At 40.4% G+C, this 41,604-nt stretch carries 38 protein-coding genes; 22 read left to right on the forward strand and 16 right to left on the reverse strand.

The window, feature by feature from the left end; translation table 11 throughout:
* Positions 1–139: 139 nt before the first annotated feature.
* Positions 140–1,045: a LysR family transcriptional regulator gene (locus F957_RS02090; RefSeq protein ID WP_016542256.1), complete on the reverse strand. Its 906-nt coding sequence runs from the start codon at positions 1,043–1,045 to the stop codon at positions 140–142.
* A gap of 96 nt (positions 1,046–1,141) precedes the next feature.
* Here F957_RS02090 and F957_RS22065 point away from each other — a divergent pair, with 96 nt between their 5' ends.
* Positions 1,142–1,267: a hypothetical protein gene (locus tag F957_RS22065; RefSeq protein ID WP_016542257.1), complete on the forward strand. Its 126-nt coding sequence runs from the start codon at positions 1,142–1,144 to the stop codon at positions 1,265–1,267.
* Between the two features lie 402 nt (positions 1,268–1,669).
* Here F957_RS22065 and F957_RS02085 read toward each other — a convergent pair whose 3' ends face one another.
* Complete coding sequence (locus F957_RS02085) at positions 1,670–2,011, reverse strand: DHCW motif cupin fold protein (protein WP_016542258.1); 342 nt, start codon at positions 2,009–2,011, stop codon at positions 1,670–1,672.
* 431 nt (positions 2,012–2,442) lie between these two features.
* Positions 2,443–3,336 carry a LysR family transcriptional regulator gene (locus F957_RS02080; protein WP_016542259.1) on the reverse strand — a complete coding sequence of 298 codons (894 nt, stop codon included), beginning with the start codon at positions 3,334–3,336 and terminating at the stop codon, positions 2,443–2,445.
* A 94-nt stretch (positions 3,337–3,430) separates the two neighbouring features.
* Here F957_RS02080 and F957_RS02075 point away from each other — a divergent pair, with 94 nt between their 5' ends.
* Positions 3,431–3,883 (forward strand): PACE efflux transporter, encoded by a 453-nt coding sequence (locus F957_RS02075; RefSeq protein ID WP_016542260.1) that lies wholly within the window; start codon positions 3,431–3,433, stop codon positions 3,881–3,883.
* A 95-nt stretch (positions 3,884–3,978) separates the two neighbouring features.
* On the opposite strand, the gene F957_RS02070 is transcribed toward F957_RS02075, so the two are convergent.
* The 4 genes from F957_RS02070 to F957_RS02055 all read right to left on the reverse strand — a co-directional run bounded on the left by F957_RS02070 (position 3,979) and on the right by F957_RS02055 (position 7,564).
* Complete coding sequence (locus F957_RS02070) at positions 3,979–4,446, reverse strand: DUF2147 domain-containing protein (RefSeq protein WP_016542261.1); 468 nt, start codon at positions 4,444–4,446, stop codon at positions 3,979–3,981.
* A 110-nt stretch (positions 4,447–4,556) separates the two neighbouring features.
* Positions 4,557–5,915, reverse strand: a complete 1,359-nt coding sequence (gene phoR, locus F957_RS02065) for a phosphate regulon sensor histidine kinase PhoR (RefSeq protein ID WP_016542262.1) — start codon at positions 5,913–5,915, stop codon at positions 4,557–4,559.
* 9 nt (positions 5,916–5,924) lie between these two features.
* The gene (gene phoB, locus F957_RS02060) at positions 5,925–6,635 is read right to left on the reverse strand and encodes a phosphate regulon transcriptional regulator PhoB (RefSeq protein ID WP_004657056.1); all 711 of its coding nucleotides are present in this window, start codon (positions 6,633–6,635) and stop codon (positions 5,925–5,927) included.
* A 251-nt stretch (positions 6,636–6,886) separates the two neighbouring features.
* A complete protein-coding gene (locus F957_RS02055) occupies positions 6,887–7,564 on the reverse strand; it encodes a TetR/AcrR family transcriptional regulator (protein ID WP_016542263.1) in 678 nt (225 codons plus the stop codon).
* A 299-nt stretch (positions 7,565–7,863) separates the two neighbouring features.
* Between F957_RS02055 and F957_RS02050 the strand changes: the two genes are divergently transcribed.
* Positions 7,864–8,691: an SDR family NAD(P)-dependent oxidoreductase gene (locus tag F957_RS02050; RefSeq protein ID WP_016542264.1), complete on the forward strand. Its 828-nt coding sequence runs from the start codon at positions 7,864–7,866 to the stop codon at positions 8,689–8,691.
* Positions 8,692–9,128: 437 nt separating this feature from the next.
* On the opposite strand, the gene F957_RS02045 is transcribed toward F957_RS02050, so the two are convergent.
* The 5 genes from F957_RS02045 to F957_RS02025 all read right to left on the reverse strand — a co-directional run bounded on the left by F957_RS02045 (position 9,129) and on the right by F957_RS02025 (position 14,481).
* A complete protein-coding gene (locus tag F957_RS02045) occupies positions 9,129–10,496 on the reverse strand; it encodes an MATE family efflux transporter (protein WP_016542265.1) in 1,368 nt (455 codons plus the stop codon).
* Between the two features lie 97 nt (positions 10,497–10,593).
* Positions 10,594–11,748: a pyridoxal phosphate-dependent aminotransferase gene (locus F957_RS02040; protein WP_016542266.1), complete on the reverse strand. Its 1,155-nt coding sequence runs from the start codon at positions 11,746–11,748 to the stop codon at positions 10,594–10,596.
* A 273-nt stretch (positions 11,749–12,021) separates the two neighbouring features.
* On the reverse strand, positions 12,022–13,329 hold the full coding sequence (locus F957_RS02035) for a DUF445 domain-containing protein (protein WP_016542267.1): 1,308 nt from the start codon (positions 13,327–13,329) through the stop codon (positions 12,022–12,024).
* Between the two features lie 18 nt (positions 13,330–13,347).
* Entirely contained in the window at positions 13,348–13,905 is a 558-nt protein-coding gene (locus F957_RS02030) for a CC0125/CC1285 family lipoprotein (RefSeq protein ID WP_016542268.1), read from the reverse strand.
* 36 nt (positions 13,906–13,941) lie between these two features.
* Positions 13,942–14,481, reverse strand: coding sequence for a DUF924 family protein (locus F957_RS02025; RefSeq protein WP_016542269.1), 540 nt, complete (start codon positions 14,479–14,481; stop codon positions 13,942–13,944).
* 227 nt (positions 14,482–14,708) lie between these two features.
* Between F957_RS02025 and gshA the strand changes: the two genes are divergently transcribed.
* The 11 genes from gshA to F957_RS01970 all read left to right on the forward strand — a co-directional run bounded on the left by gshA (position 14,709) and on the right by F957_RS01970 (position 28,221).
* Positions 14,709–16,283 (forward strand): glutamate--cysteine ligase, encoded by a 1,575-nt coding sequence (gene gshA / locus F957_RS02020; protein WP_016660626.1) that lies wholly within the window; start codon positions 14,709–14,711, stop codon positions 16,281–16,283.
* An 18-nt stretch (positions 16,284–16,301) separates the two neighbouring features.
* Positions 16,302–16,808 carry a disulfide bond formation protein B gene (locus F957_RS02015; protein ID WP_016542271.1) on the forward strand — a complete coding sequence of 169 codons (507 nt, stop codon included), beginning with the start codon at positions 16,302–16,304 and terminating at the stop codon, positions 16,806–16,808.
* A gap of 177 nt (positions 16,809–16,985) precedes the next feature.
* Positions 16,986–20,288 (forward strand): type VI secretion system Vgr family protein, encoded by a 3,303-nt coding sequence (locus F957_RS02010; protein ID WP_016542272.1) that lies wholly within the window; start codon positions 16,986–16,988, stop codon positions 20,286–20,288.
* 12 nt (positions 20,289–20,300) lie between these two features.
* A complete protein-coding gene (locus tag F957_RS02005; protein ID WP_016542273.1) occupies positions 20,301–22,679 on the forward strand; it encodes a peptidoglycan DD-metalloendopeptidase family protein in 2,379 nt (792 codons plus the stop codon).
* A gap of 3 nt (positions 22,680–22,682) precedes the next feature.
* Complete coding sequence (locus F957_RS02000) at positions 22,683–23,501, forward strand: hypothetical protein (RefSeq protein WP_016660627.1); 819 nt, start codon at positions 22,683–22,685, stop codon at positions 23,499–23,501.
* Between the two features lie 34 nt (positions 23,502–23,535).
* Positions 23,536–24,027 (forward strand): hypothetical protein, encoded by a 492-nt coding sequence (locus F957_RS01995; protein ID WP_016542275.1) that lies wholly within the window; start codon positions 23,536–23,538, stop codon positions 24,025–24,027.
* Positions 24,028–24,065: 38 nt separating this feature from the next.
* Entirely contained in the window at positions 24,066–24,767 is a 702-nt protein-coding gene (locus F957_RS01990) for a hypothetical protein (RefSeq protein ID WP_032861012.1), read from the forward strand.
* Positions 24,768–24,889: 122 nt separating this feature from the next.
* Positions 24,890–25,387, forward strand: a complete 498-nt coding sequence (locus F957_RS01985) for a hypothetical protein (RefSeq protein ID WP_228129650.1) — start codon at positions 24,890–24,892, stop codon at positions 25,385–25,387.
* A 662-nt stretch (positions 25,388–26,049) separates the two neighbouring features.
* Positions 26,050–26,559 carry a hypothetical protein gene (locus F957_RS01980; protein ID WP_016660628.1) on the forward strand — a complete coding sequence of 170 codons (510 nt, stop codon included), beginning with the start codon at positions 26,050–26,052 and terminating at the stop codon, positions 26,557–26,559.
* 96 nt (positions 26,560–26,655) lie between these two features.
* Positions 26,656–27,330 carry a hypothetical protein gene (locus tag F957_RS01975; protein ID WP_016542278.1) on the forward strand — a complete coding sequence of 225 codons (675 nt, stop codon included), beginning with the start codon at positions 26,656–26,658 and terminating at the stop codon, positions 27,328–27,330.
* A gap of 342 nt (positions 27,331–27,672) precedes the next feature.
* Positions 27,673–28,221, forward strand: coding sequence for a hypothetical protein (locus F957_RS01970; RefSeq protein WP_016542279.1), 549 nt, complete (start codon positions 27,673–27,675; stop codon positions 28,219–28,221).
* An 80-nt stretch (positions 28,222–28,301) separates the two neighbouring features.
* Here F957_RS01970 and F957_RS01965 read toward each other — a convergent pair whose 3' ends face one another.
* Positions 28,302–29,648 (reverse strand): PGAP1-like alpha/beta domain-containing protein, encoded by a 1,347-nt coding sequence (locus F957_RS01965; RefSeq protein WP_016542280.1) that lies wholly within the window; start codon positions 29,646–29,648, stop codon positions 28,302–28,304.
* A 262-nt stretch (positions 29,649–29,910) separates the two neighbouring features.
* On the opposite strand from F957_RS01965, the gene F957_RS01960 reads away from it, so the two are divergent.
* The 7 genes from F957_RS01960 to urtE all read left to right on the forward strand — a co-directional run bounded on the left by F957_RS01960 (position 29,911) and on the right by urtE (position 38,262).
* Complete coding sequence (locus tag F957_RS01960; protein WP_016542281.1) at positions 29,911–30,501, forward strand: YqiA/YcfP family alpha/beta fold hydrolase; 591 nt, start codon at positions 29,911–29,913, stop codon at positions 30,499–30,501.
* A 14-nt stretch (positions 30,502–30,515) separates the two neighbouring features.
* A complete protein-coding gene (gene parE, locus F957_RS01955; RefSeq protein WP_004803540.1) occupies positions 30,516–32,399 on the forward strand; it encodes a DNA topoisomerase IV subunit B in 1,884 nt (627 codons plus the stop codon).
* Positions 32,400–32,657: 258 nt separating this feature from the next.
* Positions 32,658–33,938, forward strand: coding sequence for an urea ABC transporter substrate-binding protein (gene urtA, locus F957_RS01950; RefSeq protein ID WP_016542283.1), 1,281 nt, complete (start codon positions 32,658–32,660; stop codon positions 33,936–33,938).
* Positions 33,939–34,028: 90 nt separating this feature from the next.
* Complete coding sequence (gene urtB / locus F957_RS01945; RefSeq protein ID WP_016542284.1) at positions 34,029–35,651, forward strand: urea ABC transporter permease subunit UrtB; 1,623 nt, start codon at positions 34,029–34,031, stop codon at positions 35,649–35,651.
* Between the two features lie 4 nt (positions 35,652–35,655).
* Complete coding sequence (gene urtC / locus F957_RS01940; protein WP_016542285.1) at positions 35,656–36,726, forward strand: urea ABC transporter permease subunit UrtC; 1,071 nt, start codon at positions 35,656–35,658, stop codon at positions 36,724–36,726.
* Entirely contained in the window at positions 36,727–37,554 is an 828-nt protein-coding gene (gene urtD, locus F957_RS01935; protein WP_004657105.1) for an urea ABC transporter ATP-binding protein UrtD, read from the forward strand.
* Between the two features lie 9 nt (positions 37,555–37,563).
* Positions 37,564–38,262 (forward strand): urea ABC transporter ATP-binding subunit UrtE, encoded by a 699-nt coding sequence (urtE, locus tag F957_RS01930; RefSeq protein WP_004776300.1) that lies wholly within the window; start codon positions 37,564–37,566, stop codon positions 38,260–38,262.
* 267 nt (positions 38,263–38,529) lie between these two features.
* On the opposite strand, the gene F957_RS01925 is transcribed toward urtE, so the two are convergent.
* From F957_RS01925 to F957_RS01915, 3 genes are all read right to left on the reverse strand, one after another.
* A complete protein-coding gene (locus tag F957_RS01925) occupies positions 38,530–39,267 on the reverse strand; it encodes a hypothetical protein (protein WP_016542286.1) in 738 nt (245 codons plus the stop codon).
* 82 nt (positions 39,268–39,349) lie between these two features.
* Positions 39,350–39,901: a GNAT family N-acetyltransferase gene (locus F957_RS01920; protein ID WP_016542287.1), complete on the reverse strand. Its 552-nt coding sequence runs from the start codon at positions 39,899–39,901 to the stop codon at positions 39,350–39,352.
* A gap of 135 nt (positions 39,902–40,036) precedes the next feature.
* The gene (locus F957_RS01915) at positions 40,037–40,762 is read right to left on the reverse strand and encodes an outer membrane protein OmpK (protein WP_016542288.1); all 726 of its coding nucleotides are present in this window, start codon (positions 40,760–40,762) and stop codon (positions 40,037–40,039) included.
* A 370-nt stretch (positions 40,763–41,132) separates the two neighbouring features.
* Between F957_RS01915 and F957_RS01910 the strand changes: the two genes are divergently transcribed.
* Positions 41,133–41,507 carry an HPF/RaiA family ribosome-associated protein gene (locus tag F957_RS01910; RefSeq protein ID WP_016542289.1) on the forward strand — a complete coding sequence of 125 codons (375 nt, stop codon included), beginning with the start codon at positions 41,133–41,135 and terminating at the stop codon, positions 41,505–41,507.
* The last annotated feature ends 97 nt before the right edge of the window (positions 41,508–41,604 follow it).

Below are 41,604 nucleotides of genomic sequence, written 5' to 3' on the forward strand. Positions count from 1 at the left end.
TTCCAAAACATAAAACAAGAATGATAAGTTTGTGCATCAGGACGTGAGATATGACAGGAGTTGTATCTAGTGAAAGGAATACGAAAAAGCCCGACAGGATGTCGGGCTTTTTTCATTTGAACTAAAACTCAGTCAATTTTTAGCTCACCTGCTTGGCACTATAATAAGCATGAATCGAGGCTGCACAACGGTCAATGATCGAGTCTTCATCCTTTTTCCAGATGAGCTTCACTTCACTGAGGGTGTTCTCGTCTTGGATTGGAATCAGTCTGACATTGCTAGGCAAAATTACTTTAAATTCTTCGGGCACAATACACACGCCAAAACCATTGGCGACCAGTTCCAATTGCGATCTTTTCCTTGAATAAATTCGAGTTCTTTTCGGATTAAAGCCATTGACCAAGCATAAATTGGCGGCCAAATAGCTCAAGCCACCACGGGCTTTATGTGGCACAGAAACAAAATCCAAGGGTGCCAATTCACGGATCGAGATACTTTCTTTTTCACTTAAAAATGGATCTGAAATATGCGCAGCAACGTATAAAGGAGCGGTATATAAACTGATCGAATTGACATCATTCAAATTATGATAAATCGGGGGGCGGATAAAACCCAGATCAATCGTCCCATTCAATAAATATTCGAGTTGTAACTCAGAGGATAAAGTATGCATCTCGATATCAATATGATGGGTATCACAGAGCTGTTCAAAAATTTCCAGCTTGTTTTGATCTAATACGATACTACTGGAATGGGCAATTTTAATGATTCGACCTTCACCCCGACTGATACTTTGGGCGCTGACAATGGAACTTTTTAAATGATCAATATTGGTTTTTAGACTTTTATACAGTGCTTCACCTGCAGGTGTGAGTCTAATTTTTTTCTCGGATCGATCAAAAATTTCAAAACCGATTTCTTCTTCTAAATTTTTGATTTGTCTGCTTAGGGCCGATTGAGCAATAAACAGCTTCTCCGAGGCAGCAATAAAGCCCCCAGTTTCAACAATCGTGATTAGATAATTAAATTGTTTGAAGGTCCACATATCTCAAAATTAGATCAGTGCTTGTTTTTTCTATATTAGATTAGATGGAAGAAATCTTATACCTTTTTTATAGATCCTTGATTCAGGTCGCTGACGATGACAATGAGAAATAAGATTTTGACTTTAATTGCTGCTGTAGTGATTTGTCTACTGGCACAAAGCTATGATCAGTATATGGGTGTGATGACGAAAGGGCAGTCGATTGATTTATTAGGAGATTGATACGTTCTCCGTGTTCCGTTCCATATATTTACTGACTTTTTAAAGGGTGAGAAAGCTCGGCAGTGTACGCTTTTTCTTACAGCGATTAGGGGCAATGTCCCATTTTCAGCCTTAGTGGAATTGCCTAATATCAACTCATCAGGAACAGGAAGTTCCAAAACATAAAACAAGAATGATAAGTTTGTGCATCAGGACGTGAGATATGACAGGAGTTGTATCTAGTGAAAGGAATACGAAAAAGCCCGACTTGGATGTCGGGCTTTTTTATTGCAAATCTAACAAGTGGCTGAGTGCGTTGGCTTGCTGTTTTATAACCAACAGATTGCAGTGAATAGGTGTATTACTAAACCTGAGGTTTAAGATTGAATCTTATGTATTTTAGATTCGCCAGATAATGTTAATTTAATCAACAATGAGTAATTTCGCTCCATTTAAACTGAAGGATTGGTGCGGTTCGGCATGATCACCAACCTGATAGCTCATTCCCTGCGTTAAAATAAACGTCCTTCCATCTTTTAATCTGCTTTCAAGTTCACCTTCTAAACAAAATAGAATATGTCCTTTTTCGCACCAATGGTCAGCTAAGTAATTAGCTGAGTATTCTACAATTCTTACTCTAATTCTATTTTCTTCTTCACCAAAGTATTGTGTTTTCCAATAGGCATTTCCAGTTTCTCCGCGGTATTCTACTGTTTCTATTTTATCCCAGTTAGTCACTTGAAATGGAAAAGGGAAAATATTCATATACTGTTCCAAAACTTTAGATTTATTCTAAAAATATAGATAAATTTAGTTTTTGCAATACGCTTATTTAAGCGAAGCGCTGTGATGCGAAGGAACATTGATTAAAAAATTTAAATTCAATGCTTATTTAGACCGTATTAAAGAAAACTACAAAAGCCATTGATTTAAAATAAGATAGATTCTTTATGAATGGTTTAGATATTTCTTGTTAGATTTTTAAACATAAGTCATGTACGCTTTTTCTTACACCGATTAAGGGCAATGTCCCATTTTCAGCCTCAACTGAATTACCTAATATGAACTCATCAGGAACAGGAAGTTCCAAACATAAAACAAGAATGATAAGTTTGTGCATCAGGATGTGAGATATGACAGGAGTTGTATCTAGTGAAAGGAATACGAAAAAGCCCGACTCGGATGTCGGGCTTTTTTTATGCGCGATGGATTTGTTTTTCCCACAGTTCAATCAAGAGTTGCATGGATTTGCTCAGTGGCTTATAAGCTGGCCAAATCGCATGAATCGGCATATCCAGTCCATTGGTGGTATCGAGAAAAGCTAAGCGTACCAGACGTTGTTTGGCAAAATGTGTTTGCACTACGGAAAGGGGAAAATTACCCCAACCGAGCCCTTGTTCCACCATATCAATGGCTATAGATAAATTATCGCTATACCAGCATGAATCTGAGACCAGTACTCGACTATCAGGCAGTGGATAATGTTTGCTGGCTACAATAATTTGTCTGAGTTCAGATAGCATGGTGAGTTCATTTTTATTCTGCGCTTTGAGCTGTTGCGCATCTTTGGGGGAAACTGCCGCAACAAATTGTTCCATGCCCAATAAACGAAAGCGTTCATTATTATCGAGTTGTGATGAACTATAGGCAATATACAGATCAATTTCGTTATTATGCAGTCGTATTTTGAGCTCCTGTTGTGGTGCGCTGACCATATCAATATTTAACAAGGGATAACGTTGAATCAGTTGTTCAATCCCCGCCAATAAAAACTTTTGATTCACATCCGCAGCAATGCCAATGCAGAGACTGGTCTCTAGTCCAGTTGAAAGTTCAGTCAGATGCAGGTCGAGCTGACGTAATTTAGTCAGAATTAATCGGGCATGCGGTTCGATTGAAAGTGCGACTTCGGTAGCAGTGAGGTGATTTTTACTGCGTTCAAATAATTTTAAATTCAATTCTGCTTCAAGATTGGCAATCGCCATACTGACCGCTGAAGGCACACGATTTAGGGCGCGCGCTGCAGCGGAAAAATTACCACGATCCATAATTTCAAGGATCAGTTCAAGCTGTTCACGATTTAGTTTCATGGCAATTCACTTGTCAGTCAATCTGATAACGATTGACTTTTTTTATCAAATTTAAAGCGTAAAATCCACCCATTATTGATTTTAAGGTGTGGTCATGCAAGGAACCAAGAGAAGAGTCACCTATGTGTTTTTCTATGAAGTTTTTAGCTTTTTTATCTGTGCAATGGTGTTGGCCGTACTTTCGGGTACCACCATCAGTCATACAGGGCCATTGTCGATCTTGATTGCTGTGATCGCAGTGACGGTGAATTTCTTTTATAACTATGTATTTGAGCTGTGGGAAAAAAAACAGATTTCCAAAAAGCGCACAGTGTGGAGACGTGTGGCGCATGCGATTGGCTTTCAAATTGTTTTGGTGATGATTTTGATTCCGCTCATTGCATGGTGGATGCAGATCAGTTTGGTGAAAGCCTTCTTGCTGGATTTCAGTTTGATGGTTCTGATTCCATGTTATACCTTTGTTTATAATTACTTTTTTGATCATATTTTTGGTTTACCCAGCCATTTGCTTGAGCCAGCCGCGCTGAATGCCAAAACCAGCTCTTAATCTACAGTTTTATGGCTGAATTCATAAAAAGAGTGCATAAAATGCACTCTTTTTATGTGATTTATCAATTAATTTTTAACATAAAAATTGAGTGATTAAAGTCGAATCCAAGTCATGTTACGGAAACTGTTATTGGCTGGATTTTTGGCATTGATGCTCAGCATTTTGCCTGTTTTGCTTAAACGCGCATTCAGGTTGTATTTCTGTCCATCGTACGGATTGAGCCAAACGCCTTGTCCAAATTCCTCATTTTGACTCAACATCTTTAGACCGGTTAGCACTTCCATGCCGATCATCTGCTGGTTTTTTAACGTGCCCGTACAGGCTGTACATAAGGTTAGTGCTGCTTCCTTGGCAGAAGGATACATTTTGACAATCACGGCACTGTATTGTTCAATGGCTGAATGTCTACGAATCACGATATCAGAGAGATAGGAACCTGTACGCTCATCCACGACTTTCCACGTCCCAATCAATGGATCTGTCGGAGCAGCGTGAATCGCCAAAGGCGTATTGAGCCCAAGTAAGAGAATACAAGCACGAATAAAAGAGGTATTGAGCATGAGGAATACGTCGAAAAATATAAATAATGAAATGAAACAACGATTTATTATATTGTTTTAGTAGGATGATCACAGCATGTTTTAGGGAACTTGGCAGTTCCCTATCGTATTTAAATCATGCGGTATAAGCGTTCTTTCGGGAACACTGCAGTAAAGGTTGAACCTTCATTTTCTTTAGAGGTAATTTCCAAGTGTGCGCCGTGCTGCATCAACACGTGTTTCACGATGGCCAGTCCAAGTCCAGTTCCACCTGTCTGACGGCTACGTGCACTATCGACACGGTAGAAACGTTCAGTTAAACGAGGTAAATGCTTGGGATTAATTCCGATCCCATTATCTTGTACAGTAAAGTAAGCATGATCACCATCTTCATGCCAGCCAATGGTGATGATGCCGCCTGCAGGCGTGTATTTAATCGCATTGGTAATTAAGTTACTGAACGCACTGGCAATTTCAATATCAGAACCGATCAGATCGCAATGGCTATCAATATCCAGATTTAAGGTATGGCCATAATCGAGATTGTAGGCACGTGCATCATCAAAGATCTGGTTCATCAGATTGGCCATATCAATAATCTGATTTTTCGCGACTTTTTTATTATTTTCTAAATTAGATAACAACAATAGGTCATTCACCAGAGCATTCATGCGCTTGGTCTGAGATTGCATCTGGGTAAAAGCCCGCTTCCAGCGCGGAGTAATATCATCTTGATCGGTAAAGGTTTCGATATAGCCACTAAGCACCGTCAAGGGCGTGCGTAACTCATGTGAAATATTATCGACAAAGTCTTTACGCATCTGTTCCAGATTATGTACCCGTGTGGTGTCATAAGCGACGAGCAGACGGCTTTCGCCACCAAAACGGGTGAGTTTGACTTGTACATAACGTTCTTCATCCATCTGTGCCTGTAAACGGATACCATCAGGAGATTGATCGCTATGGTTGAAATATTCAATAAAATTGGGTTGGCGTAGAATCGACAATAAATTGCGGCCACGGTCTAGAGGACTGATACCCAATAGTTTTTCAGCGGCAGGATTCCACCATTCGATTTGATGTTGATCATCAATTAAAACCACTGCTTCGGCCAATGCCACCAAAGAGGATTGTGCCCGATCAATTAAACCGACCATCTCTGCTTGAACAATCCGTTCTTGACGTTGTGCACGGTAAACATTGAACAGCAAAGCGCCCCAAATCCCGTTGAGATTGGGTGGGACATCATAAGGACGATTAGAAATCCATTCATTGACCAGATAAAGCGAACGAAGCTGTAGGAAAAAAAACAGCACGAAGGCAATAAAAACACAGCTCCAGAAGTAACCCACCCCGAATCCAACTAAGCTTGCAATCAATAAGAAAAAAAGTAACAGTCTTAAATCTTGCTTCGCAAAGGTCCATAAACTGCTGTAGCGAAAACGTTGGTGTTCACGTGCCAGCTCAGGGACGGGGTAAGGCTCATACATAAAGGATTTTTAACCTACTGCTAAATCTGCTCGTGTCGAGAAACGGTAACCTGTGCCACGAACGGTTTGTACAAAACGATCGACACCAAAAGGTTCTAACACTTTGCGTAAACGACGGATATGCACATCAATGGTACGGTCTTCAATATAGACATTGCCACCCCAGACTTGATCTAGGAGTTGAGCACGGGTATAGGCGCGCTCAGGATGGGTCATGAAGAAGGCCAATAAACGATATTCGGTTGGCCCCATATCTAAAATACTATTGCCAAAGCTGACACGCTGGCTGACAGGATCCAGTAACAAACCATTGGCGTCAATGACTTTTTCACCGCTCAGTGCATTGGCACGACGCAGTACTGCTTTGATACGAGATACCAGTTCACGCGTCGAGAACGGTTTGGTCATGTAATCATCAGCACCCGCATCTAGACCTTGTACTTTATGGTCTTCTTCGCCACGGGCAGTCAGCATGATCACTGGAATCTCGGCCAAGTTTTCATCACGTTTGAGACGGCGACATAAATCTACACCACTCACACCACCCGGTAGCATCCAATCCAGCAAAATAAGCGCAGGACGCTGATCAACGATGATCTGATGCGCTTGTTTAGCATCCTCAGCTTGTAAACATTGGAAGCCTGCCATATCCAATGAGGTATGGATCATTTCGCGGATCGGTAGCTCATCATCGACAATTAAAATATAGTCATCTTTCACAGCGCAATACCCTTAAAATCTGTAACGGTTTAACCGTTTTGTTGTTATGACAGGCTTATTACAAAGATTAATTATGACAATATCATTGCAAAAGAATTAATAAAGTCGAATTTAGCAATAAATTGTGACAAGCATGGGGCAGAGTCGTGACGGATTGATGACAATTTGCCTAGCAAGAAAGCAAATGAATTCATTTGCTTAACTAGACTGTAGTTTAACAGCTTTGTGTGTCACAAAACTGTAAAACGATTTTAATTTTTTTGCGAGGTGGTTTCGATAAAAGACAAAAAGACAGCACAGCATGCTGACAGAACATCTTCCAAAGGCTGTTTAAAGCCTTCAGAGACCCAACGAATAATAATATGAGTCACATAGCCATTTAAGCCCGTCGCCATGAGCGAAACTTCTTCAGTGCTTTGCGGTGCATTCGGCATGGTAATCATCACAAAGCCTTGAATGATGCGATCGAACTGAGTTAGCGTTTCTTGAATGGTGGCTTGATTATGCAGGTCTTGCACTAGCATGGCATCAATATAAATAATCCGTGCCATACGTGGATCGTCTTTAATCGCACTCAATAACGCCGACAAACCTGCGGTCACCATATTCTTGGGTTCAGGTGCCGCCATCAGGACAGCCTGAGTTAAACAGGTTTGCATTTTCTCAATCATTTTTAAGAACACGGTTTGAAACAGTTCTTCGCTTTTTTTAAAAGATTCATAAAAATAGCGTTCAGTGAGCTTGGCTTCATTACAGACATCTTTGACTGTGACCGAAAAAAAGCCTTGTGTGCCGTAGGTTGCAATACCTGCTTCAATCAATTTTTCACGACGTGCTTCTTTGCGCTCAGTTAAAGAGAGACCTTTGAATTGTCGTTCTTTCACTTCGGTATTATTTTTCTTGCGTGTCGCTTGATCTTGAGTTGCCATTGAGAAAACCGTTCCCTAAAAAGTCTTTAAATCGTGTGTCTAATAGTTGCATTTCAACCCTGTTGTGCTGACTAGCATAACCAAATTTTGAAAATATGCCTTGTCTCTTTTAAACATCTTCGGTCATAAATGTAAATAGGCCTATTATGACATGTCGGGTGTTGGTTATTGCCATTTGTCTTAAAGCCAGAGTGTACTATATTGACAACACGTATTGTCAAAATTATATTGGTTATAGGTTAAACAGCACATGAGCTAAGCGAATATGTGCGTATCATTCGCAGTACAAAGGATAGGCAATGAAAAATTTTAAAAATAAAGTCGCAGCGATCACCGGTGCAGGTTCTGGGATTGGACAACAATTGGCCGTTTTGTTGGCGAAACAAGGCTGTCATTTGTCATTGAGTGATATCAATGAAAAGGGCTTGGCACAGACTGTAGAATTAGTGAAGCAGTATCCAGTAACAGTGACCACCAAAGTACTCGATGTTTCAAATCGCGATGCGGTGAAACAGTGGGCACAAGAAACCGTGCAAGATCATGGTTCGGTCAACATGATCTTCAACAACGCAGGCGTAGCACTCGGTTCAACCGTCGAAGGTGCGAGCTATGAAGATTTAGAATGGATTGTCGGCATTAATTTCTGGGGTGTGGTTTATGGCACCAAAGAATTCCTGCCATTCATCAAACAAAGTAAAGATGGTCATATCATCAACATCTCCAGTATCTTTGGTTTAACCTCGCAACCAACGCAATCAGCGTATAACGCTACCAAATTTGCGGTACGTGGCTTCACTGAATCATTACGTCAGGAGTTGGATATTGAGAAGGGCGGTGTCAGCTCTCTCTGCGTACATCCAGGCGGGATTCGTACCAATATCGCCAAAGCAGCGAAAATGAATGACAGTTTGAAGAGCTTGGGCATGGACCCGAACAAATCGATCAAGCAATTCGACAAGTTCTTGCGTACTCCACCAGAAGAAGCAGCACGTCAGATTTTAAATGCAGTATTGAAAGATAAACGCCGTTTATTGATTGGTACGGATGCGCGTATTGTGGATTCGTTCCAACGTTTATTCCCAACGGGTTATCAACGTATTGCAGCGTTTGCAACTAAGATGATGTAAGTTGTTAGCATGAAAAAAGCCATTCTTGTGAATGGCTTTTTTATATCCTTTAGAACAAGCAGATATTAAACAATCTGAGTTCGGTTGAAGTCCTCTCTAACCTATTAAAAATAATTAGCTTGGTGGAATCTTGCTATGTTCTCACCCAATTTTGGGATCAGTCACTACGTCTTGCACTTCAGTTGAAATATATTTCAACTTTGTTCAGGCTCGCCCTACTTTTGTTTTGGTATGAGGAGCGAATGCTCCGTAAGGGCAAAACCTGAGGGGCGAATAGCGAAGATTAATAATCTTTGCCGTACCACAAGGTGAAAGCTATGCTTGAATAACAAACTACGCACAGTGTTTATCTTGCGCTTCACCAAAGCTTTAGTCGCTTTGGCTTGCTCAGGTTGTAGATGACGTTTCCGAGTATCATATTCAGCCTCGAACTCAGGTTAAATAAGGACTTTAATCTTGGTCTTTTTCCAAAAGAATTGATAATAGAACGCTTGGAACAGGCATAGGCAGACAAAAGACAGTGCGTAAGCAATCCAAATCCCAGTTAAGCCCCAAAGTGAGCTAAACCAATAGGCACACGGGACTTCGATCAGAACAATGGTCAAAATATTAATCATCATCGGAATGTTGACTGCACCACTGGCCCGCATGATTGAGGCAAAAATGGCACTGGCACCAAAGAATAAAATTGACCACAGCACAATAAATAACAGTTGTTGACCCAGCTCAATCACACTGTGATCGGTAATAAACAGCGCCATCAAGTATTTTGAGAACAAATAAGCCAAGGCAATCAAACTACCCGTGAATAAGAAATTCATGCCTAAAGCGGTACGGGTGACCTTGGCCAATAAATCAGGCTTACCTGCACCAATCGCTTGTGCGGCAAAAATCGAAGCGGCAATTGAAATCGACAAGGCTGGAAATTGGATGTAGTTCAGTACCTGATTGACTGCGCCATAAGCTGCGGTGGCATGTGCACCATAATGGTTAATCAAGCCAATAATCACCAGACCCGCTAAGGAGGTGGTGACCATCTGAATCCCAGTCGGTATGCCGAGTTTTAAAATTAATTTACTCAGCTCCGCATCATGACGAATATGTTGCAGCAATAGACCATCAATTTTCAGCGGATGATTTTTATAGTTCAGATAAATTGCTAAGAAAATTAGCACAGCGGCATAACCGATAATGGTTGCAATCGCAGGGGCAACAATCCCCAAAGCAGGGAAACCAAAATAACCTTTCAGTAAAACGGGGGTCACCCCCAAACCAATCAAGCTGGTCAGGCTCAGGGCAATCAGTGGCGTCACACTATCACCGACACCCCGCAAGATCGAGGTATAAATAATATAGACGAACAGTAAGGGGCTGCCCACCAACATCCATTGCACATAAGGCAAGGACAGGTGCATCACTTTGGGATCGGTACCCAGTAACTCCAAAATATGTTTGGCGAAGATCAGACCTAAAACCGCAATAATGCTACCGCCAATCAAGGTCATATAGACCGTGGAGCCAATCACGGCACGAACTTTTTCTAGATTCTGCGCACCCCATGCCTGCCCAATCAGCACCGTGGAGCCTGCAGAAATTCCAATCACAAAGGCCAGTAAAAAGAACAGGATCGGGAAGAATACCGATACAGCAGCAATCGCATTCACGCCCATCATTTGACCGACAAAGATGGTATTAATGGTTCCTGACAGGTTTTGTAAAATATTGGTGGCAATCAGCGGCACCAGAAACACAAAAAAGGTTTTCCAGAGGTTCGGTTGCATCACCAAGGGTTGGCGTGGTGTCATTCAATTTCCTTCACGCTTCATCCTGAAACGATGGTATTTTTTTCAACATAACATGATCAATTGTGTTGAAGATGAGGGTTCAGTTTCTTTTTGTTGATCAACATTGTACGAGGATTTCACCTGCGCGTTGCAGTGTTTGATCGGTTTTGGCAAAGCAGAAGCGAATCAAGCGTAATGATTCAGGTGCCTGCTGATAAAATACCGAAATTGGAATGGCCACAATTTTATGTTGCTCCGCAAGAAATTGGCACATTTCGATATCATTCAAATCAGGGCGAATAGCACTGTAATCCAGATTTTGGAAATAGGTGCCTTGAGATGGAATGAAGTCGAAACGTGAATCTTGAATTTGGACATTGAATAAATCACGTTTTGCCTGATAAAAGTCAGGTAGCTCCTGAATATGTTCAGGATGCTGCTGCATGTAGTTGGCCAGTGCAATCTGGCATGGGGTGGTGCCACAGAAATTGGCAAATTGATAAATCTGGCGGAACAGGCGCATGAGTTGTGGCGCAGCAACACAATAGCCAGTTTTCCAGCCTGTGACATGATAGGTTTTACCGAAAGAACCAATCACAAAACTGCGTTCACGTAATTCTGGGAATTGCAGTGCGCTATGGTGTTTTTGCCCATCAAAAATCAGATGTTCATAGACTTCATCGGAGAGCACCACGATATTTTTATCTTGAATCAGCTCAATTAACTGTCGCCAATCCTGTTCTGACCAAATTGCCCCTGTTGGATTATGTGGTGTGTTGACAATGATCATGCGGGTGTTGGCATTGATACTGTCTTTGACCTTTTGCCAATTCACCTGAAAACTTGGTGCATCTAAATGGATATGTATTGATTTTCCACCTGCCAACTGAACCGCAGGGGCATAGCTGTCATAGCTTGGATCGAAAATAATTACTTCATCGCCTGCATGGATACAGGCTTGAATGGCACAGAAAATCGCAATGGTTGCACCAGGGGTGATGGTGATTTCAGTGACTGGGTCGAGTTGCAACTGATCGCGTGCCAAGAATTGTGTTGCCAGTTGTTGTCTTAAGGCCAATACACCGTCACCCGCAGGGTATTGGTTATAACCTGAGAGTGTCGCTTGGCTGAGGGCTTCGAGTAATGCAGGTGGCGCAGGGAAATCTGGGAAGCCTTGGGATAAGTTCAGGGCATTGAGTCGTTGTGCGAGTTCAGTCATGACACTAAAAATGGTGACGCCTTGGCTTGGGAGTTTTGACTGAAGTTGCAACATGATTGAAATGACCTAATAGAATTTTAATGGATTATGTATTTTGACGGTGTCTTACCGAGAGCTCATCTAATTTCAGGATAAGCCTTCAGCTGGAGTTACTTTGGTTTCGCCCAAAGTAACCAAAAGCATTGTCATTCGCAAAACCTGTTCACTTCTTGCATTGGTTTTATTACATCGCAGAAACAGTACTTAATTGAAATCACGCAGGTTGCGAATGACCTTTCTCGCGTATCTTATTGATGACAGGTTTTTGTAGTCAATATTGACGCTATATTACAAAACATTTTCAACAATGGCACGAATCACGCCGAGTGCTAAACCAATAAACGCACCAACAATCACGCCATTGACGCGAATCATATGCAAATCACCGCCAACTTCACTTTCGATTTTGGCAATCATTTCACGAGAATCCCATTCATGAATACGCTCACTGATGTAACGAATGATCTTGTCGCTATATTGCTCACTGAAATTGGTGGCTAAGCCGATCATCTTTTCATTCAGTACCTGACGCACTTTTTCATTTTGAATCAGGCTCTCTCCCAACTGTTGAATAGCGGCTTGTAAATTGGTGGCAATGCCTGAATCTTGCTGCATTAAATCAGTTTTAATCGCATCACATAAAATCGCCACAGCACCACTGATAAAGTTCAATACTTGTGGACTATCAAGCAGGGCATCTTTACCACGATTTAAACGTTGGCTGGCTTCACTGTCGGGTTCTGCCAGTTCCAGCATCAAGTTATGCGTGGTGGCTTCAATATCTTGACGCCAAGGATGATCAGGATTGGCCAGCATCGATTCAACTTTTTCAATGAGTGAGTCAATGGTGCGTTGCTGTACATCAATACCGATCCAGCTTGCACCTTTGGCTAACTTCCAAACGCCTAATTCTTGGAACAATTTACGGGATAAATCACGTGCTTCTTCAGGGTGAGACACCATCCATTCATGCGCCAGATCGAGACCGCGCTGCAACACATCTTGATGAAAATCATTTTCCAGTACGGCACGCAGCATTTCACTGGCCAATTTATTGACCTTAGTACTTCTGACCCATTGCACACTGTTATTTTGAACAAAGTGTGCAATTTGATCTTGGCTGACAAACTCAAAGATTCTCGGCACCGTGTGCTGAATCATTTGCACCACGTGCTGGTTGTTCTTTGGATTGGCCAGCCATTGACCCACAGCCAAACTGATATCGGCATTTTGTAGGCTACGTTCGACGATCTGTGGAGAAAGGAAATTTTCCTGTACAAAGCGCCCCATTGACTCGGCAATACGGGCCTTATTGCGCGGGATAATCTCGGTATGATCTCGCAACAGTTTGGGTAAGGGCATTCTGCCGAAAGGATTACGGAATAACACCGTCACTGCATACCAATCGGCTAAGCCACCGACCACACCGGCTTCTGCACCAAGCATGAAAATATGGATGAGCCATTTATATTCAGGCAGAAAATGCGCCGCGACCATTAAAGCGACCCATGACACCACTGCAATAATCAGGGCCATGGTGGCGAAGTATTTACTTCGTTGTAAGCTTGGGACGTGGATTTCTTCGACTGAACTCATTGAGTCACCCTTTTAATTTCATTTCTTGTTTTGAGGTGGTGCAGGGGGCTGCAACACCTCTCCTGTTGGACTCAAGCCATATTTAGGCCCTAAGGATTGCAAAATCAGCTGTGCATCAAAGGCATCTGGTGATTGCTGCTGTGTCTTAAAGCACTCGATAGTATACGACACTTGAATCGGATCAATATTGACCACTTGTGGGGTATCGTAGAAAGGATCCGGCCAAAAGGCTGGATGGCGACGATAATAACCATATGGATAATAAGATGGTGTCGGATAAATTACCGCCTGACGAGGTGTTTTATGACGGGCATTACTTGGATCATCCACCACACTAAAATAACGGAAACCATTTTTGACCGTGGTTTGCGCTGCTTTGAGCAAGGTAATTTCCTCAGCCGTACCATAACTCAAATTATTATCCGCTTGGAAACCAACGCGGTAAGTTTTGTTATTTAACGGATAAGCGGTGAATTGACCCAGTTGGTCAAAGGTTCTGGGTTTGGAGGGAACCGTTGCACATCCTGCAAATGTCAGTGCGACAAGGAGCGGGGTGCATATTAATAAAGCTTTCATATGCCATTCCTGTGTACAGTGTCGAGGGAGATCGACTTAAAAACTACTATTCGGTTGAGTTAAAAATTCCAGTTCTTCAGCGCTTGAGCTGCGACCCAAGATTGCATTGCGATGCGGATAACGTCCAAAACGATCAATGATTACTTTATGCTTTTTCTCAAAGTTTAAATTAATTTCATTGCCTAAGCGTTGAAACAATTTTAGGGCAAATTCATGTATGAGCTTGGATTCGCTATGCATAAACGGCATATAGAGAAAGGAGCGTTGCTCAGGACTGAGTTGTGCATCCAGCTGCAAGCTAATTGCTTCTTGTGACAGGGTCAGTGCCAAGCTGTCGTAGGCAAAGGCCTGTGCCTGATCTCGATATAAATTTCGTGAGAACTGATCGAGGACAATAATCTCAGCCAAACGGCCTTCAGGTGTTTGGCGCCATGACCACAGTTCCGCCTGAGCGGCCTGATGATGAATCTCTGCAAAGGACGCACGAATTTTTGCATCAAAATCATCACTTTTGGCAAACCAAAGTGAACGATGCTCAGGGTCAAACCAAAAATTAAGAATGTCTTGCGCTTGCATGGTCGGGTATCCACTGGAAGATTTATTTTTCAATAAAATCACAATTTTTGCGTGTCTTATGTAACAAGATTGTGATAAAAATTGCCAAACTAAATCAGATGACTAGATTGTAATTGTCGTTATAATTGGCTGAGTCGAAGGGATTGGCATGTTGAACATGTCTGTAGCATCGACGACGTCGTTACCATGTATGTGGTCGGCTGATCTTGAATAAGCGAGCATAGAATATGAATCAACCCAGCCTTACTTCCTCTGTGATACCAACTTGGGTAGATGCCTCGCTATTAAAGGGGATGTTACGTGGGATTGAGCGTGAAAGCCTACGCATGCAAAGCAATGGATTTTTATCACAACAAAATCACCCCATTGCGTTAGGTTCGGCACTGACACATCCACATATCACCACTGATTATTCAGAAGCGTTGATGGAGTTTATCACCACGCCACAAAGTACCATTGCGGCAGCCTTAACTGAGTTAAGTGATATCCATAGTGTGGTGCACCAGCAGCTCGAAGAGGGTGAAAAACTTTGGCCTTTGTCGATGCCTTGCATGCTGGATGATAACGAAGAAAATATTAAACTGGCGCAATATGGCAGTTCCAATATTGGCCGCTTTAAAACCCTGTATCGCCGCGGTTTAGGGGTGCGTTATGGTCGCCGTATGCAGACCATTTCAGGGGTACACTATAATTTATCCTTTCCAGAACAACTGTTTGCGGTTTTGCAGCAGCATGAAAGCAACCCACAATTAAAACAGCTCAGTCTGCAAGATTATCGTAGCCATCGTTATTTTGGTTTGATCCGTAATTTTATTCGTCTGATTCCTTTGGTGATGTATATGTTGGGCGCAAGTCCATCAGTGTGTCGTTGCTTCCTGACCGGTCGTCAGCACCATTTACAACCCTTAGTGAAGGGTACGCTCTATTTACCTGAAGCAACCGCTTTACGAATGGGGCGTTTGGGCTATCAAAACTCAGCACAAAAAGAGCTTGGCATTCATTATAACGACTTGCATGATTATCTGGATGGCTTACAAAAAGCCGTGCATACCCCCTATCCAGAGTTTACGGCACTGGGCCTCAACGATGAGCAGGGTGAGCCGATTCAGATCAATGATCATGTATTACAGATTGAAAATGAATACTACAGTCTGGTGCGCCCTAAACAGGTACCACAAGCGGGTGAAACGCCTTCACAAGCCTTAAAAAATCGTGGTGTCGGCTATGTCGAATTACGTGCAGTGGATGTGAATCCGTATAGCGCGATTGGGATTGATGAAATTTCGGCAGGCTTCCTTGAAAGTTTAGCTTTGTACTGCTTACTCAAAGACAGTCCAGATCTATTTGCTGAAGAACAAGAACAGATTGATCGTAACCAAACGGAAGTGGTGAATCGTGGTCGTGCGGCAGATGCCAAGATCGAAGAGGGAGATCGTTCGATCTCGTTAAAAGATTGGGCGCAAAGCCATTTAAATGCGATTCAAGCCTGTGCCAAGCTACTAGATCAAATGGATGGCACCCAGCTGTATCAAGATGCGATCCAAGTGATGCAGCAACGCCTAGACCATGTCGAAAATACCCCTTCGGCGCACGTGATTGCAGACACTTTGCAGCATGGCGGTACATGGAATTTTGGGAGTGTCATGGCACAGCAACATGTTGATCATTATGACCAGCATCCACTCAGTGAAGAACGCAAACACTATTTTGAACAATTGGCGCAAACATCGTTGCAAAAACAGGCGCAACTTGAACAAGATAACGACATGAGTTTTGAACAATATCTTGCACAATATCGCTAATATTTTAGAGGATTTCCCATGCGTTGGAATTACCGCCTAGTCAGCGCTGTTTTGGTACTGACCAGCATCATTGGTATCTCATTTGCGTTGTATTTAGAACATGTGCAAGGTTTGGATCCTTGTCCACTCTGTATTTTCCAACGCCTTGGCTTAATTGGAATGGGTATAATTGCGCTTGTGGCATTTATTCATAATCCAGTTTCAAGCGGATTTAAACGTTTTTATGCCTTCTTAGCGACCTTATCCATTGGTTGGTCCGTTGGTGTTGCGGCACGTCATGTTTGGCTGCAAAGTTTACCGCCTGATCAGGTGCCAAGCTGTGGACCTGGCTTAAACTATCTGGTGGATGCCTTGCCAATGAAAACAGTACTGCAAGAAGTGCTTTCGGGTTCAGGTGAATGCGCCGCAATAGATTGGACTTTCCTCGGTCAATCTCTACCTGTTTGGTCTCTGGCTTATTTCAGTTTGATTTTATTGATCTGCTTATGGCAATTATTTAGAAACTATAGCGTTACACAAAAATAAGCGAATCGTTGTTCTAAATGATTTTAAAACCCGAAATATGAATGCCTATTTCGGGTTTTATTTTCTCAATAACTAAACAATATGTGCCATTTTGTTGTTTAAAGACTATTTTTATGGACAGATAGTTCTGTTTTTTGTAAAGTTCAGCCGATTCCCCGTACGATCTGATTATAAAAAATGCTTTTTAATATATTTAATGTATTAGAAAAAATAGGGCTAAATGCACAGAAACGTGCCATCCACGTACAATTTTCTAATAATCTACTGAATAATCAAGTTTTTTTACAACGCATACAAGGCCAGCATCAACTCAATGTGGGTTTGGAAGCTGAACTCATCTGCCTGTCGACCAATGCCCAGATTCCCCTCAAACAGTTTATTGGGGTTCAGGTTGCGGTTGATCAGGTCACCGATTCAGGGCAACTGTTTCGCACCACGGGGATTGTGACTGAGGCCAGTTATGGGCAAAGTGATGGCGCATTAACCCTGTATAAGCTGACTGTAAACGATGCGACTCATTTATGGCATAAACGCCGTAATAGCCGTGTGTTTATGAATAAAACGGTTGTGGAAATTACCGAAGTTTTATTCAAGGAATGGCAGCAAAGAAGCCCACTTTTTGCAGCAAGTCTGAGTCTGGATCTGAATGGCTTAAGCCAGAATTATGATATACGACCCTTTGTGATGGGCTCGAATGAATCTGATTATGACTTTCTAACGCGCTTATGGCGTAGTGAAGGCATTAGCTGGTTGATTGATGAAGCTGAGCTTTTTGTGCCGCATTCGAGTACGCCTGTCAAAGCGCAGAAGCTAAGATTAATAGATGACAATAGCGAGTATCAAGCTCTGGCTCGACGGAGTATTCGTTATCACCGTAGCAGTGCCACAGAATTTCAGGATAGCATTACTGGCTTTGTGGCGGTGCGAAGCCTGCAACCCACAGCCGTGCATTTGCAACGCTGGCAGCCCGACGCCTTGGCACAAGAAGAAGGCGCAGGTTCAGTCGTCACCAACCATAACCATTCGGACAGTTTCGACTCTGCCAGTTTAAGTCTTGAGCAGGCATGGCATATCAGCCCAGCTTGGATGCAGGACTTAAAGGGTGAAGACCAAGCGACAGCTTCTGGGAACAGTCAGTTAGAAAAACTGAATCAGCAATTCAATGATATGTATGCCAGTCAAGCCAAATACTTTAAGGCTTATAGTACTGTGCGCGATAGCCAAGTCGGTTATTGGTTTAATTTCAGGGAACATCCTGAAATTGATCAGCATGAAGGGGCCGATCAAGAGTTCCTGATTATTGCCAAGAATTTCTATAATCAAAATAATTTACCGAAAGATTTACAGCAACAAGTGAGTCAGCTGCTCAGCCAAAGCCGTTGGAATCAACAGGTCGATGATGCTGAGCGTCAAGGTAATGAACTGACCTTGATTCGCCGTCAGATCAAGATCACCCCTGCATATGATCCAGAGTTGCATCGTCCGATTGCTTATCCGCAACGCGCCAAAGTGGTTGGGCCAGAAGGAGAAACCATTTATGTGGATGAATGGGGACGGATCAAGGTGCGCTTTCTGTTTACCCGTAGCGATGACCATGGACATGATGGTGGTGCGGGCAGCAATGACAATGACACCGACTCTGCATGGGTGGATGTCCTGACGCCTTGGGCGGGGGAAGGCTATGGGGCACGCTTCTTGCCACGGATTGGTGAGGTGGTGGTCATTGACTTCTTTGATGGCAATATCGACCGTCCTTTTGTGACAGGGCGAATTCATGAGGCGCAACGTTCTCCGACCAAATTTGATGTCAAAGGACAGCTTCCAGATACTAAAAAACTCAGTGGTATTCGCAGTCAGGAAGTCAGTGGCAATGGTTTTAACCAACTACGCTTTGATGATACGACAGGGCAAATCAGTACCCAGTTACAAAGTAGCCATGCTGCAACACAGCTGAATTTAGGCAATTTAAGTCACCCTAAAGTGCAGGAAAGCAGCAACGGTCGTGGTGAGGGCTTCGAGCTCAGAACTGATGCTTGGGGCGCTGTTCGGGCAGGCAAAGGCATGCTGATCAGTACCTATGCCCAAGAACAGGCGATTGCTGATCATCTGGAAGCCGCTCAAGCACAATCATTGCTGTCACAGGGTTATGACAGCATGAAAATGCTCAGTGAAGTGGCTGCAAAGCAACAGACAGATGCGCTAAATGTCATCAATCGCTTACCGAAGTTTATTCAGTCACTGGAACTTAAAACCACAGGTCAAGCACTGGATAGCACCTTAAATCTATTTAAAGAAGGGATGAGTAATGACCCAATTCATGCTTTAAAGGATTGTGGTGGTTTTATTGAGGATATTGGTGCCCTCGGCGGCAATGCCAAAGGCGCAGTAGAAGAATTCAATGCGTTCTTTAGCGATGCCAAAGATGCGGTTGAAAATCTGAAAGAGTTCATTGAAAACGTAGAAGAGCATGGCGCTGATATTGTCAAAGGCAAGCTTGCCAGCATTAAAGATCGGATTCAGCAAAACCCGTTTGAGAGTATTAAAGAAGTCGGAAAGGTTTTGGCCAATGTCGATATTAAAGATTTTGAGCTGATGAGTACCTGTGGAACCTTTAGTAAAGGCAGCAAGTTAGACATCACTCCGTCCAAAGCATTGAGCTCCTTACAGGGCTTTATGGAGGGTTATACCCAAGGTTTGGAAAGCAGTTCCAATGCCAAGCAACAAGAGCAAGGCAAGATTTTTAGACAGGCCTTGATGTTGTTGGCATCACCGAATGGAATTGCGTTAACCACCCCTGAAAATATTATCTTACAGGCTTCTCAGGATATTGCCGAGAGTGCCAGTGGTTCAATTAATTTGAGTGCACAGAAGAATATTATTGGTCATGCACAGGACAAAATCAGTTTGTTTGCCGCGCAAAAGGGCTTTAGAGCTTATGCAGCAAAAGGGAAATTGGAGTTGCAGGCGCAGGATGATGCGATTGAAGCGATTGCCAAGAAGGTGATTAAACTGATTTCTACTGAGGATAAGATTGAAATCACCAGTCCTAAAGAGATTGTACTGACTGCGGGTGGTTCTCAACTCAAAATAAATAAGGATGGTGTATTCATTAGTACAGGGGGCTATTTTAAAGTTAAAAGTGGCCAACATGTGTTTGAGAGTGGAATGAAAGTGCAATATGAAGTACCTGAACTACCTAGTAGTGGTCCGTTTACTAAAGCATTCCATTTTGTATCATTAGAAGGTGAAAAAATAGAAAATGCGATGATACAAATTTATGAAAAGATAAATGAAAATTATATTTTTAAAGTAGATTCTAAAATTGATAAATCAATTTTTAAATTAGATAGTGATGAAAAAAATATTGAATATAAAGCATTGGTTGGGTTTGATGATTGGGTTTCTTGGTTTGATGATGAAGAAGAGGAATTACAAGAAGAAATAGATTTAGGTGAGCATCACAACCCATATGACAAATAATAAGGAGCCAATATGAATAATATACATGTGGTAAAAAAGGGAGATACACTTTGGGGTATCTCAAATAAATATCAGATTAATCTTAATGATTTAGTAGAAATAAATAGTTTATATGGTAAAAAGAAAAATTTATTGAAAATTGGACAGAAAATTTATTTGCGGAAAAGTAATAGTAAAAATATTGATACATTTTTAACAATAAAAGTTTATGATTTAAAATGGGAGCCAATTTCCCAGGCTAAATTGTTACTTGAATATGATGGGCAATGTCATTTAGTGACAAGTGATGTAGCAGGAATTATTAAAGATATTCAAATTGAAGATGCTTTGAAAGGAATACAAATAAGTTTATATACGATAAAAAATAAGTTTGAAATTATAGCACACCATAAGGTACTACCTTTAGGTAAAAAAATCCTTAAATTAAGTTCTCGTGCAATGGTATTAAAGGGTCAAACCTATCAAGTTGAAGGTGTACCTAGAACAGATACAAAAACCATTGAAAAAGAGTTGAAAGCTAATAATCAGAAAAAGCAGGCTGCATCTGGGGCATCTGGGGCATCTGGGGCATCTGGGGCATCTGGGGCATCTGGGGCATTAGAAACAAGAATAGAAAGTGGGTTGCCAGCAGCAACTGTTGCAGTAGTGTATTCTGAAGAGAATCTATATTTGCATCCAGATAATGAAAAATATCGGAAAATAATAATTAATGCAGCAAAAAAATATAATCTAGCTCCACAGGCGCTGGCTGCAAAAATTAATGCAGAAGCAGGAACAAAAAGAGGAAGTCAAGAATGGAATGCGGATGCTCGTGCATCAACTTCATCTGCAGTCGGGCTAACTCAGTTTTTAAGTGGAACTTGGTATGAGATATGTACACGCTCAATTTTTAGCGATACTTTACTTCAACAGCATGTTGTTAAAAAAAAGTTAATCTCTAATTTTAAAGAGAATATGAATGTTGATTTAATTTCAAATGCAGATAAAACAAAATTAAAAGCTTTGGGGACAGATCCTACTTTTTCAGTGGATTCTGCTGCAGCTTATGCAAGAGCAAATATTAATACTGTTAAAAAAATATATAGTAAAATTGATAGTTTAGAACCTGGTGATCTCGCAAAAGTTGGATATGTTGCTCATCATGATGGACCAACAGGATTTGGTAAAATAGTTGACGCAACGAATGACCCTTCATGGCCAAAGCTTCAAGGGCAAGTGTGTCCAAAAGATAACCCAAATTGTAATACTTTTTTAAATTACAAGGAAAGATTTAGTAATGCACGAGATGCATATCGTTGGTGGTTATGTACGGAATATACAGATTCAAAAATTAATGTAAACCGATTTACTCTTAGCCCTACTGATGGGAAAAAGTTTAAGAATGCAAGAACGATGGAAGAAATCATTGTATTTCTAGGAGGTAAAGCTTTAGTTCACCCTAGCAAAGACTTTGATAAGAAGAAAGGAACTAATGATACTCAAACAACAGAAAATATTAGTATTATTATTACATCTATTGTAAATAATAAAGTTGAACCAAATATCCAGTATTCAGTAAAGTCTAAATATGGTTTAAAACCACATTCGACAAACGCAAATGGTCATGAGATTATTCAAATTAAAAAAGGTGATAAGCTCGAAATTATTTTTGACAATAAGGTTTTGACATCAATTACTTCGATAAAAGATAAAGAAGAATTTAGAGTAAACTTTCCATCGGTTAAAGAAAATAATATAAGTAAACCACAAGGCGTGATTGCCAATAATGAACAAAAACTTAATTTTAATGGTTGGAGAAACCCTCTTAATGGTACTTGCCAAGTACGTCGATTTGGCTATAACTCATTACCATTAAAGGCAAATGCTACAACCTATAATGAAAATAACTTACAACAGGCAACAAAGGTCGCATCAAGGTTTAATCGGACAAGTTACAGGTCTAGTGGAATGCATCAAGGTATTGATCTGGAAGCAGATAATGGAGTTAATGTTTATCCAGTTTGTGTTGGTACTATTGCAAAGGTGATCCCATCATATCCTGGTTATGGAAAAACTATTATTTTAGAATGTGATGTGAATGATTTACCTGCTTCAAAAAGGGCTTTAGCAAAGAATATAGACACAATTTACTTTATTTATGCACATTTAAACTCTATAGATGTAGCAGAAGGAGTTAGTATAACTGCCCTAGATACTGTTCTTGGGAAAACTGGAAATACTGGTAATGCAGGGAGCATGACAAAAATTGAAGGTGGTTCGCACTTACATTTCGAGGTCAGAACTGAGATTTCCAAATCAATGGGAAAATCAGGAATGTCATATAGACTAGACCCATTCCCTTGGTTAGACAATTGCATGACAGTTGAAAACGGTGTTAAGTTAAATAGGTAATTTATGATGAAATATACATGGTGCTTGATCAGTTTATTGGCTTTTTCAACAGGGGCTAATGCTGAATTTAATTTAGAAAATAATAAGAATCAGCCTACCTATATAAAATTAGGGTATAGGAATGTTCTGAATTCAAGCTTTATTTATCCTAATAGTGACAAGAATGCTAACTTAAAGAGGAATACAGTTAATATTCCATATGAAGATGTTTTAATTGTATTTCAGCCGCTATTGAAAAATGATAATAAAATAAAAGGCATGGATTATTATTTTTTAAACTACGAATGTTTTGTGCAATTTGGTGGTGTTAAATACAAGCTTCCCTTTGTTATTTCTGATGTAGCTGCTGTTGGTGCAAGTATACTTTTTAATGATGATAATATAGTTGTCTTTTCAGTAGAAAGTTATGCAAATCCAGTTTCAAATAATAATTCAAAAAAATTTAAAAGTGATGTTTATGTCCTGAATAAGAAAAATTCAGGCTTGTATGCACCTTCTTTTTTATCTTTAAATAAAAAATTAAAAAATTTGAATGATGCTTCTATGGAGTTTAGTAAATTTATTTCTGCTAAATATGATAAGAATGAAAAAAAATATAATATTGTGTATGAAATTAATAATGCTTCAGAAGATTTTAGCTCCACTGGGAAGGTTGTCTATGAAAAGGCTCCAATTGAATATTCATTCATACTAATTCCTGATCAAAAAAAACCATTTTTGATAAAAAACTTTTCTGAAAAGAAAAAAGGTAGTAATAATGTTATTTCAAATGATGATAGAGGTGGAATGTATTCTTCTTTTTTAAAGAAAGATATTGATTGAATTTTTAAAATTGTTAGTGTTTTTGAGATAAATAATGAATAAGAAAATAATTTTCCTGCTATGCTTTATTTTGGCTGCATGTAATGCCAAAGAGGAAACTAAGTTTGTAGATAATAATTATTCATTAAATAATTTATTGTCTGAATTTAAAAATATGAATATAGGCCAAGATCACACTAAGTTGGAAAAAGAAGGTCTTGTAAAGCAAGTAGATGATACGGAAATTATTGATAATTGTTTATATGCAGAAACTAAAGATGAAAATATTGATTATTTAGTCTTTGATAATAAGATTTCAACTGCCTCATATCAAAAATCTGAATTTATGGGACTTCCTGTTGCAGATTTAAAATCTAAGGTTAAAGACTTGAGCTTAGTAAAAAGTGCATATGATGACAATACATACTACTTGCAACACCAATTTGATAATAATAATGGTGTTAAATTTTATATTGTTGAGAGTAAGGTTGCCGAGGTTACATATGGGACACTTGATAAATTGAAATATCAAGAGGGATGTTCATGATGACTTCTTTTTTAAATATCATTTTTGAAATTAATGTTATGAATAAATTGTTTTTTTTAAGAGTTGTGGTTGCTTTTGCTATTTTGTTTAACGTTTGTTATGCAAAGGAAAATTCTTCTTGGCATGATTATTTACAAGATTCTACCCAAGTAAAGTCACCTGTGGAATATATAGATACCTATAATAAATATTCTGTTATTAGCCCTAATTTAAAAATAAAGTTAACGGATTTTGGTAATATTGATAAAATAAAGAAAAACATTAACTACACATTAAAAAAATATGGTGTCCAAATATTAAATGGTAAGGTTGTATATGATGTTTTAAGGACAGTAGTGCCTGTGGAGTCTAATGTTGACTTAGCTTTACTATATCACGATAAAGCTATTTTAGTTTTTAGAATAAGAGAGTTAAGTACTGTTAACTATGTTAAAGCTCCGTTTAAAAGTAATAAAGTCACTGTTTTTATATATAATATAAATAATAATAATTTTACCGAAATACCCGTTATACATTCTGATAGTGAAGATAAGAGTGAACAAACAGACCAACTCATGGGTGATCAGGTAACATATGACATTAAGAAAGGACATTATACTTATCTTGCAAATGTTAAAACTTATAAAGATGGAAAAATTTCCCAATTCAAGGCTGTTTTAAATGGTAGCTTAAAATGTATTTCATCGACCTTAGGTTGTGAAACTACGGGTGTTTTAGCAGCTGAAAAAGAAACTAAATAACTAATATTGGATTCTAGGGTTTTATTTAATACCTAAATCCTAGAATTATAATTAATGTAAATAGTCATGATGAAACTATGTATTTATTATTTTTTTTAAAGTCATTTTTTGAAATGTTTATCATGAATAAAATTTTTTTATTATCGCTATGCTTGATATTAGTGGCATGTAGTCCTTTTAAAAAAGATGAAAGTGCTATTGGTGGCTTTACTAAAAATGGTTTTGAAAATTTCAAAATTGGAGATCAAGCCCAGAATCTGAAAGAAGTTGAAGACAGTCGTATAGGTGATTGTTTCATTGCAAAAGATACTCGAAATGATGATGTCGAATTCCAGATTATGAATAATAAAATTTCAATTATTTCATCTATGGATAACACGAGAGCATCTTATAATGGTATTAAGATAGGAGATTCAGAACAAAAAATATATGAAAAATATAGTAAAAAAGATTTAGATAAGAGGAAAAATCCTTATGGCGATCCAAAAAAAGATTATTCTCTAATTGATTGGGATGATAACACTAAGAAAATGGGAACACGATATGATATTGAAAGTGGGCATATCGTGGGGATCAAAGTTGGTGATAGTAATTTAACTTTAATGGAAGGATGTGCTTAACAGGTCAGGGGTAGAGGGGTTTTAGTTTTTAGAATCTCTCTAAAATTATTAATTTGAAAAATATAAAATCAATTCTTTATCTATGATGATACTTGTTAAAAAGATGTTAAATTGGAGAGAGTGGGATGAGGAAGGTAAATTAGTAAAAGTTGAGAGCCATGATGATTAACCTAAAAATAAACACCTTGTTTTTCGCCATAATAGCGAACATAATATTTTTATCACAAACATATGCGAGTGATAATTTTACAATATTAACAGGCCATATACTAAATAAAAAAGTATAGATGAACAAAATAAAGCACATCCGTATGATGTTATTTTATTGCCAACTGTTAGAAATTTTTGTTTAAAAGAAGAGGGTGAGGAGTATAATAAGATAAAAGAAATTCAGTTGAATTATTTAGATGTGAAATATAAAATTGAATATAATAAACCCACACAAATAACGTGCAAAGGTTTGTATTCAGCTGACTCTATCCTTCATTATACTGGTTTGATTTGTGTGGTTGATAAGATAAATTATATGAAACGACAATTTTAGTCTTGTGTAATTATAAGTTTTAAGTGGTACTATTTTAGTTTTTAAAAAAATCAATAAATTTTTAAGAACCAAGCCCTGAATTGATGAACCGAAATAAATCGTAGTGGAAATGGTAATAATGAAAAATACATCTGTTAGCTCAACTCTACTTATAGTTTTATCAGTTTTAGGGTGTTCAAGTAATACATCTGTAGCAAAAGACATTAAAAAAATAGAAGAAAATGTTAGAGTAATTAAATATCCTATATCATCAAATTTTTATTCAGAATGTAGAGAAAATAAATCTGAAAAAGAATGCAGGAAGATAATTGATATAAAAGATTATTCTTATCAATCAACGAAAATTTTAAAAGAACTCCCAGTTGAAGTGAGTTTTTTGTCAGACAGTAGAATAAAAGATCTTAATGTCGATAATTTTAGATTTATATCTAAGGGTAATGATATAGTTTACTCTATAGCTGAAAAGTATGTAGATACAGATGAAGAGGCTAAATCAGAATTTTATTTGATAAAAATTAAGCCAAATTTGAAAGTTGAAAAAATAGGTGATTATTACTCAATTGATAGCTCAGGAGTGATTAAGTATAAAGATGAAAATGGAAAGCTATTGAAGAGAAGTTTAAAGTAAGAATAACTTAATGTTGAGTCGATGCATCCTAGCTGAGCTGGGGTGTTTTCTAAAATAAATTAAAAGTGATTGATTTAGAATGATAGGAAATTTGAAATGAATTTTTTGAAAACAGTAATGATGTTTTTTATTGGTCTATTAGTATCTAATTTTGTTTTTTCTAAGGAAATTAATAAAATAGAAGAAAATGTTAAAGTGGTTAAATCTTCAGCATCTTTGAATTCATTTATGAATTTTAATGATAATTTTTATTCATTCAAAATTTGTAATATAACTGGTAAATGTCAATTGAATAAGGCGAGAAGTAATAAGGATCAATTTTTTTTTGAAAGTTTTGATCCTCCGAATGATGAATTTTATTTAAAAAAGAATAAGGATGGGTATGTTCTCTATTATAAAAATATTTATAATGAAGATGTTTTAATGGGGTGGGCAAATTCTCATATTTTGTCTGAGAATGATGAGAGTTTAATTTTAGGTATAAATAAAGTGTTTTTGACTATGGGAGGAGTCGATTTTTTATTAATGGGTGATAATTCAAACCAAGTACAATCCAGAAACCATAAGAAAGGTATTTATTTTTTGAATGATAATTATGACAAAAATCCATACTATCAAAAACAAGAAATTAAATTTACGAAAAAAAAGGATGGTACGATACTTTTAGATTGTAAGGCTTATATGAAAAATGAAATGGTAAAAAAACAATTTTCTGGAATTTTTTATAATGAATGTTCAGATGAAAGTAAAGTTTATTTTAAGAAAATATAATTTATAAATATAAAATGATAAAGAATGTCATAAAGACCTTCTTCATTCTTGTTAAAATTAGAGTGCAGTTTGTTCGATATCTGGAGCAACAGTGCAGGAGTTGATTTAGGGCATCTAGTGGGGCAATAGAAATTGTAAGGATGAAACTATGTATCTATCGTATTTTTTTAAAGTCAATTTTTTGAAATGTGTATGATGAATAAATTATTATAACTATTTAATTTACCCTAAAGCTGAAACACCTGATGATTACATACCGAAGCAGGTAAATTGCTTAACCAAGAAAAAGATTAAATTCAGTGAATATTATGGTCGTTGTGGTTAATTTTAAAGGAATTTATTATGACTTCATCCTATAGAAAATATACCTACATTCTAGGCTTGGTCAGCCTAAGTCTCTTGGCTTGTTCCTGTAGAAATGCTCCAGAAATAAAACATGAAATTTTCGATCAAAGCCAAACAAAAAAAGTCTCTTCAATTCCAAAAAAGTTAAAAAATGATGATGGTTTCCTGATCACTTCGCTTCCTTATAACTCAAATGCACATCTTAACTGTATTTTATCGGCACAAAGAATGAACTGTGGCTCAATCAATTTGATTGATAGCAGTCGTCTGATTAACGTTTATAACTTTATCAACCCAAGCTATGGAGATTCCGTTGTTTTCCCTGAAACAAGCACGGGTATTTTATTAATTGCATCTCCTTCTTCAAGTGAAGCTGGAAATCCAGAAATAAATCTGACAACAGTGAACAAGTTTGGCTTGGTTAAAAGCATTACCTTAGATGCATCAAAAAATATTTTTATTAATCAGAAGTATGAAATTTTATATAAAGAAGATGGAAAAGATCTAAAACTAAAATTAAATGACCAAGGTGAATTTGTGAAGTAAAGCTATTCCTAACCAGATTGAGCCTATTACAGCTTTTGACCGAAAAAGCTCAGCTAAAAATCTAACTGAGCTTTTATGGTTTAGGTCTCAACAATGCCTTCTAAATCATCAAAGGTATAGTTCTGAGGGACATTGATCATATGGGTTTGCACACCTGCCTCAACTTTTTCACCCGCATCAGGATATAACCAACGCGTAATTTGCTCTGCGACACTGGAGTGATATTGAATTTCAAAGTGATTCAGTCCATAGAAAACCGCTTTATGCGTATCAGGTAATTTCAGTTGGAAACGTGGATTTTGGTGTTCACCCAAAGCACTTTTCACACTGACCAGATAATCCCCAATCACAGACAGCGCTTTATTCCGTAACTTCTCAAACTCTAATGTTCCTGCAATCAAGAAAGTATTGATATGGGATGGTAGCGGAGCGGGTTTACGATTGTCATCGGCAAAGCCAATGCGGGCGTCATTGTGTTCCCAGTCATCATCACGAACACTGCCATAGCGCAGATCGAGTATGCCGTTACTACGCACATTTACCAACTGACCAAGCAAGTTGATAAACGGGAAGCCACCGAGTTTGTCCTGCAAGACAAAACCAAAGCGTTCGAGCACTGCACCATGGTGAGGCGAACCGATACAGACCAAATTCTCGACCATATGCACCCATTGATACAGATTCTGTTTGCCATAAAACAGGGCACTACGTGAAACCAAGCCGCCCATACTGTGGCCAATCAGGTCAATACTGGTGATACGTGGATTACGCTGCACCAAATCCTCTAGGGTATTGGCAAAACTACGGCCATTGGCGGAAATTCGACGTCCAGTATTGTAGTTGAGATACAACATGGTGTTGTTATCACGTTGTGCAAGTAAGCGTTCACCAATCCCGCCATAACGATGATTAGACCAAGTCAAATGGTTCATACACAAACCATGTGCAAGAATCACCACACGTCCAGTTAACTCGCCTTGCTGTAAAGAACCATAGTGATCATAAAGCACCATCGGCAAAGCCATTGGATTGTGTTGCTTTAAAAAGAAATCACCAAAAATTCCATTCAGTGCACCTACTAAAAAATGCAGGGTTGGGGTTAAGGGCTTGTCATGCAAGACTGGAAATTTTTCAATAATGCGACGTAAATTAGGCGCTAGAAAATGACTGCCATATTTTTGCAGTGCCACATAAGAGAACTGATAAAATTTTTGCAGTTGTGGGTGTTTTTGTAATTGTTTGGCTTTTTGTGCACTTAAACCGAGCGTTGTCCTTAACACTTCGGTTTGTACCACTTGAATCAGTTCGTGTACGCCACTGAGACTGGTACTGACCAGCTGTGCCAAACCCTCCAAAACATCTGCCTGACTTGGGGGGGTACGATCCCACTTACAATAGGTTTCATGCAGAGGCGTTAAACTTGGCATATTAATTTCCCCATCCTTGATATATACCGAAGGTTTGAAGTGATTTTTCTGAATATTATTTAGATAAACTACAACAAACTCTTACATCTTATGTCTTTCATACGTAATTTTTTTAGAATACTGATGAACGGAGTACAGTATCGTTTTTTGTGTCAGACAATATCGAGCTTAAATGTAATTTATATTGTTATTTGATTAACAATTAATCAAAATAATGTGATTTATTTCACTTTATGTCAAGCCATTGCCTATTTTGGTGCGTATGCAAATTATCTATCTACATGGTTTTCGCAGTAGTCCGATGTCGATAAAAGGGCAACAACTGCAACAATATTGTGCACAGTACGAGACGATACAGGTGCATTTACCTGATTTAAATCAATCACCCAATCGAGTGCTGCAACAGCTGTCACAGCTTATCGAAAATTTACCAAACGATAAAGTGGTTTTAGTTGGAAGCAGTCTGGGCGGCTTTTATGCGACATACCTTGTCGCAAAATATGGTTATCCTGCTGTACTGATTAATCCAGCTATGCAACCATGGCAGTTATTCGAAGATTTATTCGGGATTGAGCAAATCCCGCTCAAAGTCACTGCATCATGGACACTTGATGCCGATCAATTGCAGCAATTACAATCGATTGCTGACACGAAACTCGTTCATGCTGATAAAATTCTGGTGCTATTGCAACAAGGCGATGAAGTCTTGGATTATCAGCAAGCTCAACGTTATTATAGTGCAGTTCATCCATCATCATTGATTTTAACCGACGCTAATGGTAATCATGCAATGGATGATTTTGAAGAAAAATTACCTTTAATTCTCGAATTTTTATCGGCAGCGATCCAATAAGGAAGTCAGACCAAGTGACACAATACACGGCCCAATCCCTTGAAGTTCTTTCTGGTTTAGATCCAGTTCGTCGTCGACCAGGCATGTATACCGATACCTCACGTCCAAACCATTTGGCACAAGAGGTGATTGATAATGCAGTCGATGAAGCACTTGCAGGACATGCCAACCAGATTTGTGTCACGGTCTATGAAGATGGCTCATTGTCGGTTGAAGATAATGGACGCGGTATGCCAGTCGATATCCATCCAGAATATGGGCAAAGTGGTATCGAGATTATTCTGACCAAACTGCATGCAGGCGGTAAATTCAGCACCGATAACTATCAGTTCTCGGGTGGTTTGCACGGGGTTGGGATTTCGGTGGTCAATGCCTTATCGACCCGTGTTGAAGTGGCAGTGCAGCGTCAAGGTAATTTGTATCAAATGGCTTTTGAACAAGGTGAGCCCGTTGCCCCTTTGTCGGTTTTAGAAGGTAAGGTCGCTAAGCGTGCGACAGGCACAACAGTACGGTTCTGGCCAGAAACTAAATATTTTGATAGTCCCAAATTTGCCTTGAAGGCATTGAAGCATAATTTAAAAGCCAAGGCGGTTTTAGCTGCGGGCTTAAAAATTATTTATGACGATAAAATCAATAACGAAAAGATCGAATGGCAGTTTGAAAATGGTCTGGTCGACTATTTAATGGATGAACTGCAAGATCGGGACATCTTGCCAGATCCAGCTTTTGTCAGTAGTGGACAAGCAGACCGCGCAGCCTGTGAATTTGCGATTTGTTGGAATGTGGAAGGCGGCGAGCAGATTCAGGAAAGCTATGTCAACTTGATTCCCACCGCGCAAGGCGGAACCCATGTCAATGGTCTACGCTCAGGTGTGACGGAGGCTTTGCGTGAGTTTTGTGAATTACGCAATTTGTTGCCGCGTAATATGAAGCTCTCTGCGGAAGATGTTTGGGATGGGGTAAATTTTATTCTATCGCTGAAATTCCAAGAGCCACAATTTTCAGGCCAAACCAAAGAACGTTTATCCAGTCGCGAAGCCTCTAATATTGTGCTGAATATTGCCAAAGATGCGTTTGCTTTATGGCTGAATCAACATGCGGAGATTGCGACACAACTGGCTGAAATGGCGATTGCCAAAGCAGGGCGTCGTCTCAAAGCTGCGAAAAAAGTTGAACGTAAAAAGATTGTAGCGGGCCCAGCCTTACCAGGTAAATTGGCCGATTGTGTTGGTTTAACCCGTGAAGACAGTGAGTTGTTTATTGTCGAAGGGGATTCTGCAGGCGGCAGTGCCAAACAGGCACGCGACAAGAATTTCCAAGCGATTATGCCGATCCGCGGAAAAATCCTGAATACGTGGGAAGTCTCTTCGGACGAGGTCTTAGCCTCTCAAGAAGTGCATGATATTGCTATCGCCATTGGCGTTGATCCGGGCAGTGATGATCTGTCTGAATTACGTTATGGCAAGATCTGTATCCTTGCCGATGCGGACTCAGATGGTCTGCATATCGCCACTTTATTATGCGCTTTATTCGTCAAACATTTCCCGACTTTGGTTGAGGAAGGTCATCTGTTCGTAGCAATGCCACCACTCTATCGTATCGATATTGGTAAAGAGGTGTACTATGCCTTGGATGATGACGAGCTCGAGAGCATCCTGAAAAAAGTCAAAGGTAATAAGAATCCACAGATCACCCGATTCAAAGGTCTGGGCGAGATGAATGCCAGTCAGTTACGTGAAACGACTATGGACCCGAACACCCGTCGTTTAGTGCAGTTGGATTTGGATGATGCACATTTAACCGCAGGTTTATTGGATAAATTGCTGGCGAAAAAGCGTTCAGCTGACCGTAAGCACTGGTTAGAACAAAAGGGTAATTTGGCGGATATTACTGTTTAAGCGCTTCGTTTCATTGTTGGATTAAAGCCAAGCATCAGCTTGGCTTTTTCTTTAGCTGAACTTTTAATGTCCGAGCTGAACAAATTTGCATCATTTTAGGTCGCTGCGTATTTTTTGTATGCAATGTTGTATACAAGATGAAAGAATTAAGGCTTTATTTTTATTTAAGTTAATTAAAAACAATGGCTTGCTGTGTTGGCACAGAAATTGAATAACTCCACCCAGTAAAAATCACAATATTGATGGGTGGAGAGAAAAATGCAAAACAAATTGATGTCGATGTCAATCCTGATGACAGCCATGATGGGGATCGGTCTGGTTGGCTGTTCAAAACCAGCAGAAAAAACAGAACAAACCAAAACAGAAGCCAAAACTGCGCCCGCAGCCAGCGGCGATACCATTAAGGTCGGGATTCTACATTCACTTTCGGGCACCATGGCGATTTCAGAAACGTCGCTGAAAGATACTGCCTTAATGGCCATCAATGAAATCAATGCCAATGGTGGGGTACTGGGTAAAAAATTAGAACCTGTGATTGTTGACCCTGCATCGGATTGGCCATTGTTTGCAGAAAAAGCCCGTCAGTTGATTACTCAAGATAAGGTCGCAGTCATTTTTGGTTGTTGGACATCCGTTTCGCGTAAATCAGTTCTACCTGTGGTCGAAGAACTGAATGGCTTGTTGTTCTATCCAGTGCAATATGAAGGCCAAGAACAATCTAAAAATATCTTCTACACCGGTGCAGCGCCAAATCAACAAGCGATTCCAGCGGTTGAATACTTGATGGGGGATGAAGGCGGTAAAGCAGAACGTTTTGTATTACTCGGCACCGATTATGTCTATCCACGAACCACCAATAAAATCTTACGTGCCTTCCTGAAGTCGAAGGGTGTAGCGGATGCCGACATCATGGAAGAATACACCCCATTTGGTCACAGCAATTATCAAACTATTGTTTCCAATATTAAGAAGTTCTCTGCGGGTAAAAAGACTGCGGTGATCTCGACTATTAATGGCGATTCCAATGTGCCGTTCTATCGTGAACTAGGCAATCAAGGCATTAAAGCATCGGATATTCCTGTGATGGCCTTCTCGGTGGGTGAGGAAGAATTACGTGGGATCGATACCAAACCATTGGTGGGTCATTTAGCGTCATGGAATTATTTCATGTCGGTGAAAAATCCGAAGAACACTGAGTTTGTGAATAAATTCAAACAATATGCAGTGGAATACAAACTTCCAAATGCAGACAAAGTGGTGACCAACGATCCGATGGAAGCGACCTATGTCGGTATCAATATGTGGAAGCAAGCCGTTGAAAAAGCAGGCACGACTGAGGTCGACAAAGTCCGTGATGCGATGGCAGGTCAGACCTTTGCTGCACCATCGGGCTATACCTTAAAAATGGATGAAACTAATCACCATTTACATAAACCCGTAATGATTGGACAGATTCGCGGCGATGGCCAATTCGATGTGGTCTATAAAACACCGCAAACCATCAAGGCGGAGCCTTGGAGTCCGTATATCCCGAAATAAAGTTTTTTCGCCTGCTGTGCTGTATTGGCAGCAGGCTTTTTTATTCTGTTTTTTGTTCTATTTAAAACCGTTAATCATAAGGGGAGTTCTATGGCGAAACACTATGTTTTGGCACTGCTCTGCATCATGGCACAGATGATTTTTAGTCCAGCATGGGCAGAAGCCACATCCGCAACAACCGTGACGTCTACAGCTTCTCAAGATGCCATTCAGACCTTTGTGAAGTCCGATTTTGCGACGCGTCGTGCCATGCTCAATCAATGGCCTGCCAGTATTGAACAACTGGATCAACTGGTGGCCTATATTGATCAAAACGAGCTGTATACCGATAGCGCAGGCAATACTTATCTGTTAAAAAATGATGACAAGCTGTTTAGCTATCCTGAGCAGCAGGCGCTGGAACAATGGCCTGCGGATTTATCCCAAGTAACTTTGGTCAATACCTTACGCAAGGCACTGAATTTTGGTCAAGCCAAAGCCAAACTGAATTCTACAGATGCCTCGCAACGTTTAGCTGCGGTGGATATTTTAGAAAATAATTTGGCTGAACTCGATGTCGCGATGGTGAAGCAGCTTTATCTGAATGAAAAAAATGATCAGGTCAAAGCACGTTTAGCACAGCTCAAAGCCCGTTTGGATTTTAACAGTGCTGATGCGTTTACCAAGCTTGAAGCAGTGAAGGTCTTGGCTGATTCAAATCGTCCTGACGTATTCGCCTTAATCAACCAAACTTTAGAACAACCGCAAAGCAATCCTGCATTGAAGGCAGCGTTGCTGGATGCACACAATAAAATTAAAACCCGTCTGCAAATCAGTGAGTGGTCAGGCCATGTCTTTTCAGGTCTGAGTACGGCCAGCATTTTGCTGCTTGCGGCACTCGGCTTAGCCATTACCTATGGTCTGCTTGGGGTGATTAACATGGCACATGGTGAGCTGATCATGATCGGTGCCTATACCACCTATGTGATTCAAAGCTTTTTTAAAACCCATTTTGCTGGGCTGGTGGACTGGTATCTATTGGCGGCAATTCCTGCGGCTTTTCTGGTCAGTGCCTTGATGGGCATGTTGATTGAACGCACCGTGATCCGTCCGCTGTATGGCCGTCAATTGGAGACTTTACTTGCGACCTTTGGGGTGAGTCTGATCCTGATGCAATTGGTGCGTATGGTGTTCGGTGCGCAAAATGTCGAAGTTTCTAACGTGGCATGGCTGAGTGGCGGAATTGCGCTCACACCGAGCCTGATGCTGCCGTATAACCGTATCGCCATTATTGGCTTTACTGTTGCAGTGCTATTACTGTTGCTGTTTTTACTCAATAAAACCCGTTTTGGTTTATTCGTTCGAGCCGTGACGCAAAACCGTCAAATGGCACGTGCTGTGGGCATCCGTTCTGCACGAATTGACATGATGGCCTTTGGACTGGGTTCAGGCTTGGCAGGTTTGGCAGGCTGTGCCTTGGCGCAGGTGGGTAATGTTGGCCCAGATCTCGGTCAAAACTATATTATTGATGCGTTCCTTGTGGTTGTTGTTGGTGGTGTCGGTCAAGTGTGGGGTGCGGTATTGGCAGCACTCGGACTGGGGATTAGCGGTACAGTTTTAGAGATTGGTTTAGGGGCAGTTTTAGCAAAAATTATTCTCTTGGTTCTTGTGATTTTGTTTATCCAAAAGCGTCCACAAGGTTTGTTTGCCATCAAAGGCCGTTTTGTGGAGTAAGCCAATGAAAATCACTTCTTTATTTGCCGACAAACCGTATAGCGCTGTGGCGATTGTAGTCTGTTTCGGAGTGCTGTTGCTATTGCCTTGGCTACACCTGTTGTCTCCTGATTCGGCCTTTTATCTGTCTGCTTACTGGATCACTCTGATTGGCAAAATCATGTGTTTGGCCTTGGTGGCTTTGGCATTGGATTTGGTCTGGGGTTATGCCGGCATTCTGAGCTTAGGACATGGTTTGTATTTTGCTTTGGGCGGTTATGCCTTTGGCATGTACCTGATGCGTCAATCCGCAGGTGACGGTCTGCCTGATTTTATGCGTTTCCTCAGTTGGACCGAGTTGCCTTGGTATTGGATCGGGACTGAGCATATCGCTTGGGCCTTGGCTTTAGTCATTCTTGTCCCTGGTTTGATCGCGTTTATTTTTGGCTTTTTTGCCTTTCGCTCCAAAATCAAAGGCGTGTATTTCTCGATTATTACCCAAGCCATGACCTTTGCCGCAGCGCTGCTGTTCTTTCGCAATGAAACAGGCTTTGGGGGCAATAATGGTTTTACAGGCTTTAAAACAATTTTGGGTTTTGATATTACCTCTGCACCCATGCGCGCAACGCTATGCTTTGTGACTGCGTTGATGTTGATGTTGTGCTTCCTTGGTCTGCGCCAACTGATGAATCGTCCCTATGGAAGGGTCTTGGGTGCAATTCGTGACAGTGAAAATCGCTTGCAATATCTCGGTTATCGCACCCTGTGGTACAAGCTGTCGGCATGGGTATTGTCGGCAGTGATTGCGGGTATCGCTGGGGCGTTATATGTGCCGCAGGCGGGCATCATCAATCCAAGTGAAATGAACCCCGTCAACTCAATCGAAATGGCGGTGTGGGTGGCTGCGGGTGGACGTGGCACTTTGATTGGCCCGATTTTAGGGGCAGGTTTAATCAATGCAGTAAAAACCTACTTCACGGTGGCTGCGCCAGAAGCGTGGTTATTGATCTTGGGGGCGCTGTTCATTGTGGTGACCTTGTTCTTACCTAAGGGTGTGATTGGTTTATTTGACCGTTTTAAAAAGGAGCGTGATTAAATGAGTGATGTATTAATAGACTCAGCTCAACATGGCGGTCAACTGGGCGAGGGCTATGGTCGTGCCAAGCCACAAGGCGCGGATTTTAGCCATGGCATTGCTTTATATCTGGAAAAAGTCAGTGTCTGGTTTGATTCATTTCGGGCTCTCAATGATCTGTCGCTGTACATTGCCGAGGGTGAGTTACGCTGCATCATTGGGCCAAATGGCGCAGGAAAAACCACGCTGATGGATGTGATTACCGGTAAAACCCGTCCGACCACAGGCACGGCATTTTTTGGGCAAAACTACGATCTTGCCAAAATGAGTACCGAGCAAATTGCCGAAGCAGGCATCGGTCGAAAATTCCAAAAGCCAACAGTATTTGAAAATTTTACTGTCATGGAAAATCTACTGTTGGCAGCACCTCGAGATAAACGGGTGAAGAAAAGCTTCTTTTCTCGTTTAGACCCAGAAGCGCAACTGGCTTTGGATGAAAGTTTGGAACAGATTCGTTTAAAGGAGTTTGTACACAAGCCAGCGGGTCTACTGTCACATGGGCAAAAGCAGTGGTTGGAAATTGGTATGTTACTGATGCAACGACCAAAATTAATTTTACTGGATGAGCCTGTTGCAGGGATGACCGATGCTGAAACTGAACGCACCGCTGAACTGTGTCTGGAACTGAAAAAAAATCACACCCTTGTGGTGGTTGAACATGACATGAGCTTTATTGACACCATTAGTGAAAAAGTCACGGTACTGGCACAAGGGGCAATCTTGGCCGAGGGCACATTGGCAGAAGTTCAGGCCAATGAAGATGTGATTGAAAAATATTTAGGACGCTAGGAGAGACACATGCTAGAAGTGAAGCAAATTAATCAATTCTATGGTGGCAGTCATATTCTGCGTGATGTGTCTTTTAACGCACCTGTGGGTGAATGTAGTGTGGTCTTGGGGCGCAATGGCGTGGGCAAAACCACTTTGTTGAAATGCCTGATGGGGATTCTGCCGATTAAGTCAGGACAAATCTTGTTAGATGGTAAAGACATTGCCAAAATGTCCCCAGAGCAACGGGTGCGCGCTGGTTTGGCCTATGTGCCGCAAGGTCGCGATATCTTTTCGACTTTAACGGTAGAAGAAAATATTTTAATTGGCATGGCGAAATTCTCAGGGGCTAAGACGCGTAAGGTGCCAAGCCATTTATATGAAATCTTTCCTGTACTGGATGAAATGAAGCACCGCCGTGGCGGAGATTTATCCGGTGGTCAGCAGCAACAGCTTGCGATCGCTCGAGCGTTGGCTTCGGAGCCAAGCGTATTAATTCTGGATGAACCGACCGAAGGGATTCAGCCTTCAATTATTAAAGATATTGGGCGGGTGATCCGTAAGTTGGCTGATCAAGGTGAAATGGCGATTATTTTGGTGGAGCAGTTTTATGATTTTGCCGAAGAGTTGGCGGATGCGTATACCGTGATGGCGCGTGGGCAGGTGATTGCACAAGGGCGTGGGGAGGAGATGCCTGAGAAGGGAATTCGAGAGTTGGTGGCGATTTAAAACACTCGAAAGAGATTTTCCACCTACGGCCTGATTAAACATTGATCATTGTGGAATCTTATTGTTTTATATCTAATCTTAGGATAAACCTGCGGTTCGCCCTACTTTGGTTTCGCCCAAAGTAGGCAAAGGCATTGTCATCTACAAAACCTGTTCGCTTCTTTCAATACATCAAATGATATTGCAAAAACAGTCTCTTGCGAATACCACGAAGGTTGTAGATGACATTTCCGAGTATCATATTTGAGGCTGACTTTTGATGGTTTGTTAACCTTCAACCTTATAGAACGTTCCGCCAGCATAGACATTGTGTCCAAAGCCACATGAGGACTCGCCACTGTTTTGTTCAACTTCAATTTTTTGTCCAAGCTTTGCATCATTGGCGAATTGAAGTTTGATTTGACAGTCCTCATAGCGATAGCTGGCTTGTTTTGACTTGAGTGGCATACTCGTTTCAAACTGCCCCATATTCGGGCCATAGATCAAGCCGCGTGGGCCGAAATAGTAGCCATTAAAGGCAATCGCATATTGATTTTGTTTTTTGTTGACCTCAATGTAATCCCATTGTCCAAAACCATTGGCGCGGACATAAGTCCCTTGTAGATCCGAAGATAATTTGGGTTTAGGGAGCTGTTTTAAGTTGTATTGACTGGTTTTCGAGTCTTTATCTCTGAGAAACCAGACTCTTGCCCATTGTGGTTTGTCCAGTTTGGCATAACTCAAGCCGACATTATTGTTGGCGATTTCAATGTCTCGGTCACTGACCTGAATGCCACTTTCATCAGCATTGGCCTGACAGAAATGTGCCCAAGCAGCCTGCTCTTCAAATTGATTGGCTGCATTGAAATATTGTTTTTGATCGTAAAGCTTTTTACCTGTTTGCGCATATTGCTTTACTTTGGCACAACCTTGCTGCAATTCTTGTTCAAAAGAAACTTCGGCAAAGCTCGCGCTTGAAGTGATTGCCATGGCGAGGCACAGACCGATTTGAGATGTTTTAATCATTGTTGGCTATTTTTGAAATGAAGTCTTGTTTTCATTTTAAGCCATAATCCAGTTGCCTGACAGTACGCTAAAAGTGAGCTTTTTATTGAGATTCTGTGAGTTGCAGTTGCATCCAGACTAAATCGCGCCATGTGCCAAACTTTTGACCCACTTGTGGCATATAACCAGTTTGAATAAAGCCAAGCTGTTCATGTAACACAATCGAGCCCTTATTTTCACTATCAATCGCAGCTACCATGATATGCATGTTTTGCTGTTTGGCCAGATGAATGAGCTGTTGCATCAGCGCTTTACCCAGTCCTTGGCGAGCGTAGCTTGGGTCAACAAAAACAGAATGTTCAATGCTTTGGCGATAGCCGCTGATGGTCCGAAATGCAGTGTAATAGGCATAGCCTGCCACTTGATGGCTATTTAGGTCTTCAACCACGATCATGGGAAATTGTTGTTGCTGCATGCCGTGAAAACGTTGCTGATAATCTGTTAAGGAAACCGCCTGATCATTCCAATTCGCTGTGCCATTCAGGATCTCTGTATTATAGATCGCGAGGATTTGTTCGAGGTCATCCATCGTGGCAAAACGAATGTGGAAATGTGCGGCTAGGGCAGAAGCGGCAAGTGCAATATTTACAGACATGGGCGAAGGTCATCAAATCAGGAAAAACAACAGATGCAACATTGGTCGAATAAAAGATCAACTCGCATTTATATTCGGTGATGCAAACAAAAACAGCAAGGGAATCCTTGCTGTTTTTTTAACATTCTAATCAGATTAGAAATGGTATTTAATCAAAGCGCTGACGTTGTTTTCGTCACGGTTTTTCATACCAAATTTGTTATTCCAAACTGAATGCTCAACACCTAAATAAAGGCGAGTGTCTGGTGAAATGTGTTTGCCTAGATTCCACTTATATTGTGTGGTCCAGTTCAGTTCGCTGGCGTGATCTTTTTCGCCAGTCGACCAGTCAAGGAAACCATCCACCAAGAAATCTTCGTTCGATACTTTAAATGGCAAAGCATAGGCAATGGTCATTTGATAGTCATCAGTCGTATTTTCGTTGTTGGCGCGGTAGAAGTTTACATTCGCATATTGGAAATATGGAATGGCAAGATCGAAACCGACACCATACAAGAAGTTGTCAAAGCTAGAAAAGTCATCATTGTTGCTTTCCCAAGTAGTTGAGATCAGCACATCTTTGATTGGACCAAACGCAAGTTTTTGACCTGAAATTTCACCCAAGCTTAAACGTGGAGAAAGCTCGAAATAGGTGCTTTTGTGGTCATCGCTGCCACGCATACGGTCCATAAAGAAGAATACATCGGCATATTTTACTTTTGCCGCATATTCAACCGTGATGGTTGTTTGCTTTTCATCAACAACTTCGTAGTTCTCACCATACAAACCAGTCAAGCTGAAATCTTGCCAAATTGGCTTTGCTTGAGTGAACGCTGCTGTAGATACCAATAAACCTGTTGCTGCAAGTTGCTTCAATTGCATTTAAAAAATCTCCCCCCAAAAGGCGTGTCAAGGATACAAGGTATTAAGCAAAAATAAAGCCAAATTTGACCAAATGAACAAAAGAATTGTATATGCATAGACGTGTCTAAAAAGGCATGAATGTTAAGCAACTTTTTGTTGAAGATTTCATCAAAATGTCAAAAATCAGCTTGCATATTTCAAAGGAAAGTCAGATATTGGAGGTATAGAAGATCTTCTTACATACTGAAAAGCAACAGATGCAAAGCGAGGAGACAACAGGTATTTACATAATCAGAATATACAACTGCACTGAATGATTGCATGCTCAAAGTGTGCCAGATAAGAAAGTTTTGTAGCACCGTCTCACAGATAAGAGAGGAAGATATTTATGAATATTGAAATCCGTACAGATAAAAACATTCAAGGTAGTGAACGCTTAATCAGTTATGTTCGTGCAGAACTTACACAAGAATTTCAACGCTATAGCGAGCGTATTACACATTTTTCGGTTCATATTAGTGATGAGAACGGGGAGAAAACGGGCGATCATGACAAACGTTGTATGATTGAGGCTCGTCCAGCAGGAATGAAACCTGTTGCAGTAACACATAAAGCAGGCAATATTGATAATTCGATTCATGGTGCGATTGAGAAACTGAAACGTAGTTTGGAGCATCTATATGAGAAAAAAGAGCATCATCGTGGTGGTTTACCAGAATATGTTGATGTCGATGACGACGTAAAAGTGGATGATGAAGCGTAAAAATGACTGTCTCGTCCTGAAATAGGTTGACACTTATTTCAAACAAACGCCTGATGCATTTCATTAGGCGTTTTGTATTTTAACGATAGATGCGGTC

Origin of the sequence: Acinetobacter gyllenbergii CIP 110306 = MTCC 11365, assembly GCF_000413855.1 — a bacterium.
In the GTDB taxonomy this organism is placed as follows: domain Bacteria; phylum Pseudomonadota; class Gammaproteobacteria; order Pseudomonadales; family Moraxellaceae; genus Acinetobacter; species Acinetobacter gyllenbergii.

What these genes read in the sequence shown, in the direction of transcription:
- F957_RS01915 (WP_016542288.1), bottom strand. Translation starts at nt 40,762, where the DNA reads ATGCAATTGAAGCAACTTGCAGCAACAGGTTTATTGGTATCTACAGCA.
- F957_RS02010 (WP_016542272.1), top strand. Translation starts at nt 16,986, where the DNA reads ATGCTTTTTAATATATTTAATGTATTAGAAAAAATAGGGCTAAATGCA.
- F957_RS22065 (WP_016542257.1), top strand. Translation starts at nt 1,142, where the DNA reads ATGACAATGAGAAATAAGATTTTGACTTTAATTGCTGCTGTAGTGATT.
- F957_RS01925 (WP_016542286.1), bottom strand. Translation starts at nt 39,267, where the DNA reads ATGATTAAAACATCTCAAATCGGTCTGTGCCTCGCCATGGCAATCACT.
- phoR (WP_016542262.1), bottom strand. Translation starts at nt 5,915, where the DNA reads ATGTATGAGCCTTACCCCGTCCCTGAGCTGGCACGTGAACACCAACGT.
- F957_RS02055 (WP_016542263.1), bottom strand. Translation starts at nt 7,564, where the DNA reads ATGGCAACTCAAGATCAAGCGACACGCAAGAAAAATAATACCGAAGTG.
- F957_RS02040 (WP_016542266.1), bottom strand. Translation starts at nt 11,748, where the DNA reads ATGTTGCAACTTCAGTCAAAACTCCCAAGCCAAGGCGTCACCATTTTT.
- F957_RS01965 (WP_016542280.1), bottom strand. Translation starts at nt 29,648, where the DNA reads ATGCCAAGTTTAACGCCTCTGCATGAAACCTATTGTAAGTGGGATCGT.
- F957_RS01920 (WP_016542287.1), bottom strand. Translation starts at nt 39,901, where the DNA reads ATGTCTGTAAATATTGCACTTGCCGCTTCTGCCCTAGCCGCACATTTC.
- F957_RS02050 (WP_016542264.1), top strand. Translation starts at nt 7,864, where the DNA reads ATGAAAAATTTTAAAAATAAAGTCGCAGCGATCACCGGTGCAGGTTCT.
- urtB (WP_016542284.1), top strand. Translation starts at nt 34,029, where the DNA reads ATGGCGAAACACTATGTTTTGGCACTGCTCTGCATCATGGCACAGATG.
- F957_RS02090 (WP_016542256.1), bottom strand. Translation starts at nt 1,045, where the DNA reads ATGTGGACCTTCAAACAATTTAATTATCTAATCACGATTGTTGAAACT.
- F957_RS02075 (WP_016542260.1), top strand. Translation starts at nt 3,431, where the DNA reads ATGCAAGGAACCAAGAGAAGAGTCACCTATGTGTTTTTCTATGAAGTT.
- F957_RS01975 (WP_016542278.1), top strand. Translation starts at nt 26,656, where the DNA reads ATGAATTTTTTGAAAACAGTAATGATGTTTTTTATTGGTCTATTAGTA.
- urtE (WP_004776300.1), top strand. Translation starts at nt 37,564, where the DNA reads ATGCTAGAAGTGAAGCAAATTAATCAATTCTATGGTGGCAGTCATATT.
- F957_RS01995 (WP_016542275.1), top strand. Translation starts at nt 23,536, where the DNA reads ATGAATAAGAAAATAATTTTCCTGCTATGCTTTATTTTGGCTGCATGT.
- urtD (WP_004657105.1), top strand. Translation starts at nt 36,727, where the DNA reads ATGAGTGATGTATTAATAGACTCAGCTCAACATGGCGGTCAACTGGGC.
- F957_RS02015 (WP_016542271.1), top strand. Translation starts at nt 16,302, where the DNA reads ATGCGTTGGAATTACCGCCTAGTCAGCGCTGTTTTGGTACTGACCAGC.
- F957_RS02035 (WP_016542267.1), bottom strand. Translation starts at nt 13,329, where the DNA reads ATGAGTTCAGTCGAAGAAATCCACGTCCCAAGCTTACAACGAAGTAAA.
- F957_RS02000 (WP_016660627.1), top strand. Translation starts at nt 22,683, where the DNA reads ATGATGAAATATACATGGTGCTTGATCAGTTTATTGGCTTTTTCAACA.
- F957_RS02085 (WP_016542258.1), bottom strand. Translation starts at nt 2,011, where the DNA reads ATGAATATTTTCCCTTTTCCATTTCAAGTGACTAACTGGGATAAAATA.
- urtA (WP_016542283.1), top strand. Translation starts at nt 32,658, where the DNA reads ATGCAAAACAAATTGATGTCGATGTCAATCCTGATGACAGCCATGATG.
- F957_RS02030 (WP_016542268.1), bottom strand. Translation starts at nt 13,905, where the DNA reads ATGAAAGCTTTATTAATATGCACCCCGCTCCTTGTCGCACTGACATTT.
- F957_RS02005 (WP_016542273.1), top strand. Translation starts at nt 20,301, where the DNA reads ATGAATAATATACATGTGGTAAAAAAGGGAGATACACTTTGGGGTATC.
- F957_RS02025 (WP_016542269.1), bottom strand. Translation starts at nt 14,481, where the DNA reads ATGCAAGCGCAAGACATTCTTAATTTTTGGTTTGACCCTGAGCATCGT.
- F957_RS01980 (WP_016660628.1), top strand. Translation starts at nt 26,050, where the DNA reads ATGAAAAATACATCTGTTAGCTCAACTCTACTTATAGTTTTATCAGTT.
- F957_RS01985 (WP_228129650.1), top strand. Translation starts at nt 24,890, where the DNA reads ATGAATAAAATTTTTTTATTATCGCTATGCTTGATATTAGTGGCATGT.
- urtC (WP_016542285.1), top strand. Translation starts at nt 35,656, where the DNA reads ATGAAAATCACTTCTTTATTTGCCGACAAACCGTATAGCGCTGTGGCG.
- gshA (WP_016660626.1), top strand. Translation starts at nt 14,709, where the DNA reads ATGAATCAACCCAGCCTTACTTCCTCTGTGATACCAACTTGGGTAGAT.
- F957_RS01910 (WP_016542289.1), top strand. Translation starts at nt 41,133, where the DNA reads ATGAATATTGAAATCCGTACAGATAAAAACATTCAAGGTAGTGAACGC.
- F957_RS02045 (WP_016542265.1), bottom strand. Translation starts at nt 10,496, where the DNA reads ATGACACCACGCCAACCCTTGGTGATGCAACCGAACCTCTGGAAAACC.
- F957_RS01970 (WP_016542279.1), top strand. Translation starts at nt 27,673, where the DNA reads ATGACTTCATCCTATAGAAAATATACCTACATTCTAGGCTTGGTCAGC.
- F957_RS01960 (WP_016542281.1), top strand. Translation starts at nt 29,911, where the DNA reads ATGCAAATTATCTATCTACATGGTTTTCGCAGTAGTCCGATGTCGATA.
- F957_RS02080 (WP_016542259.1), bottom strand. Translation starts at nt 3,336, where the DNA reads ATGAAACTAAATCGTGAACAGCTTGAACTGATCCTTGAAATTATGGAT.
- F957_RS02070 (WP_016542261.1), bottom strand. Translation starts at nt 4,446, where the DNA reads ATGCTCAATACCTCTTTTATTCGTGCTTGTATTCTCTTACTTGGGCTC.
- F957_RS01990 (WP_032861012.1), top strand. Translation starts at nt 24,066, where the DNA reads ATGAATAAATTGTTTTTTTTAAGAGTTGTGGTTGCTTTTGCTATTTTG.